The 41141-nt window shown below is 71.0% G+C and carries 44 protein-coding genes and 1 tRNA gene; 25 read left to right on the forward strand and 20 right to left on the reverse strand.

Annotation, left to right across the window (positions count from 1 at the left end; genetic code table 11):
- Nucleotides 1-140: 140 nt before the first annotated feature.
- From AKI01S_RS30610 to AKI01S_RS30640, 7 genes are all read right to left on the reverse strand, one after another.
- Nucleotides 141-839: a ferritin-like domain-containing protein gene (locus tag AKI01S_RS30610; RefSeq protein ID WP_067825536.1), complete on the reverse strand. Its 699-nt coding sequence runs from the start codon at nt 837-839 to the stop codon at nt 141-143.
- Nucleotides 840-921: 82 nt separating this feature from the next.
- Complete coding sequence (locus tag AKI01S_RS30615) at nt 922-1728, reverse strand: sensor histidine kinase (protein WP_067825540.1); 807 nt, start codon at nt 1726-1728, stop codon at nt 922-924.
- Nucleotides 1644-2006, reverse strand: a complete 363-nt coding sequence (locus tag AKI01S_RS30620; RefSeq protein ID WP_067825542.1) for a hypothetical protein — start codon at nt 2004-2006, stop codon at nt 1644-1646. Before AKI01S_RS30620 ends, AKI01S_RS30615 begins: the two co-directional genes overlap by 85 nt.
- A gap of 463 nt (nt 2007-2469) precedes the next feature.
- Nucleotides 2470-3258 (reverse strand): SAM-dependent methyltransferase, encoded by a 789-nt coding sequence (locus AKI01S_RS30625; RefSeq protein ID WP_084000401.1) that lies wholly within the window; start codon nt 3256-3258, stop codon nt 2470-2472.
- Between the two features lie 113 nt (nt 3259-3371).
- Entirely contained in the window at nt 3372-3848 is a 477-nt protein-coding gene (locus tag AKI01S_RS30630; protein ID WP_067825545.1) for an adenylyltransferase/cytidyltransferase family protein, read from the reverse strand.
- A 110-nt stretch (nt 3849-3958) separates the two neighbouring features.
- Nucleotides 3959-5512: a glycerol kinase GlpK gene (gene glpK, locus AKI01S_RS30635; RefSeq protein ID WP_067825547.1), complete on the reverse strand. Its 1554-nt coding sequence runs from the start codon at nt 5510-5512 to the stop codon at nt 3959-3961.
- Between the two features lie 15 nt (nt 5513-5527).
- Nucleotides 5528-6295, reverse strand: coding sequence for an IclR family transcriptional regulator (locus tag AKI01S_RS30640; RefSeq protein WP_067825548.1), 768 nt, complete (start codon nt 6293-6295; stop codon nt 5528-5530).
- Nucleotides 6296-6517: 222 nt separating this feature from the next.
- Here AKI01S_RS30640 and AKI01S_RS30645 point away from each other — a divergent pair, with 222 nt between their 5' ends.
- The 7 genes from AKI01S_RS30645 (at nt 6518) to AKI01S_RS53755 (ending at nt 15012) form a co-directional block, all read left to right on the forward strand.
- On the forward strand, nt 6518-7336 hold the full coding sequence (locus AKI01S_RS30645; protein WP_067825551.1) for an MIP/aquaporin family protein: 819 nt from the start codon (nt 6518-6520) through the stop codon (nt 7334-7336).
- A 30-nt stretch (nt 7337-7366) separates the two neighbouring features.
- The gene (gene glpK / locus AKI01S_RS30650; protein WP_067825553.1) at nt 7367-8884 is read left to right on the forward strand and encodes a glycerol kinase GlpK; all 1518 of its coding nucleotides are present in this window, start codon (nt 7367-7369) and stop codon (nt 8882-8884) included.
- Between the two features lie 91 nt (nt 8885-8975).
- Complete coding sequence (locus AKI01S_RS30655; RefSeq protein ID WP_067825555.1) at nt 8976-10613, forward strand: glycerol-3-phosphate dehydrogenase/oxidase; 1638 nt, start codon at nt 8976-8978, stop codon at nt 10611-10613.
- Nucleotides 10614-10707: 94 nt separating this feature from the next.
- On the forward strand, nt 10708-12843 hold the full coding sequence (locus AKI01S_RS30660; RefSeq protein WP_157420258.1) for a WD40 repeat domain-containing protein: 2136 nt from the start codon (nt 10708-10710) through the stop codon (nt 12841-12843).
- A 112-nt stretch (nt 12844-12955) separates the two neighbouring features.
- Nucleotides 12956-13384 (forward strand): hypothetical protein, encoded by a 429-nt coding sequence (locus AKI01S_RS30665; RefSeq protein ID WP_067825559.1) that lies wholly within the window; start codon nt 12956-12958, stop codon nt 13382-13384.
- A 276-nt stretch (nt 13385-13660) separates the two neighbouring features.
- A complete protein-coding gene (locus AKI01S_RS30670; protein WP_245681844.1) occupies nt 13661-14896 on the forward strand; it encodes a tyrosine-type recombinase/integrase in 1236 nt (411 codons plus the stop codon).
- Nucleotides 14830-15012 (forward strand): tyrosine-type recombinase/integrase, encoded by a 183-nt coding sequence (locus AKI01S_RS53755; RefSeq protein WP_245681845.1) that lies wholly within the window; start codon nt 14830-14832, stop codon nt 15010-15012. Before AKI01S_RS30670 ends, AKI01S_RS53755 begins: the two co-directional genes overlap by 67 nt.
- A 3-nt stretch (nt 15013-15015) precedes the next feature.
- On the opposite strand, the gene AKI01S_RS49570 is transcribed toward AKI01S_RS53755, so the two are convergent.
- The gene (locus AKI01S_RS49570) at nt 15016-15969 is read right to left on the reverse strand and encodes an HNH endonuclease (protein ID WP_084000402.1); all 954 of its coding nucleotides are present in this window, start codon (nt 15967-15969) and stop codon (nt 15016-15018) included.
- 106 nt (nt 15970-16075) lie between these two features.
- On the reverse strand, nt 16076-16561 hold the full coding sequence (locus tag AKI01S_RS30675; protein WP_169814037.1) for an ATP-binding protein: 486 nt from the start codon (nt 16559-16561) through the stop codon (nt 16076-16078).
- A gap of 228 nt (nt 16562-16789) precedes the next feature.
- On the opposite strand from AKI01S_RS30675, the gene AKI01S_RS30680 reads away from it, so the two are divergent.
- From AKI01S_RS30680 to AKI01S_RS30700, 5 genes are all read left to right on the forward strand, one after another.
- Nucleotides 16790-17155, forward strand: a complete 366-nt coding sequence (locus tag AKI01S_RS30680) for a helix-turn-helix transcriptional regulator (RefSeq protein ID WP_067825561.1) — start codon at nt 16790-16792, stop codon at nt 17153-17155.
- A gap of 314 nt (nt 17156-17469) precedes the next feature.
- The gene (locus AKI01S_RS50985; protein WP_157420259.1) at nt 17470-17967 is read left to right on the forward strand and encodes a hypothetical protein; all 498 of its coding nucleotides are present in this window, start codon (nt 17470-17472) and stop codon (nt 17965-17967) included.
- 746 nt (nt 17968-18713) lie between these two features.
- Nucleotides 18714-18914 carry a MerR family transcriptional regulator gene (locus tag AKI01S_RS30690; RefSeq protein WP_067825565.1) on the forward strand — a complete coding sequence of 67 codons (201 nt, stop codon included), beginning with the start codon at nt 18714-18716 and terminating at the stop codon, nt 18912-18914.
- Between the two features lie 276 nt (nt 18915-19190).
- Nucleotides 19191-19904, forward strand: coding sequence for a DUF433 domain-containing protein (locus AKI01S_RS30695; RefSeq protein ID WP_067825567.1), 714 nt, complete (start codon nt 19191-19193; stop codon nt 19902-19904).
- Nucleotides 19879-20316 (forward strand): PIN-like domain-containing protein, encoded by a 438-nt coding sequence (locus AKI01S_RS30700; protein WP_067825569.1) that lies wholly within the window; start codon nt 19879-19881, stop codon nt 20314-20316. The genes AKI01S_RS30695 and AKI01S_RS30700 overlap by 26 nt, the downstream gene beginning before the upstream one ends.
- A 294-nt stretch (nt 20317-20610) precedes the next feature.
- On the opposite strand, the gene AKI01S_RS30705 is transcribed toward AKI01S_RS30700, so the two are convergent.
- Nucleotides 20611-21111, reverse strand: coding sequence for a hypothetical protein (locus AKI01S_RS30705; protein WP_157420260.1), 501 nt, complete (start codon nt 21109-21111; stop codon nt 20611-20613).
- 244 nt (nt 21112-21355) lie between these two features.
- Nucleotides 21356-21429: transfer RNA gene (locus AKI01S_RS30710), tRNA-Pro, on the reverse strand.
- A gap of 146 nt (nt 21430-21575) precedes the next feature.
- Here AKI01S_RS30710 and AKI01S_RS30715 point away from each other — a divergent pair.
- Nucleotides 21576-22067, forward strand: a complete 492-nt coding sequence (locus tag AKI01S_RS30715; RefSeq protein ID WP_067825573.1) for a SigE family RNA polymerase sigma factor — start codon at nt 21576-21578, stop codon at nt 22065-22067.
- Between the two features lie 5 nt (nt 22068-22072).
- Nucleotides 22073-23089, forward strand: a complete 1017-nt coding sequence (locus tag AKI01S_RS30720) for a hypothetical protein (protein WP_157420261.1) — start codon at nt 22073-22075, stop codon at nt 23087-23089.
- Here AKI01S_RS30720 and AKI01S_RS30725 read toward each other — a convergent pair.
- Nucleotides 23086-23994: a metallophosphoesterase gene (locus AKI01S_RS30725; protein WP_067825577.1), complete on the reverse strand. Its 909-nt coding sequence runs from the start codon at nt 23992-23994 to the stop codon at nt 23086-23088. The genes AKI01S_RS30720 and AKI01S_RS30725 overlap by 4 nt on opposite strands.
- A 127-nt stretch (nt 23995-24121) precedes the next feature.
- Between AKI01S_RS30725 and AKI01S_RS30730 the strand changes: the two genes are divergently transcribed.
- Nucleotides 24122-24577 carry a GatB/YqeY domain-containing protein gene (locus AKI01S_RS30730; RefSeq protein ID WP_067825579.1) on the forward strand — a complete coding sequence of 152 codons (456 nt, stop codon included), beginning with the start codon at nt 24122-24124 and terminating at the stop codon, nt 24575-24577.
- A gap of 55 nt (nt 24578-24632) precedes the next feature.
- On the opposite strand, the gene AKI01S_RS30735 is transcribed toward AKI01S_RS30730, so the two are convergent.
- On the reverse strand, nt 24633-26918 hold the full coding sequence (locus AKI01S_RS30735; RefSeq protein ID WP_067825581.1) for a penicillin-binding protein: 2286 nt from the start codon (nt 26916-26918) through the stop codon (nt 24633-24635).
- Between the two features lie 320 nt (nt 26919-27238).
- Between AKI01S_RS30735 and AKI01S_RS30740 the strand changes: the two genes are divergently transcribed.
- Nucleotides 27239-27550, forward strand: coding sequence for a WhiB family transcriptional regulator (locus tag AKI01S_RS30740; RefSeq protein ID WP_067825583.1), 312 nt, complete (start codon nt 27239-27241; stop codon nt 27548-27550).
- A 217-nt stretch (nt 27551-27767) separates the two neighbouring features.
- On the opposite strand, the gene AKI01S_RS30745 is transcribed toward AKI01S_RS30740, so the two are convergent.
- From AKI01S_RS30745 to bagA, 3 genes are all read right to left on the reverse strand, one after another.
- Nucleotides 27768-28106 (reverse strand): hypothetical protein, encoded by a 339-nt coding sequence (locus tag AKI01S_RS30745; RefSeq protein ID WP_067825585.1) that lies wholly within the window; start codon nt 28104-28106, stop codon nt 27768-27770.
- Between the two features lie 156 nt (nt 28107-28262).
- Nucleotides 28263-29408, reverse strand: coding sequence for an ATPase BagB (gene bagB, locus AKI01S_RS30750; protein WP_067825587.1), 1146 nt, complete (start codon nt 29406-29408; stop codon nt 28263-28265).
- Nucleotides 29408-30403 carry an ATPase BagA gene (bagA, locus tag AKI01S_RS30755; RefSeq protein ID WP_245681846.1) on the reverse strand — a complete coding sequence of 332 codons (996 nt, stop codon included), beginning with the start codon at nt 30401-30403 and terminating at the stop codon, nt 29408-29410. Before bagA ends, bagB begins: the two co-directional genes overlap by 1 nt.
- Nucleotides 30404-30617: 214 nt before the next feature.
- On the opposite strand from bagA, the gene AKI01S_RS30760 reads away from it, so the two are divergent.
- On the forward strand, nt 30618-31604 hold the full coding sequence (locus tag AKI01S_RS30760; RefSeq protein WP_067825591.1) for a slipin family protein: 987 nt from the start codon (nt 30618-30620) through the stop codon (nt 31602-31604).
- Here the strand turns inward: AKI01S_RS30760 and AKI01S_RS30765 are convergent.
- A complete protein-coding gene (locus AKI01S_RS30765) occupies nt 31570-32769 on the reverse strand; it encodes an MFS transporter (protein WP_067825593.1) in 1200 nt (399 codons plus the stop codon). The genes AKI01S_RS30760 and AKI01S_RS30765 overlap by 35 nt on opposite strands.
- A gap of 68 nt (nt 32770-32837) precedes the next feature.
- Between AKI01S_RS30765 and AKI01S_RS30770 the strand changes: the two genes are divergently transcribed.
- Nucleotides 32838-33329 carry a MarR family winged helix-turn-helix transcriptional regulator gene (locus AKI01S_RS30770; RefSeq protein ID WP_067825595.1) on the forward strand — a complete coding sequence of 164 codons (492 nt, stop codon included), beginning with the start codon at nt 32838-32840 and terminating at the stop codon, nt 33327-33329.
- 39 nt (nt 33330-33368) lie between these two features.
- Here the strand turns inward: AKI01S_RS30770 and AKI01S_RS30775 are convergent, their stop codons facing one another.
- Together AKI01S_RS30775 and AKI01S_RS30780 are read right to left on the reverse strand one after the other, a co-directional pair.
- Nucleotides 33369-34574 (reverse strand): FAD-dependent monooxygenase, encoded by a 1206-nt coding sequence (locus AKI01S_RS30775; protein ID WP_067825597.1) that lies wholly within the window; start codon nt 34572-34574, stop codon nt 33369-33371.
- A 78-nt stretch (nt 34575-34652) separates the two neighbouring features.
- Nucleotides 34653-35597: an NADP-dependent oxidoreductase gene (locus AKI01S_RS30780; RefSeq protein ID WP_067825599.1), complete on the reverse strand. Its 945-nt coding sequence runs from the start codon at nt 35595-35597 to the stop codon at nt 34653-34655.
- 135 nt (nt 35598-35732) lie between these two features.
- On the opposite strand from AKI01S_RS30780, the gene AKI01S_RS30785 reads away from it, so the two are divergent.
- The 5 genes from AKI01S_RS30785 (at nt 35733) to AKI01S_RS30800 (ending at nt 38716) form a co-directional block, all read left to right on the forward strand.
- Nucleotides 35733-36137, forward strand: coding sequence for a winged helix-turn-helix transcriptional regulator (locus AKI01S_RS30785; protein WP_245681848.1), 405 nt, complete (start codon nt 35733-35735; stop codon nt 36135-36137).
- Between the two features lie 10 nt (nt 36138-36147).
- Complete coding sequence (sp36, locus tag AKI01S_RS50990; RefSeq protein WP_157420262.1) at nt 36148-36306, forward strand: Sp36 family protein; 159 nt, start codon at nt 36148-36150, stop codon at nt 36304-36306.
- A 2-nt stretch (nt 36307-36308) separates the two neighbouring features.
- Nucleotides 36309-36770, forward strand: coding sequence for a RidA family protein (locus tag AKI01S_RS30790; RefSeq protein WP_067825609.1), 462 nt, complete (start codon nt 36309-36311; stop codon nt 36768-36770).
- 183 nt (nt 36771-36953) lie between these two features.
- Nucleotides 36954-37796 (forward strand): NUDIX hydrolase, encoded by an 843-nt coding sequence (locus AKI01S_RS30795; RefSeq protein WP_245681849.1) that lies wholly within the window; start codon nt 36954-36956, stop codon nt 37794-37796.
- A gap of 134 nt (nt 37797-37930) precedes the next feature.
- Nucleotides 37931-38716, forward strand: a complete 786-nt coding sequence (locus AKI01S_RS30800) for an MBL fold metallo-hydrolase (RefSeq protein WP_245681847.1) — start codon at nt 37931-37933, stop codon at nt 38714-38716.
- A 64-nt stretch (nt 38717-38780) separates the two neighbouring features.
- Here the strand turns inward: AKI01S_RS30800 and AKI01S_RS30805 are convergent, their stop codons facing one another.
- The gene (locus tag AKI01S_RS30805; RefSeq protein WP_067825603.1) at nt 38781-39467 is read right to left on the reverse strand and encodes a Crp/Fnr family transcriptional regulator; all 687 of its coding nucleotides are present in this window, start codon (nt 39465-39467) and stop codon (nt 38781-38783) included.
- 278 nt (nt 39468-39745) lie between these two features.
- On the opposite strand from AKI01S_RS30805, the gene AKI01S_RS30810 reads away from it, so the two are divergent.
- Both AKI01S_RS30810 and AKI01S_RS30815 read left to right on the forward strand, forming a co-directional pair.
- A complete protein-coding gene (locus AKI01S_RS30810; RefSeq protein ID WP_067825605.1) occupies nt 39746-40096 on the forward strand; it encodes a BlaI/MecI/CopY family transcriptional regulator in 351 nt (116 codons plus the stop codon).
- Nucleotides 40093-40968 (forward strand): M56 family metallopeptidase, encoded by an 876-nt coding sequence (locus tag AKI01S_RS30815; RefSeq protein WP_067825607.1) that lies wholly within the window; start codon nt 40093-40095, stop codon nt 40966-40968. The genes AKI01S_RS30810 and AKI01S_RS30815 overlap by 4 nt, the downstream gene beginning before the upstream one ends.
- Nucleotides 40969-41141 lie beyond the last annotated feature (173 nt).

Here is a 41141-nt window from a genome sequence, read left to right on the forward strand (position 1 = left end):
CCTGGCGGGCCACGGCGTCCCGGCGGGCCCGTGCGGGGCGGCGGCGCTGGCGGGCGTGCGCGCCGCGCTCACCCCGACCCGCCGCCCGTCGCTGTCCCCGGCGCACACCGGGACGGTCGTCCTGCTCAGCACCGAGGGCGTCACCGGACCGCCGGCTCGCGAGGAGCGGGGGCCTCGTCCGTCATCAGCCGGGTGATCGCGCGGGCCTCGGCGAACACGTCCCGGACGAAGGTCCGGCGCGTCATCCCGAGCTCCCGCAGCGCCCACCCGTGGTCGGCGACCACCACGGCCGACACCGCCGCCACCGCGCACAGCCACAGCAGCGCCAGCGGGCGCGGCAGCGGGTTCAGGCGGGCGCAGTGGAACGGCACGTGCCGCCGCTCGTCGGCCAGCACGCGCGCCGCGACGTCCCGGGCCAGCGGGTCGGCGGCCCCGTCGCGCAGCGCCCGGTAGTACCGCAGCGCCACCACCTCGGCGATCATCAGCACGGCCAGCTCGGTGCGCAGCCCCAGCGCCCGCCGCAGCCGCACGAACAGCGCGTCGCTCCAGTGCGCGCCGATCGTGGGCTCGCCCGCCGCGCCGAGCAGCAGCGCCAGCATCCGCGCGTGGTTCTGCTCCTCGGCCACGAACAGCCGGGCCGCGACGCCGTAGTCGCCGTCCCCGGCCTTGCGGATCAGGTTCGCGCCGTCGCCGTTCTCGCCGACCTGGAACCGCTGGAGGCTGCGCACCAGCTCGGGGGTCAGGCGCGCGCCGGCGTCCCAGTCGGGATCGGGGGTGGCGCGGCGGCGTTCCGCCTCGTCCTCGAAGTGCCGCCGCCATGCGGTCGCGTCGAATCCCATGGCCCGCTCCTTTCACCACCGTCTACCCAAGCGCCCCGGTATGGGGATCTCCGCCGGGAAATGTGGGGGAAGTGTGCGGGTTTCAGGGGAGCGGGACGAACGCCTCCAGCAGGTAGGTCCGGTCGGGGCCCGGACCGTGGACGAGACGGCCGTCCGCCGCGCGCAGGTGCGCGGCGAGGACGTCCAGCCCGCCCGCGGGGCCGCCGCCGTCGGGGACGCCGTCGTTGACCAGCCGCAGGCGGACGGTCCGGCCGTCGGCCAGGATCCGCACCGAGCACACCGACGCCGCGCGGTGCCGAAGCACGTGGGCCGCGCCCTCGCGCACCACCCAGCCGAGCGTCCGGTGGACGGGCTCGGGCAGGCCGTTGGGGACGTCGTCCACGGCCGTCCTCACCCCGGCCGCCGCCAGCGCCACCCGCGCCTCCTCGATCTCCGCGACCAGGTCCGGGTCCGGTTCGCCGCCGGTCAGGGAACGCTCCGCCAGCGACGTGATCTCGTCCAGCCGCGCGGCGGCCTCACCGGCGCGGCCCTCCGCCAGCAGCCGCGCCGCCAGCCTGCCCCGCAGCCCGATCGCCGAGAGCGCGCGGGCCAGCGCCTCACCGCGGTCCCGCGCGGCCCGGAGCCGTTCGGCGGCCGCGTCCGCCTCGGCCAGCCGCCCGCGCGCGAGCCACAGCTCCCGGTGCAGGAGGTTCAGCCACCCCAGCGCGAAGACGGCGAGCGCGGCGAACACGTTGCGGGCGGCCTGCTCCACGACGTCCCCGGCCACGGCGTCGCGCACGAGGTCGTTCACCACGACGGCCCCGATCACCAGCACGGCCAGCGGAACGGCCGCGCGCGGCGCGACGGCCAGCGCCAGCATCCCGGCGAACAGCCCCGGCAGCGTCCCCACGGCCCGTCCACGAACACCGCCAGCGCGACCGCGCAGACGCCCGCCGCCAGGAGCGGCCACGGCCGCCGCACCGACGGGCCGTGCTCGACGACGTCCCAGGCCACCCGCGCGTACGCGCCGAGGAACACCGCCACGCCGACCAGCCCGGCGGCCAGGTCCCCGGCGGGCGGCCGTTCCCGCACCCAGAACACGAGCCCCGACACGGTGACGTACAGCCCGAGCGCCAGGATCAGCGGACCCGTCAGACGCGACGCCGGCGCGGCGGACTGCTCGGCCAACTGGAGCCTCCTCGTGCCCGTCCGGCCGGGAAAGTCATCGTAAATGAGGATGTACGGCAGTGACAGAGCGTGCCGATGCGATTCCGGAGAAATTTCTCGGCGAGGCTGTCGAGAACGGCCGCCCCGGCTTCGGCCCCTGGGCGGCAGCGTCCCCAGACCGCGAGGAGCCGGACATGAGGTCCATGCTGCTGATGCGGTCCGCCGATGTCGGGCTGGAAACCCCGAGGAGATCCAGGCGCACATCGCGTCCGGCGAGCTCGTGGAGGCGCAGGGGCCGGACGACCCGTCCCAGGCCCGGATCGCCCAGGCCGGCTCTGACGGCGCGCCCTGGAGAGCGCGGTACCGCGCGACGATTCGGCGCAGGGGCGAAGCCACCGCCGCCGACTACCGTCCGCACCCCCGAACGCGACCATCTCACGACCCGGGCCGCCCACCTGGCTCCGGGAGCCAGGGCTCCCGCGGGTCAGGGCTTGCGGCCGACCCCGCCGAACTCGTCGATCGGCTCGGCGCCCTCGTCCACCGGCCGCCACAGCGGGCACGACACGATGCCCGGCTCGACCAGCTCCAGCCCCGTGAAGAACTCGGCGATCTGGTCGGGCGTGCGCAGCACGTACGGCGGCTCGGCGGAGCGGTTCCAGATCTCGATCGCCTCGGCGGTCTCCGGGCGCAGGACGTTGGTGGCGTCGTAGACGGCCAGGTAGCTGCCCGACGGCAGCGCGTCGATCAGCCGCCGGACGATCGACAACGCCTCCCCGTCGGCGACGATGTGCCCGAGGATGCCCATGAGCATCAGCGCGATCGGCCGGTCGAAGTCCAGCGTCTTGCGCGCCTCCTCGATGATCTTCTCGGGCTGCCGCAGGTCGGCGTCGATGTAGGTGGTCGTCCCCTCGGGGGAACTGGTCAGCAGGGCCCACGCGTGCGCCAGGACCAGCGGGTCGTTGTCCACATAAACGATCTTCGCGTCCGGGGCGACGGACTGCGCGACCTCGTGGGTGTTGTCCGCGGTCGGCAGCCCGGTGCCGATGTCGAGGAACTGCCGGACCCCGGCCTCCCCGGCCAGGTGGCGCACGGCCCGCACCAGGAACGCCCGCGTGGACCGCGCCATCTGCGCCATGTCGGGGATCACCTGGAGGATCTCGTCCCCGACCCGCCGGTCCACCTCGACGTGGTCCTTACCGCCGAGCCAGTAGTTCCAGATCCGGGCGGTCTGCGGAACGGTGAAGTCGACTCCGGGAAACTGGGCGTCGCTCACGGCGCGAACCCCTTTATCGATAGGCTTTTGGAAAGGTCATCAAGCAACGACATATTTCCACACGAAGTTATCGTCCACCGGTGTTTCCGCGCAGCTCCCCGACGGGGCGCGGTTCACGAACGGGAGGCGATGACCTCCAGCATCGCGCTCGTCGAGCGCGCCTCGGTGAGTCCGAACTCCCACGCCTCCGCGCCCAGCGCCTCGGCCCCCAGCCGCTTGGCCTCGGTGTGCGGGTCCCCGGCCGTGAACGCCAGCGCGGCCGGCTCCATCGGCGCGAGCAGGCCGACGTAGTCCCGCCAGCCCGCGGCGTCCGGCGGACCCGAGATCACGAAGACGCCGGCCACCGACCGCAGCGCCGCCATGACCTCGGCGCGTTCGGCGGCGGTGTTGACCGGGCGGGTCGGCCCCTTCCAGGCCCGCACCCGCTCGTCGTCCTCGATCCCCACCGCCACGGGGAGCCCGCGCGCGGCGACCTCCGCCAGGTAGCGGACGTGCCCGACGTGCAGCAGGTCGAACACCCCCGTGACGACCACGGGCCGCCCGCTCGGTCGCGCCCCCGCCCAGGCGGCCGACAGCCGATGCTCCTCCAACGTGGCCCGCCCTTCGAACGTCCTTCCCCTGCTCCCCAGTCAACACGACCGGCCCGGTGTTCCCGACCACCACCCTGCGCCTTGGCGAACGGACCCGGCGTCCCGCCAGGTCAGCGGAGCCTGCCGGGCGGCGCCGCCACCCCGTGGTCGGGGGGCGCGACGTCGGAGCGGATCCAGTTGAGGGAACGCTCGACGGCGCTGCGCCAGTTGCGGTACTCGGCCCCGCGCCGGTGCGGGTCCATCGAGGGGACCCAGCGGGCCGCGCGGTGCCAGTTCCGGCGCAGGCCCTCCAGATCGGCCCAGTACCCGACGGCCAGCCCGGCGGCGTAGGCCGCGCCCAGCGAGACCGTCTCGGCGACCATCGGGCGGGCGACGGGGACGTTGAGCACGTCGGCCACGAACTGCATCAGCAGGTTGTCGGCGGTCATGCCGCCGTCGACCTTGAGCTCGCCGATGCCGAGGCCCGAGTCGCGGTACATGGCGTCGACGACCTCGCGGGTCTGCCAGCCGGTCGCCTCCAGCACCGCCCGCGCCAGGTGTCCCTTGGTGATGTAGGAGGTCAGCCCGACCACGACGCCGCGCGCCTCGCCGCGCCAGTGCGGCGCGAACAGCCCGGAGAACGCCGGGACGACGTAGCAGCCGCCGTTGTCCTCCACCGAACGCGCCAGCGTCTCGATCTCCGGGGCGCTGCCGATCAGCCCGAGCCCGTCGCGGACCCACTGCACCAGCGCGCCCGTGACGGCGATCGACCCCTCCAGCGCGTACACGGCCGGATCGTCGCCGATCTTGTACCCGACGGTGGTGAGCAGGCCGTGGCCGGAGCCGACCGGTGTGGTGCCGGTGTTCATCAGCAGGAACGCGCCGGTGCCGTAGGTGCACTTGGTCTCCCCGGCCGAGAAGCACGTCTGCCCGAACAGCGCCGCCTGCTGGTCGCCGAGCGCGGCGGCGATCCGCGTGCCCGGGAAGACCCGGCGGGCCGTGCCGTACACCTCGGCCGACGACCGGATCTCCGGCAGGATCGCGCGCGGCACGTCGAAGAACGCCAGCAGCTCGTCGTCCCAGGTGAGGGACCGCACGTCCATCAGCAGGGTGCGCCCGGCGTTGGTGGCGTCGGTGACGTGCACGCCGCCGTCGGGGCCGCCGGTGAGGTTCCATATCAGCCAGCTCTCCATCGTGCCGACCAGGACCTCGCCGCGTTCGGCCCGGCCGCGCAGGCCCGGCGTGGCGTCGAGCATCCAGCGGATGCGCGGCGCGGAGAAGTAGGCGGCCAGGGGCAGGCCGGTGCGGTCGGGGACCAGGGAGGCGTCCGGGGCGCGCGACAGCTCCTCGACCAGGCCCTCGGTGCGGGTGTCCTGCCAGACCAGGGCCCGCCCGATCGGCGCGCCGGTGATCCGGTCCCACAGGACGGTGGTCTCGCGCTGGTTGGCGATGCCGACGGCCGCGATCTGCTCCGGGGACGCCCCGGCCTGGGCGAGGGCCTGCGGGGCGACGCGTTCGAGGTTGCGCCAGATCTCCATCGGGTCGTGCTCGACCCAGCCCGGCCGGGGGAAGTACTGGCGGTGCTCACGCTGCGCGACCGACACCAGCCGGCCGCTGTGGTCGAACAGGATGCACCGGGTCGAGGTGGTGCCCTGGTCGATGGACATCACGTAGCGCTCGGTCACGGTCGCGGCCTCCGCTCACCAGCGGGAGCCGCCGAACTCCCGCGACACCGCGCGGGCCGCGTCGCGCACGTATCCCACCAGCCGCGCGTCGGGGACGCGGCGCGCGTCGCACAGGCGCTCCACCGCACCGGAGATGCCGATCGCGCCGACCACGAGGCCGCCGTGTCCCCGGATGGGCGCGGCGATCGCGGCCTCGCCGATCGACAGCTCCTCGACCTCCGCCGCCCAGCCGTTCTCCCGGACGCGGGCGAGCGCGCGGGACAGCTCGCGGTGGTCGGTGACGGTGCGGCGGCAGAACGTCTCCAGCTCGGTCCCGCGCACCGCCGCGACGGCGTTCGCGTCGTGCGCCAGCAGCGCCTTGCCGAGGGCCGTGGCGTGCAGCGGCAGCAGCGCCCCGACGTCCAGGGTCTGGAGCGTGTCGTCGGGGCGGAAGACATGGTGGACGACCAGGACGCGGCCCTCCAGCAGCGTGCCGATCCGCACCGCCTCGCCGCTGCGCGCCGCCAGCGCGTCCGCCCAGTTGAGGGCCCGCGAACGCAGCTCGTTGACGTCCAGGTAGCTGGAGCCCAGGTGCAGGAGGGCCGCGCCGAGCTGGTACTTGCCGGAGTCGCGGTCCTGCTCGACGAAGCCGACCCGCTCCAGGGTGCGCAGGATGCCGTGCGCGGTGCCCCGCGCCAGGCCGAGCGACGCGGCGATCTCGCCCACGCCGAGCCGGCCCGTCCCCGCCGCGAGCAGCCGCAGGATCGCGGCGGCCCGCTCGATCGACTGCACCGGTCCCGGCATGCTCGCGATGCTAGTTCCGCCGGAAGGTGTTCGACAATGTCGGCACCCTCCGGCATCGCCGTGGTAAGCCGGAGACGCTGCCCCAACGCTGTGATCCACTGCACACGGGCGAGGGTAACGGGCCGTCCCGCTCGGCAAAAGTGTTCGACAATGTCGGCACGCGTCCGTTGTTGCCGCTATGTGGCCGACTTATCGTCCTCGGCACCGACCGAGGAGGAAGCAATGGAGCGTAGAAGGGTCCCGGGCCTCACCGGCGAACTCGCGGCCGAGTTCGCCGGCACGATGATCATCATTCTGTTCGGCGTCGGCGTCGTCGCCCAGGTCGTGGCGGGCGGCATCGGCGACCACGACAGCATCGCCTGGGCCTGGGGCCTCGGCGTGACCCTCGCGGTCTACACCTCCGCCAAGATCAGCGGCGCGCATCTCAACCCGGCGGTCACCGTCGCGCTGGCCACGTTCCGCGAGTTCCCCTGGCGCAAGGTCGCCCCGTACGCGCTGGCGCAGACGCTCGGCGCGTTCGCCGGCGCGCTGCTGGTCCGCTGGAACTACAGCGAGGTGCTGGCCAAGGTCGACCCCGACCACACCATCAAGACGCAGGGCGTCTTCTCCACCCTGCCCGGCAACGGCACCCTGCCCGTCCACACCGGCGGCGCGCTGCGCGACCAGATCATCGGCACCGCGATCCTGCTCTTCCTCATCCTGGCCGTCACCGACCTGCGCAACTCCGCCCCCGCCGCCAACCTCGGTCCCGTGGTGGTCGGCCTGATCGTCGTGGCGATCGGCTTCGCGTGGGGCACCGACGCCGGTTACGCCATCAACCCCGCCCGCGACTTCGGGCCGCGGCTGGCCTCGTTCCTCACCGGCTACGACGGGGCGTGGCGCGACCAGTACGGCGACCTGTACTTCTGGGTGCCGATCGTCGGCCCGCTGGTCGGCGGCGTGCTCGGCGCCGGGCTCTACCGGCTCCTGATCGGCCGCTACCTGCCCGGCCCCGAGGACGTCACCCCGCCCGCCACCCAGCCCCAGACCGCGGCGGTCTGACCCACCCCGATCCTCCAGGAGACACAGCAGATGGCAGAGTTCGTCGGCGCGATCGACCAGGGCACCACCAGCACCCGGTTCATGATCTTCGACCACGGTGGCAACGAGATCGCCCGCCACCAGCTCGAACACGAGCAGATCCTCCCGCGGGCCGGCTGGGTGGAGCACGACCCGATCGAGATCTGGGAGCGCACCCGCGCCGTGCTCCAGTCCACCCTCAACAAGGCGAACCTCCAGGCGTCCGACCTGGCCGCGCTCGGCATCACCAACCAGCGCGAGACGACCGTCGTGTGGAACCGCCGCACCGGCCGCCCCTACTACAACGCCATCGTGTGGCAGGACACCCGCACCGACCGGATCGCCTCGGCGCTGGACCGCGACGGACGCGGCGACGTCATCCGGCGGCGGACCGGACTGCCCCCGGCGACCTACTTCGCCGGCGGCAAGATCCAGTGGATCCTGGAGAACGTCGACGGCGTCCGCGAGGCCGCCGAACGCGGCGAAGCGATCTTCGGGACGACCGACTCGTGGCTGCTGTGGAACCTCACCGGCGGACCCGACGGCGGCGTCCACGTCACCGACGTCACCAACGCCAGCCGCACGATGCTGATGGACCTGGAGACCCTCGACTGGGACGACGAGCTCCTGTCGTTCTTCGGCATCCCCCGCGCGATGCTCCCGGAGATCAAACCGTCCGCCTCGCCCGACCCCTACGGCGTGACCCGTCCCAACGGCCCGCTCGGCGGCGAGGTGCCGCTGACCGCCGCGCTCGGAGACCAGCAGGCCGCCACCGTCGGCCAGGTCTGCTTCGAGCCCGGCCAGGCCAAGAACACCTACGGCACCGGCAACTTCCTGCTGCTCAACACCGGGACGACGCCCGTCCGCTCGTCGCACGGCCTGCTCACCACCGTCTGCTACAAGTTCGGCGACCACGACCCCGTCTACGCCCTCGAAGGCTCCATCGCGGTGACGGGCTCGGCCGTGCAGTGGCTGCGCGACCAGCTCGGCATCATCTCCGGCGCGTCGCAGAGCGAGTCCCTCGCCCGCCAGGTCGAGGACAACGGCGGGGTGTACTTCGTGCCCGCGTTCTCCGGCCTGTTCGCCCCCCACTGGCGCTCGGACGCCCGCGGCGCGATCGTCGGGCTGTCCCGGTACAACACCAACGCCCACCTGGCCCGCGCCACCCTCGAATCGATCTGCTACCAGACCCGCGACGTCGTGGACGCCATGCAGAAGGACTCCGGCGTCTCCCTCGACGTCCTCAAGGTGGACGGCGGCGTCACCGCCAACGAGCTGTGCATGCAGATCCAGGCCGACATCCTCGGCGTCCCGGTCTCCCGCCCCGTGGTGGCCGAGACGACCGCCCTCGGCGCGGCCTACGGGGCGGGCCTGGCCGTCGGGTTCTGGAAGTCCACCGACGAGCTGACCGCCAACTGGAACGAGGACCGCCGCTGGGAACCCCGGTGGACCGCCGAGCAGCGCGAGAGCGGCCACGCCGGATGGCGCAAGGCCGTCACCCGGACCCTCGACTGGGTCGACGTCGACTGACGCCGGCCCCGCGGGCGGGGCGGTCCCACCCGCCCCGCCCGCACCGCAGAACCACCACACAGACAGGAGACCCGACGTGATTTCCGTGGCCATGGGGCCGCACCACCGGGCGGCCACGCTGCGCGACCTCGCCGAGAACGAGTTCGACGTCCTGGTCGTCGGCGGCGGCATCGTCGGCGCGGGCACCGCGCTCGACGCGGTCTCCCGGGGGCTCAGCGTCGCCCTCGTCGAGGCCCGCGACTGGGCGGCCGGAACCTCCAGCCGCTCCTCCAAGCTGATCCACGGCGGCCTGCGCTACCTGGAGCAGCGCGACTTCGGCCTCGTCCGCGAGGCCCTGCGGGAACGCAGCCTCCTGCTGACCACCCTCGCCCCGCACCTGGTGCGCCCGGTGCAGTTCCTCTACCCGCTGCGCAACCGCATCTGGGAACGCGCCTACGTCGGCGCGGGCGTGACCCTCTACGACACGATGGGCGGCTCACGCGCCCTGCCCTGGCACCGCCAGCTCAGCCGCCGCGCCGCCCTGCGCATCGCCCCGGCCCTCCGCCACGACGCGTTCGTCGGAGCCGTGCAGTACTACGACGCCCAGGTGGACGACGCCCGCTACACGATGACGGTCGCCCGGACGGCGGCCCAGTACGGCGCCCGCGTCGCCACCGGCGCCGAGGTCACCGGCTTCCTGCGCGAGGGGGATCGGGTGACCGGCGCGACGGTCCGCGACCACGGGACCGGCCGGGAGATCACCGTCCGGGCCCGCCGCGTCGTCAACACCACCGGCGTGTGGACCGACGACGCCCAGCGGATGGCGGAGACGCGCCCGGCGTTCACCGTCCAGGCGTCCAAGGGCGTGCACATCGTGGTGCCCCGCGACCGCATCCCCATGCGGACCGGCCTGATCACGCGCACGCCCAGGAGCGTCCTGTTCATCATCCCGTGGGGCCGCCACTGGATCATCGGCACCACCGACACCCCGTGGAACGACGCCCCGGACGCCCCCACCGCCGACCACGCCGACATCGACTACATCCTCGACCAGGCCAACGCCTGGCTGCGCGTCCCGCTGACCCACGACGACATCGAGGGCGTCTACGCGGGCCTGCGCCCCCTCCTGCGCGGCGACACCGACGACACCACCCGCCTGTCCCGCGAGCACACGGTCGCCGAACCCGTTCCGGGCCTGGTCGTCGTCGCGGGCGGGAAGTTCACGACGTACCGGGTGATGGCCGAGGACGCCGTGGACGCCGCGGTCCGGGAACTGGAGAAGGAGGTCCCCTCCTCGGCCACGGCCCGCCTGCCCCTGATCGGGGCGGTCGGCTACGAGGTCCTGTGGAACGACCGCCGCCGCATCGCCGCCGACGCGGACCTGCACGTGGCCCGCGTCGAGCACCTCCTGCGCCGCTACGGCTCCTGCGTCCACGAGGTCCTGGAGCTGGTCAGGGCCGACCCGTCGCTGGGCGACCCGATCCCCGGCGCCGAGGACTACCTGAGGGCCGAGGTGGTCTACGCGGTCTCCCACGAGGGCGCGCGGACCCTGGAGGACGTCCTGACCCGCCGCACGAGGATCTCGATCGAGACCAGGGACGGCGGCCTGGCGGCGGCCGACCACGTGGCGGCGCTGATCGCCCCGTTCCTGGACTGGACCGACGCCCGGCGGACCGACGAGCTGACCCACTACAAGACCCACATCACCAAGGAGCGCCACGAGACCCCGACCCTCCTCCCCGCCGCGTGACCCGGCCCGTGGTGTGTGCCCGGCGCAGCGGGCGCACATCACGAAAAGGCCGGACCCGCCGACTTCGACGGTGGCCGCCGCTAGCTTGCTGATCATGACGGAGGACACCACCGCCCTGGTCAACGACGACCCCCGGAAGGTCCGCGACCGGACGCCGATCCACCAGACCTCGTACCACCTGCACCGGGACATGCCCCCGTGGGCGCGTCGGCAGATCCTCGCGCTGGACGCGGCGCGCTTCGGCGACCGGACGCTGTCCACCCGGATCCTCGCGACGCCCGTCCCCGGCGAACCGGACGCCGAGTGGACGGTGGACTGGTCCACGGGCGCCCAGGTCGACCCCCGGTTGCGCGCGACGATCCCCGTCGGCCGGCACTCGGTGGAGGCGGCCACCCCGATCACGATCGACGGACGGCCGCACATCGTCAGCGGCGACCAGGGCGGAACGGCGTTCCTGTGGGACGCGACCACCGGCGAACGGGTCGGCGGGCCCATGAGGTGCGGCGACGAGGAGACCTGGGTGGAGGCCGTGGCGACGCTGGAGATCGACGGCCGCCCGCACGCCGTCACCGCCGGAACCGACGAGTTCGTGCGGGTCTGGGACCTCACCACCCGCAAGAAGGTGGCCACGTACGAGTCCCCGTTCCGATGGGTCAAGTCCCTGGCCGCCATCGCCGCCGGGGGACGCGCGTACGCCGTGGCCAGCTACACCAACGACGGCGCCACGAACGAGGGCCTGATCCGCTGCTGGGGCCTGCCCACCGGCGCGACGCCGGACTGCCCCGACGACGAGGAACTCGCCGCCGTGGCCGCCGTGGTGATCGACGGCCGTCCGCACGCGGTCGCCGGTTTCCGGGACGGCGCCCTGCTGGTCTGGGACATGGCCACCGGCGCTCCGACCTGCCAGCGTCCGCGCGGCCACGACACGGCGGTGAACACGGTGACGCCCGTCGTCATCGACGGCCGCCCCCACGCCATCACCACCGCCCGCGACGGAACGGCGTTCCTGTGGGACCTGACCACCGGCGAGCAGGTCGGCGCGCCGCTGCTCGACCCGTCCGAACGCGCGTCCCGCATCGCCGCCGTGGACCTCGACGGCCGCCCGCACGCCCTCGTCCTGAGGCGCGACAACACCCTCGCCCTCCTCGATCTCGACACCCGCCGCGAGGTGATCGAGAGGCTGTCGCTCAACCCCGCCGAGTCCGTGGCCGCCGCCGTGATCGACGGCCGCCCCCACGCGGTCGCCGGCCACTCCGACGGCACCGTCAGGATCTGGGAGCTGCGCCCGCTCCCCCCGGACGACCGCCGGATCCCCGGCCACCAGCGGATGATCAAGTCGATGGCCACGGTCGACCTCGACGGCCGCCCCCACATCGTTTCCGGCGACTTCGCCGGAAACGTCCGAACCTGGGACCCGGTCACCGGCGCCCCCGGCGCCACCCTGAAGACCGACGGGCTCTCCGCCGACGTCGCCCGCGCCACGTTCCGGCTCGACGGCCGCCCCCACGCCGTCATCACCCAGGGTTCCTCTGGCACGGCGGCGGTGTGGGACCTGGTCAACGGCACCCGGGTCGGCGACCCGTTCACCATCAGGAGCGGCCACCGCATCATCGTCAACGCGTTGGCCACGGTGACGATCGACAGCCGTCCCCACGCGGCCCTTTGCACCTTCAACGGAGAGCTGCACCTCTGGGACCTCGCCGCCCGCCAGTGGGTCGGCGAACCGTGGAGCAGCGACGAATACTGGCGGGAAGCGGCCCCGGTGGAGATCGACGGACGGCCGCACCTGATCATCGCCGTACGGGGCGGCGCGCTGCGGCTCTGGGACCTGACCACCTGCGGCCCGGTGGGCGACCCGCTGACCGGCCACGACGAGTCCGTCAGCGCCATCACCACCACAACGGTCGACGGCCGCCCCCACGCCATCACGGGGAGCTCGGACCGAACCGTCCGCCTCTGGGACCTGGCCGCCGGCGTCCAGGTCGGCGACCCCATCACCGCCCACGAGTGGGAGGTGAACGCCGTGGCCGTGGGCACCCTCGGCGGCCGCCGGGTCATCGCGACCGGAGGCGACGACCACGCGGTCCGCCTCTGGGACCTCGCCACCAGGGAACAGGTGGGCCGGGACCTGAACTTCACCTGGAAGGTCTTCGGTGTGGAGATCCTCCCGGACGACCGGATCGCCGTGGCCTTCGGCCAGGAGGTCGCCGTCCTGACCAGGACGGCATAGCCCCTGGGGGCCAGTCGGACCGGACAAGATGGGATCTCGGCTCCTTGTCCGGTCCGCGCACGGTCGGCATGGTCGGTGGTCCCGGAAAGATCACCGACATCGAGGAGCAGCGGTGCGAAAGATCGTTCGCAGGACCCTGGCCGTCGGCACGGCCACCGCCGCGGGGGTGACCGTGCTGGGCGCGACGGGAACGGCCCAGGCCGCCATCAAGCCCAGCGCCACGGTCAGCTGCACCAGTAAGCAGGGCGACAAGGGAACGCTGTACTTCTACAAGACCGATCTCTACGGCTACAAGGCCACCTACAAGATCAAGCTCAAGGGCCACGGCACCCGCACCGCCAACGACGTCGAGTTCTCGGACGACGGCCTCCTCACCGGCACCGAGAAGCACGTCACGAGGAAGGCGAAGTCCGACAACAAGGTCCACACCCTGTTCGACCAGACCTACACCCGGACCCGCGGCTACATCAAGGTCAAGTTCATCTTCGACATCCCCAAGGTCAAAGACCACTGGTGCACCACGAAGAAGAAGTGGATCTGACACCACCCCACCACCGGACGGTCCCACGAACGCGGAAGAGGCCCGTCTCTCTCACGAGAGACGGGCCTCTGACCTGCTGCTCAACCTGTCGGGGTGGCGGGATTTGAACCCACGACCTCTTCGTCCCGAACGCCCATCCCCGTCAAAACAAACCCTCGCCCCCACGCACCATCCCTGTGAAATCGCAGGTAGAAGCCCTATAAAGGATGCCAACGAGTACCAGCCAAGATCTCCCGTCACACAACGTCCAGGGTCAAACAAGGGTCAGACGATCGAGTGAAAGATCAGCTCCCCATGGGCCACTCCCGCAAGCGCCTCGGCAAGGACGGCAAGCCCCGCTACACCGCCTACGACGACATCCGAGGCAACCGCCGCTCAGCAGGCACGTACTCCTCCAAGAAGGATGCCGATAAGGCCTGGCAACGAGCCGAGGCCGAGGTTTCCAAGGGCCGAGTAGGCGATCCATCCCGCGGCAAGCAACGCTTCCAGGACTACGTAGAGAAGACGTGGCTCCCGAACCACCAGATCGAGGCGAGCACCCGCGAGGCTTACACGTACTCCCTCTACAAGCACCTTTTACCGGAGTTCGGCGGCATGAGGATGATCGACATCCTCCCCGAACACGTCCACATCTGGGTGGCCAAGCTCAAGGACCAGGGCGTCACCCCCGCCACGATCCGCTACAACAAGATCCTCCTGAGCGCGATCTTCACCACCGCCCTGAACAACCAGGTCACCTACATCCACCCCTGCCACGGAGTGAAGACGCCTCCGGTCCCGAAGAAGCCCCTCCAGATCATCACGCCTGAGCAGTTCGACGACGTCTACCACGCCCTCCCCAACGGGGACTTCCGTCTCCTCACCGAAACCGAGATCGAAAGCGGCCTCCGCTGGGGCGAACTCACCGAACTCCGCGTGAAGGACCTGAACACCCGAACCCGCATCCTCACCGTCAGCCGAACTGTCATCGAGGTAGACCCGAAGTTCCACCCCACCAACGGCCGATTCCTGGTGAAGGACTACCCGAAGGACAAGGAGTACCGGCGCTTCAAACTCAGCGCCCAGATCACCGACAAGCTAGAGAAGCACATCAAAACAAACAATCTGACCAGCGAAGACCTACTCTTCGCCCTCCGTCAGGACGACACCCAGACCACCCGCACTCGGGACCTGGAACCACCCACCGCCCTTGGCATGACCAAGCCCAACGAGGAGGGCCGCAGCTACCGCCACGCCACCCTGAGCGCCTACACCGCTGGCAAGTGCCGCTGCGACCATTGCAAAGCGCCTTCGCCCGCTACCGAGCCGCCCGCCGCAACAAGGGCAAGGACAACCCCCGCAAGCCACGCACCCGCGAAACCGATGGCCACATCCCCAGCAACTGGTTCCGCCGCAAGATCTGGAACCCCGCCGTCGAAGCCGCCTGCCTGGACTTCAGACCCACGATGCGCGACCTACGCCACGCGCACGCCTCCTGGCTCCTACACGGCGGCGCAGGCCTCCAGGTCGTGAAGGAACGTCTAGGCCACCCCTCAATCGCAACCACAGAACGCTACCTGCACACCCTCCCCAACACCGACGAAACCGCCCTGGATGCTCTGGCTAAGACGCGTAGAAGAGCGAAGTAGAGCCTATGGCTTATCCATCTCGTACCAGCGGCGATAGCGGAGACTCGGCTGGAGCAAGCTGTCGGACTTTGTTTGATTGCATTCCTCACAAAGCATTTGGATGTTTGTAACATCGTTTAGTCCACCGCGAGCCAAGGGGATTATATGGTCGAATTCTTGCTTGGGAATCGAATCACTAAGTCCCGATATATCTCTTCCGCAGTGGGCGCATCGTCCATGTTCCCGAAAATAAACAGCCCGCTTTACCCATTGAGGAATTCGGACCCTCTTAAGGCTTCCCTCCTTGTCAAACAGGGTGGCAAGTTTATGGCTGCTTCCGAGAGTCTCGGGTCCAAGGTCGCGTATATGCATTGCTATGAAGCTGTTCAAGCCTGCGAGCAGGACGCGATTCTGGAATGTGAGATGGAACACTTCATCGGATATCTTGGTCAAGAGGGTTTCATAATCCTGGGTCAGTCGGAGATCTAGGAAGTATTCGTAGCAAGCATCCGCGACTAGGGTTGAGTCTTTCCATCTTGTGGCGTTTGGGCCAATTTCTGGTGCGGGAACTATATCTCCGTGTGGCGGGGGGACTTCAAAGGCTTCGCCAGATATGCCATATCCCTGCATTGCGATATCGACAGGAAGTCGACGTTGTACTTCAATCTTTCCCGACTCGGAAACTTGCTCTAGTGTCACGTATGGCCCACTCGTGTCCCTGGTGAACATTTCATCGGCCACCCATCTGGCAAATTTGTGGACCAGGCTTTCTTTCTGCCAGTTTGGCAAGAAATCGATTATTCCATCGTCAACCGTAATTTCTTCGAGTTCGCACAGGAAGGCAAACGGCTCCTCGGCAATGGCTGCAAGGTGGCTTGCTATTTCATAGGTGCGGAAGTAGTGGTGGTCTATCCATGAATTATTTACACGCCCTCTTCTTCTCATTGAAAACTCCAGGGGGTTGGTGGCGACTCTCATGATAGTGCCGAATTATTCCCTTTGCAAGGGATTTGCATTTTGCTGCACCCAAGGTGGAAAACGTATACTGGGTGGATTGATTTGTGTCCTTCGATAGAAGCTTAATTCAGAGGAGCTCTTTTGTTTTCGACTCCCCAGCAATCCATGCTTGGGTGTCGAGGAGTTCACACCAGACGACCTTGCCGCCGGTGGTGGGGAAGAAGTAGTTCCAGCGGTGTGACAGGGCTTTCACCAGGTGCAGGCCGCGGCCGGTTTCGGCGTCGAGGGCAGTGGGCTTGGCGATCGGGGGTTGGAGGCTGGAGTCCCAGACCTCGATCAGGAGGCGGTGGTGGTTGCTGGACAGGCGCATTTGGATCGGCGGGACGCCGATCAGGGAGGTGTAGCCGTGCTGCTCGACGTCTACGCCGGCCGCTCGGTACGCGTTGGTGATCAGCTCGCTAACCAGGAGTTCGGCGGTGTCGGTGAGATCGGGCATTCGCCAGCGGGTGAGGATGTCGCGTAGGTGCTTGCGGGCCCAACGGGCGGCGCTGGGGAGGCAGGCGAACTCGGTCTCGTCGCGGAGTGGCCAGGAGGCGCGGCGGGGGTCGGGCATGGCTGGTCTCCGATTCTTGGGCGGTGGGCGGGCTGGCGTGATATACCGGGCTTGATCACATTGTGTGCTCGCTTGTTGACGTGGTGCGTCTACGGAACTCCCGTTCGCTCCAGGGCGGCCAGAGCGGGGATGGGGCATCGTCGAGGCATCGCTGGCGCATCGTGCGGGTTGACCTGCGGGAGCGGGCGTCTCACCGTCAAGGTGGAGTCGGGAGCCGGGAGGTGAACGATGGGGATCAAGCGGTCCCGCCTGGCGCAGCAGCGTCGCGTCGCCGGGCACAGCCAGGAGCAGCTCGCCGAGAGGCTGGGGGTAGAGCGCTCGACGGTGGGCCGTTGGGATCGTGCTGAGACCGACTCACTGCCCTACATCCGTCCCCGGCTGGCCGCTGAGCTGATGGTCTCGCTGGAGGAAGCCGTTCTGCTGGATGACGTGCAGGCGGTCGAGGCCCATCCTGATGAGCGCCTTGGGCATGTCCTGAGTAATCCGGCCGGTGTTGACCTGGTCACTACCGCTCATCTGCGGCAGCGGGTGCAGCAGCTCACCGCCGACTACGACCGGATGCCGTCGGCGCTGCTGTTGGCAGCGGCCGGGTAGTGCCACGGGCAGGTCGCCTATCTGAGGCAGAACGCGCCGACCGGGCGAGTGCTACGGGAGCTCTTCGAGCTCGAAGCGGAGTCGGCCACGCTGATGGGCCAACTGGTGTGGGACGCCTCGCAGCGCCGGGATCACGCGACGACCCTCACGTACTTCGAGGCGGCGGTGACGGCCGCCCAGCAGATCGGGGACCGGTTCACCGAAGCCCATGCGCAACTGCGGAAGAGCTACGTCGCGCTGTATGGGCTGCGCGGCCCAGGAGCGACCCGAACCTGCGGACTGATCTCGCGTCAGCCGCTTCCGGGGTCCTTCATGTGGCAGCGGCGATCACCTGCGACCAGCGGATTGCCGAGGCCGCCGACTTCTGCGCGCGAGCGGTCCGGGAACCCTACGGACGCCAGCCGATCCCGACCCGGCACGGGAACGCGCTACGCCTGGCGGGACGCGCGCTGCTGTTCGCCTGCTTCGGGCACCGCCAGGGCGCCACGGTTGGGCTGATCGATCTGCTGGAGGCCCTCATCGACATCATGGAAGCCTTCGCCGAGTATCGCGAGATGCAACAACGCCACTTCCAGGCACAGGCGGCCCGGAAGGTCTCCGCGTGTCTGCGCGGAGTGTCTCGACCGGAAGCCGGTGATGTTGTGGCCGGTGCACTGCTGGTTCGGGAGAGGAAGCCGAATCCGGGGCAGTTGGCAGCGACCAGCTTTCCTGCGCCGCTCGGGCAGCTTCTCCAGCGGAGCTCACAATCAGCTCCGACACCGCGTAGACCGGCAGCTCCTCCGCCCGGCCACCGCCCCCAGCGACATCGGTGACCGGACCGTGACGACTAAAGAAGGTGTAATCGTTTTCTGTGATGGATAGACAACAGAGTGTGAATTGACCCGGCTCTTCGCAGGCCCGCTGCCCAGCCATGGCGGTGTCGAGCCACGCATGGAAAGGACGTTCGGCATGAACACGAACCACGGCGACCCGATGGTTGCTCACCCCCGCTTCGAGGAGCGCCCCCATGAACAACGGACAGCACGAACAGGCTCACCCAGTCCATGACGACGCCAGGACCGAGCAGCTCGCTTGTGACCTGTACGAGAACGTCCGGCAGCTCAACCACGCCACCAGCGGCGCCCCTGGGTCGACCCAGCCCGGTACTGCCAACACCGTCCTGGGCAACCTCAGCGCCGCCGCCCACGGCCTTGGACCAGACGATCGAGCAGCTCAACGCCTTTCTCCTCCATGAGGAAGCGGACCGCCTGGGGCGCGACCGGGACGAGCCGACCGCCCCCGTGCTCCGCGAATACGGCCAGGCACTCACCACGGCCCGCGACCATGCCCGTGGTCTGCACGCCGCTCGCGGCGAAGCACAACGCTCGATCAACTCTATCCACGGCACGTCCTCGACGGAGGCCGCTACCAGCGCGAAGACGCCTCCTGAACGCGCTGCTGAGGGGTTCCCTCTCCCGATTGCGGAGGCTCTCCAGCAAGCTCACCACGCCGATCAAGCCCCACCACGCTCATCTCCTGCGCCTGGCCCGGCCAGGAAGGAGCTCTGAACGTGGAACCAATGACCCGAGAAGAACTGCTGGCCCTGCCCACCACGACCACCATCGAGATCGCCGCTCGCGCGCTGGGCCTTGGCCGCACCCGCGCCTACGAGCTCGCCAAGCTCGGCCAGTTCCCCTGCAAGGTGATCCGCGTCGGCGTCAGCTACCGCGTCGTCACCGCGGACCTTCAGCGCCTCCTGGATCAAAAGCGTGACGCCTGAATGATGACAGGACCCCGGCGAGCCGGGGCGTGATCAACGACCGTCTGCGAGGGGTGGGGCGTAATCGGGCCCTGCCCCTCGCTGGGTGTGACACGCACGGCAAGATAGCCAAACAGTCGTGGGCGGTCGCGGCGCGGCGAGGGCGAGGCGGGGGCTGGGCAGGGTATGAACCCTCATGCCTGGCTGGCTGGCTTAGCCGGGCCAGATCCGGCGAAGAGCTTTCCTCGCCTGTCTGGATGGCCCATCCTGGGCAGTCGAGATCGGAGGTGGCGAGGCATGGCAGTGGATCGGTTCTCCACGCCTCTCTACGGAATCGCGGAGGCGGCCAGTTACTTGGCGGTACCTGCTTCGACTCTCACCACCTGGGCTTATGGCTACGAACGAAAGCGTCCTGGTGGAGGGCGTGTGCAGGGCGAAGCTGTGATCACAGCTTTTCCTCGATCGAAGCACAACGAGCCTGCGGTTCCGTTCGTCGGTCTGGCCGAGGCATATGCGCTGGCTGCGTTTCGCCACTCTGGTGTACCCCTGCAGAGGATCAGGCCCGCCGTGGAAGCGATCAAGCGCGAGCTCGGCCTGGAGTACGCCCTGGCCAGCAGACGGTTGTTCACCGATGGGGCTGAGGTGCTCTACGACTACGCGGAGCACGCCGCCGACACGCCTGAAGGAACTTCGGCCAGGGAACTCGTGGTGGTGCGCAACAACCAGGTGGTCTTCGCGGAAGTGATCAAGGACTACCTGCGTCGGGTGGAGTTCGCTGAGGACGGTTACGCCCAGATGATTCGCCTGCCTCAGTACCAGGTGGCAGAGGTCCTCATCGAGGCTGAGCACTCCTTCGGTCGACCAAGATTCGCGCGGGGTGGCGCCAAGCTGGAAGACGTGATCGACCTGTTCCAGGCAGGAGAACCGATCAAGACGGTCGCCGAGGAGTTCGGATTGTCTCGGGAAGAAGTCGAGGACGCCCTTCGTGTCGCAACCAGACCAGCCGCCTAGATTCTTCGTCGACCGCAGCCTAGGGCGCATCCTCGTCCCTCGGCTGCTCCGCGAAGCAGGCTGGAACCTCATCACTCTGGCCGAGCATTACGGCATGCCGGAGGACGAGGACGTCCTGGACGTCGAGTGGATCGAGGAAGCCGCGCGGCAGGGATGGCCGGTACTGATGAAGGACAAGAAGATCCGGCACCGTCAGGCGGAGATAGGGGCGGTCGTCGAACATCAAGCCAGATGCTTCGTGATCACTCGGGCCGGGCTGAAAGCGGATGAGTACGCCCAACGTTTCATCGCCAACCAGCAGGCGATCCTTCGAGCGGCTGCCCTGCCAGGCCCCTTCATCTACGCAGTTCAGGCAGATCGTTTGGATCTTCTGTACCCGAAGACTCAACCCGACACTTCATCTGGCGAGTGATACAGATCGATCTGGGCTGTGCTTGAGACAGAGGGTATGGCTGGCTGGCCCTAAGGAGTGCGACATCGAGCGGCTCCGCCGCTCGCGCGCTGGGCCTTGGCCGCACCCGCGCCTACGAGCTCGCCAAGCTCGGCCAGTTCCCCTGCAAGGTGATCCGCGTCGGCGTCAGCTACCGCGTCGTCACCGCTGACCTCCGACGACTTCTGGACCCTGCTTGACCGTCGAGCTGTAGTCCTGAGGTGAGAAGGCTGGTCGTCGTGCGTCGGCGGCCAGCCCTTGAGTTCTTGAGGGCGGTCAGCTTGCGAGCTCGCGGCGGCAGTAGTCGGCGAAACCCTCAACGGCCTTCGTGAGCTCCTCGTACTCCACGTTGGCGGCCTCCTCGGAGTAGGGCTCTTCCAGGAAGTGGGCTTTTGCGCAGCGGCCACCCAGAGCACGGGCGCAGGATGCGACGTTCCTTGCTGCTTCTACCGCAGAGTCCGTGCCCACGATCTCTACGCGTGCCAGGGCGGCATGGAACTCGACGATCAGTACGCGTAGATCTGCGATGGTGTCCGAGGACGGCTCTCCTTGCTCGATCCTGCGCATGAAGACCGCGAGAGCTCGGACATCGGCGTGGCTGAGCTTGAGGAAGTCGGCGTAGGCGTCGGCGCGCAGCACGTTCCTGTTAGCCGAGTGCTCATGGGCGAACCGCCGCTGGTCGGCCCGTGCGGTCAGCAGGGCGCTCAGGGAGACGCCACCCACCGCCCCCGCCAACGTGAAGCCTGCGGTGATCAACGTTGTCCACGGGAAGCTCACGCTGTCATGGTCGCGCGGGAGCGCGGGCTTGGCCTCGGCCGAAGAGCGTAGGCGGCTGGCGGGGGAGCGCCTCATCTGAACGTTGGCCGGACCGCGGCGTGCCCTCCGGGGGAGACAAACCTGTCTGTCGAAGCACGGACGGTGCCACGTGGTGGCGTTCAGTCCCACGGACGAATCGCGGACAAACGATCAGAGGCCGGTTCCTGATCTTCAGGAACCGGCCTCTGACCTGCTGTTCAACCTGTCGGGGTGGCGGGATTTGAACCCACGACCTCTTCGTCCCGAACGAAGCGCGCTGCCAAGCTGCGCTACACCCCGGTTGGTGGCTGCCCGGGAGTCGATCGGTTCTCCCGGCGCCGAAGACAACTCTAGCGGATGTCGGGGAGTGCTGCGGACGCAATATTCGGGGCAGCGTGCAACCATTCGCCCGGTTCGACGCATCGAGGGGGCATGGAGCTGACCGGATGAGCCGCCGTGAGCGGGAGTTCACAGCCTATGCGGAGGAGCGGCTGCCGTGGTTGCGGAGGCTGGCCTACCTGCTGTGCGGGGACTGGCACCGCGCCGACGATCTCGCGCAGGCGACCTTGATGCAGTTGTTCGTGAAGTGGCGGCAGGCCCGGGGCGCCGACAGCGTCGACGCCTACGTGCGGACCATGCTCGTGCGGGTCTACCTCGGAGAACGGCGGGGCGGCTGGGCCTCGCGGGTCTGGGTCGGCGGCCGGACGCCGGAGGAGGCCGGGCGGGAGGTCGACGTCGCCTCGGCGATGGACGTGCGGGACGCGCTGGCGCTGGTGCCGCCGAGGCAGCGGGCCGCGCTGGTGCTGCGCTTCTACTGTGACCTGACTCACGAGCAGGCCGCTGAGGTGCTCGGATGCTCGGTCGGAACGGTGAAGAGCCAGACGGCGCGCGGGCTGGACGCGTTGCGCCGGGTGATGTCGGCGGTCGAAGGGGCGTGAGGGACGTGGACGTGCGACGGATCGTGGACGAGATGGCCCGGGAGCCGCAGCCTCCCGGTGGGATCGACCTCGGAGCGGCGGTGCGGGCGGGGAAGCGGCGGCTGCTGTGGCGGCGGGCCGTGGCCGGGAGCGGTGCGATGGCCGCGCTGGTCGCCGGGGTGCTGGCGTGGCCCGCGGCGGAGGCGGAACGGATGACGCCCGCCGGGCCGAGCGCGCCCACGGGGTTCGACCCGATGGCGCGGCATCTGGAGTTCGGCTGGGTGCCGGACGGCCTGTCGGCCAGGGGCGTCGACAACGGCACCCGCCACGCGGCGATCACCGCCGGACCCCGGCCGCGGGACGCGCGCGTGTTCGAGGCGCCGACGCTGGCGGTGGTGTTCGGGGCGCGGGGCGCCGCGATCGACGACGCCGGGCCGAAGATCGGGGTGCCGGGGGGCGACGGGCGCGGGAACTGCCCGATGAACGACAAGATCACCGAACCCGCCCCCCAGATCGGCGGACGCCAGGCGCTCTGGCGCTCGCTCCAGGCCCCCATGACCGGCTGCCGGCCGGTGGTCAGGGAGCTGCGCTGGGAGTACGCGCCGGGAGCGTGGGCGGCGGTCCGGCTGGAGAGGACGCCCGAGGGAACCGACCGCAAGGACGCGATGATGCGGGTCGCCCGGTCGGTCCGGAGCGGCCTGAACGCGCCCCTGCGCCTTCCGTTCCGGCTGGCGGAGCCCCTCACGCCCGCCAGGTTCACGACCGGCCAGGCGAAGCCGAACTGGAATGTCCAGGTCGAGTACACCGGACAGCGGACCTGCTCGGTGGGGGCGCGGCCGAGCGCCCACCGCGACCGGCACAGCGAGGTCGGCCCCGCCGACACGACGTTCGACGGCCGGCCCGCCCGCCGGACCGGCCCCGAGCTGACCGTGTTCGGCATGAAGGGGCTGGACGTCAGCGTGGCCTGCGCGAAGGACACCGACCGGACCATGCGTTCGATCAGCGTCCCGGAGCAGCGCTGGAAGGACTGGTCCGCCGGTTAGACGACCGGCTCGCGCGGGACCAGGGTCAGCAGGGAGGCCTCCGGGGGACAGCAGAAGCGCATGGGCGCCGTGGGGGACGTCCCCAGGCCGGCGGAGACGTGCAGCCAGGCGCCCTTGTGCTTGTGCAGGCCCTTGACCCGCTTGCGGTCGATGCCGCTGTTGGTCGCCAGGGCCCCGTAGAACGGCACGCACACCTGCCCGCCGTGCGTGTGCCCCGCCAGCAGCAGGTCGTAGCCGTCGGCCACGAAGCGGTCCATGTTGCGCGGTTCCGGCGAGTGCATCACGCCCAGGTGCACGTCGGCCTGCGGGTCCACCGGGCCTGCGATCTTGTCGTAGCGGTCGCGGCCGATGTGGGAGTCGTCGATGCCGCCGAACTCCACGTCCAGGCCGCCGACCTTCAGCCGCCCGATCCGGTTGTTCAGGTCCAGCCATCCGGCGGCCTGGAGCGAGGAGCCCAGGGCGCGATAGGGCAGGTCCGGTTCGCGGCGGCGCTTCCTGTAGTCGGCCTGGCTGGTCCGCCAGATGTACCGCAGCGGGTTCTTGAAGACCGGCGAGTACAGGTCGTTGGAGCCGTAGACGAACACGCCGGGCCGGTCCAGCAGGGGGCCGAGGGCGTCCAGGAACGGCCCGATCGCGTCGGGGTGGCCGAGGGAGTCGCCGGTGTTGACGACCAGGTCCGGTTCCAGCGCGTCCAGCGAGCGCACCCAGTGGATCAGCCGGGAGCGGCCGGGCGTCAGGTGCGCGTCGGAGAGGTGCAGGATCCGCACCGAGGGCCGGCCCTCGGGCAGCACCGGCACCTCGAACCGGCGCAGCCGGAACCAGTTGCGTTCGAGCACCGAGGCGTATCCGAACGCGACGGCGCCGGTCCCCGCCAACGCCAGCGGCGCGGCGTACAGCTTTCGCACGGTTCATCCCTCCGGAGCGTTCCGTCCTCCCCCCAATGCTCCCAGACGGGGCGTGCGCGTGCCCAATCGCGGCGGGCCGGCGTTAATCCTGGTGAGCACGGCGGGGCGGGACGGGCATGATGGACCCATGAGCACCCTGAAGGAGAAGCTGGAGAACGACCTCTCGACCGCCATGAAGGCCCGCGACCAGGTGCGCACCCGCACCCTGCGGATGGCCCTGACCGCGGTGAAGAACGAGGAGGTCGCCGGCAGGCAGGCCCGCGAGCTGAGCGACGACGACGTCGTCAAGGTGCTCACCCGGGAGGCCAAGAAGCGCCGCGAGGCCGCCACCGAGTTCGCCAAGGCGGGCCGGGAGGAGCAGGCGCAGGCCGAGCGGGACGAGGGCGCGGTGCTGGACGAGTACCTGCCGGCCCAGCTCACCGACGAGGAGCTGACCGCGCTGGTCGCCGACGCCATCGCCGAGACCGGGGCGGCGGGCCCGCGCGCGATGGGCCAGGTCATGAAGGTCGTGAACCCGAAGGTCGCGGGCCGCGCCGAGGGCGGCCGGGTCGCCGCCGAGGTGAAGCGCCAGCTCGGCTCCTGAGCCGGACGCGTGAGGGCCCGGCACCGCCAGGTGCCGGGCCCTCACGCGTCCGGGGCTACCAGGAGAAGCCGGTGGGCGGTTCGCCCCGGTCCTCGCCCTCGCCCTTGTCGCCGTTGCTCAGGAACAGCGTCACGATGGCCCCGGACGAGGTCTCGTCCCCGGCGTCCGGCGAGGTCGAGGCCACCGTGCCCTTGGGCTGGTCGGACGGCACCGGCCGCGGCGAGATCTTGACCGCCAGTCCGGCGCCCTTGAGTTTGGCGGTCGCCGCGCCCGCCGACATGCCCCGCACGTCCGGGACGGCGACGGTGTCGCCGAAGTCCTCGGCGGAGGTGCTGAAGTTCAGGACGGGCTTGCCCGACAGCGCGCCGCGCATCCCCGACGCCCACATCGACAGCGGCTCGTCCGCGCCGAACGAACCGTAGACCTTGTACCGCCACGGGCCGCGGAAGTCCCAGTAGGCGGCGGCGCCGGCCAGGTTCGGGGTGTGCCCGGCGAACACCGCGCAGGTGTGCGCCTCGCACGTTCCGGTCTTGCCGGCCTGCGGGCGGCCGAGGCTGCCGCCTCCCTTGGCGGTGCCCTTGGTGAACACGCCGCGCAGGATCTCGTTGGTCTTGTCGGCGACGGCCTGGTCGACGACCTGCTGGCAGTCGGGCTTGGGCAGCTTCAGCTTGCGGCCCGCCGCGTCGGTGACGTCGGTGACGGAGACCGGCGCGCAGTACTTGCCGCGCGCGGCGATCCCGGCGTAGGCGGCGGCCAGGTGCACCATGTCGATGTCGTTCACGCCGAGGACCTGGGCGGGGTACTCCTGGAGCGGCGCGCCGTTGGCCTGCTTCATGCCGAACTTCCGCGCCATCTTGACCGCGTTGCACAGGCCGACGCGCTTCTCGAGCTGGGCGTAGAAGGTGTTGACCGACATCCAGGTGCCGGTCTTGAGGTTGTACGGCCCGGTCTCGGCGGGGTCGGAGTTGCGCGGGCTCCAGACGCCCTGGACCCTGCCCTTGCAGTCGGTCATGCCGGACACCGTGGTCTGGCTGCCCGTGGTGATCGACGAGCTGACGGGGATGCCCTGGTCGAGCGCCGCCAGCAGCGTGAACACCTTGAACGTCGATCCGGCCGACACGCCGCTGCCGCCGCCGTGCTGGGAGTCGGCGGCCAGGTTGATGGTCGTGCGGGTCTTGCTGGAGGCGCCGAACTTCTTGCTCTGCCCGACCGCCCGCACGTACCCGGTGCCGGGCTCGACCATCGCCATCGCGCCGACCTTGTTGTCGGCGGGGGAGACGACGTTGCGCACCGCGCTGTCCAGGGACCGCTGCGCCTGCATGTCGAGGGTGGTGCGGATGACGTAGCCGCCGCGGTTCAGCTTGTTGACGACCCCCTGCTGCTCCTTCGGCTTCATCTGCCAGTACTTGCCGTCCGACAGGATGTTGAGCATGTCGTACTTGACGTACTCGCAGAAGAACGGGGCCTTGCTCTGCTCGCAGCCGCCGACCGGGTCGGTGCGGTTCAGCCGGATCGGCTTGGCGGCGGCGGCGTCGGCCTGCTGCTTGGTGATGTGCCCGAGCTGCGCCATCCGGTAGAGAACGGTGTCGCGGCGCTTGCGCGCGTCGTTCGGGTTGCGGATGGGGTCGAAGGCGGTCGGGTTCTGGGTGATGCCCGCCAGCAGCGCCGCCTCCTCCAGCTTGAGCCTGGCGGCGGGCTTGCTGAAGTAGCGCTTGGCGGCGGCCTGGACGCCGTAGGCGCCGGCGCCGAAGTAGGCGATGTTCAGGTAGCCCTCAAGGATCTTGTCCTTGCTCATCCGCTGCTCCACGTCGAGGGCGTAGCGCAGCTCGCGCAGCTTGCGGCCGACGGTGGGGGCGGTGGCCTGCTGGTACTCCTCCTGCGTGCGGGCGCTGTCCACCAGCAGGTTCTTGACGTACTGCTGGGTGAGCGTCGAGCCGCCCTGGGTCTGCTCGGAGTTGGCGTTGGTCGCCATCGCCCGGATCGTGCCCTTCAGGTCCAGCGCGCCGTGCTGGTAGAACCGCGAGTCCTCGATGTCGACGATCGCCTGCCGCATGATGGGCGCGACCTGGTCGAGCCGGACCGACTCGCGGAACTTGTCGAAGAACCGGGCGATCTCCCGGCCCGAGGCGTCGTAGACGACGGTCTTCTCCGATGGCCGGTCGGTCTTGAGCCGGCTGTCCATCTGCTGGAAGTTGTTGGAGGCGTCCCGCGCGGTGAGTCCGGCGCTGCCCACCGCCGGCAGCGCGACGAACGCCAGCAGGACGCCCGCGACCGTCGCCGCGCACAGGAGTCTCAGCAGAGTGGAGAAGGGGTTGCCCCGACCTTCGTTCGCATCGTGCACGCGACAAGAGTACGCGGGACGACCAGTGCATACGGGACGGGTCGCCCGTCCCGGCGCGGCGTTTGCCCCCGACGGAGCGATCTTTCACCTGGTCACGGATGACAACCCGGCGCCGTGTCCGGGCGTCAAGAAGAGGTAACTAGTCCGTTCCGGCGGTATGGCCCTGGTGGGCCATATCGAGAATGGGCCCATCGGGGACTGTTGATTCTCCCCTCGCTTCCGTAAGTTCTTCCCCACGGCTTTCGTTTGGCGGCCTGACGTCCGCGCCCGTCTGGCCATGGAGCGCAAATCGACACAGACCCTAGGGGAGTGGGGCCAAGATGTGGATCACGGATTGGACCGCCCGCGCCGCCTGCCGTAACGCGGATCCAGACGCCCTGTTCGTGCAGGGAGCGGCGCAGAACCGAGCCAAGCTCATCTGCCGCGGCTGCCCGGTGCGCACCGAGTGTCTCGCCGACGCCCTGGACAACCGCATCGAGTTCGGGGTGTGGGGCGGGATGACCGAGCGGGAGCGTCGCGCCCTGCTGCGGCGGCGTCCGGACGTGCGGTCGTGGCGCGATCTGCTGGAGACCGCGAAGGAAGAGTACGAGCGGTCGGCGGATGACAACGAGGAAGAGCTCGTCGCGAGCTGACGAGGGGGGAGTCCGGCGGAACACGTTCCCGTGATTCCCGGGCCCGCCGGACACGAGGACCACGACAACGGCCATGGACGTGCGCTCACCGCGCCGCGTCCGTGGCCGTTGCGCATTGTGTCCCCGCTTTTCGGACCGCGTCTATTTCTGATTCATTCAAGACCGTTTGTGGCGCCGTCCGCATCCGGCCACGACAGTTCCGTTTAACGCCAGGTGATCACGCCGACGCCACCACGGAGGCGAACACCATGGCCTGGAGTGTCGCCTGAGCCGTGACGAGCACCGGCCGCACCACGGCGGCGGTCCGCACGCGGCGCGGCAGCGCCACCGCGACGATTCCGGCCGCGGCGCTGCCCCAGAACGCCCACCACGCGACCGGCAGCCAGGTGTCGGCCGCGGGGTCGCAGGTCTCGCCGTAGGTGAGGCAACGGCCGAACGTCTCGGTGCTCAGCACATGGATCCAGGCCAGCGCCGTCACGGGCAGCAGCGTGACGAGCCCGACGACGGCGCCCACGCGCCAGGGGTCCCGCCGTGTCCGGGTGGAGTTCGTGCTCATACCTCCACCCAACCGCCGGGACGGGGTGGGGCGCATCCGTGGAAGTACTCAGATGGAGATCCCGGATACTCAGACCCGCGCCCTGCGGGCCGTCCCACCCGACCTGCCGGGACGGCGACGGCGCGCCCCGCGCGGGGCGCGCCGTCGCGGAGGAGGTCAGGCGGCCGGGGCGGACTTCCCGTTCGACAGGTCCTCGCCGACCTGCCGCAGGCCGTCGAGGTCGTGGACGTCCTCGGCCTGGGCGGGGACGGCGGTGACCGGAACGGCCGGGTGCGTGGAGCTGAAGTGCTCGCGCAGCCGTCCCTCCCGCGCCGCCAGCTGCATCCGGTCGGTGTGCAGCCGCAGCAGCTTGGCGGTGAGTTCGTGCTCCCCGCGCTCCTCCAGCGTCTCGGCGGCGGCCTGGGCGCGCGCGGCCGACAGGCAGTCGTCGCACTCGTGGACGCGGTTGACGATCAGTCCGGCGAGCGGCATGCGCTCCTCGGCGAGGCGTTCCACGAAGTAGGACGCCTCGCGCAGCGCGTCCGGCTCGGGCGCGGCGACCACCAGGAACGCGGTGCCCGGCGTCTGGAGCAGCCGGAACGTCTTCTCCGCCCGCTCCCGGAACCCGCCGAACATCGTGTCGAACGCCGCCACGAACGTCTGCACGTCCCGCAGCAGCTGCACGCCCAGCACCTTGTTGATCACGCCGGTGAACATCCCGAACCCGGCGCTGATCACCTTCACGCCGAGCCGCCCGCCGCTCTTGGCCGGGGCCGCCAGGATCCGCATGAAGCGGCCGTCCAGGAAGCGCCCCATCCGCTCGGGCGCGTCGAGGAAGTCCAGCGCGTTCCGCGACGGCGGCGTGTCCACGATGATCAGGTCCCACGCGCCGGACCGGTGCAGCTGCCCCAGCTTCTCCATCGCCATGTACTCCTGCGTGCCCGACAGGGACGACGACAGCGACTGGTAGAAGGGGTTGGCGAGGATCTGCCGGGCCCGGTCGGGGTCGGCGTGCGCCTCGACGATCTCGTCGAAGGTGCGCTTCATGTCGAGCATCATGGCGTGCAGCTCGCCGTCGCCGTCGACCTCGATCCGGCGCGGGTTGTTGTCGAGCTCCGACAGGCCCATCGACTGCGCGAGCCGCCGCGCCGGGTCCACGGTGAGCACCACCACGTCGCGGCCGCGTTCGGCGGCCCGCACGCCCAGCGCGGCGGCCGTGGTGGTCTTGCCGACGCCGCCGGACCCGCAGCACACGATGATCTTGGTGCGGGGGTCGTCGATCAGCGCGTCCACGTCCAGGGCGGGCGCGTTCCTCCCGGTCATCAAGCGGCTCCCTGTTCCCGAAGTGCCTGCGCCAGGTCGTACAGCCCGGCCAGATCCACGCCGTCCGACAGCAGCGGCAGCGTGTAGCGCGGCTGCTCGATCCGTTCCAGGCGTTCCTTCTCCCGCCGTTGCAGCGCCGTGCGGCGGGCGTGCGCGACGGCCTCGGCGGCGAGGACGGCGGCGACGCGCTCGGCGTCGTCCTCCAGCCCGGCGGACTTCACGCCCCGGACGATCTCGTCCAGGTCCAGGCGCTCCTCGGCCGCGGCGGCCAGCTCGTCCTCGGCCAGCAGCGGCGGGTGCTCCATGTTGACGAACACGCCGCCGACCGGCAGGCCGACCTCGTGGAGCTCGGTGATGCCGTCCATGGTCTCCTGGACCGGCATCTCCTCCAGCAGCGTCACGAAGTGGACGGCCGTCTCGGGGCTGCGCACGACGCGCATCACGGTGTCGGCGTGGTTGCGGACCGGGCCGACCTTGGCCAGGCCGGAGACCTCGTCGTTGACGTTGAGGAACTTGGTGATCCGGCCGGTCGGCGGGGCGTCCATGACGACCGCGTCGTAGACGAACGCGCCGTTCTTCTCCTTGCGGCGGACGGCCTCGCTGGTCTTGCCGGTGAGGATCACGTCGCGCAGGCCGGGCGCGATGGTGGTGACGAAGTCGACCACGCCGAGCTTCGTCATCGCCTTCCCGGCGCGCTTGAGGTTGTAGAACATCTCGAGGTACTCGATGAGCGCCTCTTCGGTGTCGATGGCGAGCGCGTACACCTCGCCGCCGTCCGGCGCGACGGCGACCCTGCGCTCTTCGTAGGGCAGCGGCGGGACGTCGAAGAGCTGGGCGATGCCCTGCCTTCCCTCGACCTCGACCAGCAGCACCCTGCGCCCGCCGGCGGCCAGCGCCAGGGCGAGTGCGGCCGCGACGGTCGTCTTCCCGGTACCGCCTTTACCGGTGACCACATGGAGGCGTACGCCGTCCCAGTCGGTGTCTTTCGCGCTCACCTGATCGACCATATCGTTCGCTCGGCAAGGACTTCAGAGGGTGCCCGGCCCCATGCAAGTGATTCCTGACACGATGCCCTCCGCGCCGCGGATCCCCTGCCCGGACCATTGCTGACGCCGTGCCCACAGGGTTGGCTGGGAAACGTGGAACGGGGGCCCGGTTGGGGACGTCCCATCACCAGGGTCCACCGCTGGAACGGGGAAGGGTCCGGCCATGGAAATAGTTCTCTTCATCCTTCTGATCGGCCTGGTGTTCTTCGCGCTCGCGGGGGCGGCGTCGTCGATCAAGGTCGTGCAGCAGTACGAGCGCGGCATCGTGTTCCGCTTCGGCCAGGTGCGGCGCGGTGACCAGCTGCGGCCGGGCGCGGTGCGCGAACCCGGGCTGACGGCGATCATTCCGTTCGTCGAACGGATGCAGAAGGTCAACCAGCAGGTCATCACGATGAACGTGCCCGCGCAGGAGGGCATCACCCAGGACAACGTGTCGGTGCGCGTCGACGCCGTCGTCTACTTCCGGGTGATCGACCCGGTGAAGGCGATCGTCAACGTGCAGAACTACGGGGTGGCGGTCTCCCAGATCGGGCAGACCTCGCTGCGTTCGGTCATCGGCCAGACCGACATGCAGGAGCTCCTCGGCGAGCGCAAGAAGATCAACGACCGGCTGCGGACGATCATGGACGAGATCACCGACGCGCCGTGGGGCATCCGGATCGAGCGCGTCGAGATCAAGGACGTGTCGCTGCCGGAGGGCATGAAGCGCTCGATGGCGCGGCAGGCCGAGGCCGAGCGGGAGCGCCGCGCCCGCATCATCACCGCCGACGGCGAGTTCCAGGCGTCCAAGCGGCTGGCCGCCGCCGCCGAGATCATGTCGCAGGACCCGGCGGCGCTCCAGCTCCGCCTGCTCCAGACGGTCGTCGAGGTCTCGGCGGAGAAGAACAGCACGCTCGTCATGCCGCTGCCGGTCGAGCTGCTGCGCTTCTTCGACAAGATGGGCGGCGGCCCGGTCTCCACCGGCGAGCGGAAGGAGGAGAAGCCGGGCCTGGCCGAACGCCTCGCCAAGGCCGAGGAGGAGCTGGCCAGGGCCGCCGAGAAGCCCACCGCGCTCGACCCGGCCTCCGACGTCCCGCCGGTGATCGGCCTGGAGGAGCCCGCCCGGGCGCCCGAGATCAGCGCACCTCAGCGGGAGGGCGACGAACGCTGAGCGCGCGCACCCCCGGCACCGCGGCGGTCGCCAGGCAGGCCGCCGCGACCAGGACCGCCGCGACCGTCAACGGCACGCCCGGCCCCCACCGCGACGCCGCCCACGGGGCCAGCGAGTACCCGAGCGGCGCGGCGGCCAGCGACAGCAGCCAGTCGTAGGAGGTGACCCGGGCCAGCACCGGCCCGGGGATCGCCTCCTGGACGGCGGTCTCCCACAGCGGGTTCAGCACGCCGAGCCCGGTCATCGCGACCGCGTAGGAGGCGATCACCAGCGGCGCGGGCAGGGCGAGCGCGAGCAGCAGCATCGGCAGTGCCAGCGTCGCCAGCCCCAGGTTCGACACCAGCACCGGCCGCCGCGGGCGGACCCTCGCCGCGACCAGCGACCCGAGCACCAGCCCGACGGCGCCCGCCTGGACGGTGAGGATCCAGACCTTCTCGCCGCCGAGCCGGTCCACGGCGATCTTCGGGCCGAGCGTCAGCAGGACGGCGGCGGCCCCGTTCCACACCGAGTGCGCGACCAGGCTGGACCAGTACCAGTCCCGGGACCGCACCTCCCGCCAGCCCGTCACCAGGTCGGCGCGCAGCGACCGGCGCGGCGCGGGCACGCGCCGCACCCGCAGCAGGGCCAGCAGGGCGGCGCTCCCGGCGAACGCCGCGGCGTCCAGCGCGAACGTCCAGCCCGGTCCCACGGTGAGCACGAGCGTTCCGGCGAGGGCGGGCCCGGCGAGCTGGGCGGTCCCCCGGGCCGCGCCGAGCAGCGAGTTGGCGCGCTGCCGCCGTTCGGCGGGGACGGTCCCGGCGACCAGCGGCGACACGGTCGGCATGGCGAACGCCGAGGCGGCCCCGCCGATGGCCTGCGCGATGGCCAGATGCCACAGCCGGGGCTGCCCGCCGAGCAGCTCCACGGCCGCGAACGCCTGCGCCCCCGCGGCGACCAGGTCGGCCGCGACGGCGACGCGCCGGGCCGCGAACCGGTCGGCCAGCACGCCGCCGACGGGCAGCAGCATCAGCCGGGGCACCATCGCGCAGGCCAGTACCAGCGCCAGCGCGCCGGAGGACCCGGTGGCGCGCAGCACGGCCAGCGCGAGCGCGGTGGGCACCGCGGCCTCACCGACCATGACCAGCACCCGGGCGGTGAACAGCAGACGGAAGTCGAGGGGTCGCATCCCCGCAAGGTAGTTCTTCAACGAACTATTCGTCAACGAAATATTCTCTGGCGAAGTAGGATGCGGTCATGGAACCGCGCGACCGGGTGGACGACCATGTGGACCGCTGGCTGCCCGTCCTGCCCGACCTGGATCCCGACGTCGAGGGCGCGGTCACGCGCATGCAGTACCTGACGGCCCATCTGCGCCGCACGAAGGAGAGGACGCTCCAGGGGCTCGCGGTGCCGCCGCACGAGTTCGAGACGCTGCACGCGCTGGCGGGGCGGGGGGGCCGGGCGACCCCGTCCCAGCTGGCGTCCGACCTGGGGATGCCCGCGAACTCGGTGACCGGCCGCCTGGACGCCCTGTCCCGCCGCGACCACATCCGCCGCACCCCCTCCCCGGCGGACCGCCGTCGCGTGGACGTGGAGCTCACCGACGCGGGCCGCGAGACCTGGCGGAAGGCGATGAACGCCCTGGGCCACGAGGAGGAACGCCTGCTGGGGGCGTTGACGCCCGAGGAACGCCGCCAGCTCTCCGGCCTTCTCCGGCGGGTCCTCCTCCGCGCCGACGCCACCTGAGACCGCCGCGGGGCCTTGTGGCGTTCTGAGCCGGGAGGGTCAGGTGCCGAGGGTGGTGCGGCGGGCGGCCAGCTCCGCCGGGTAGTCGCGCAGGTCGATGGAGGTGGCGGCGCGCGTGCTCAGCTTGTCCAGCAGCTTCAGCAGCGGACCCTTCGTCAGGGTCCGGTAGACGCGGGTGCGGCGGCGCAGGGCGCGTTCGCTCCTCGGGGCGAAGAAGCCCCCCACCCCGCCCGCCACCTGCTGGCACGCCTTCGTGAACTTCCGGATGCGCTCCTCGTAGGCCGGGAACGCGACCCGGTGGTCCCCGTTCGCGGCGGCCAGCTCGCCCGCCAGCACGTAGGCGCACACGATCGCCACGCCGCTGCCCATCCCGCCGCAGGTCGCGCCGTACCCGGCGTCGCCTAGCAGCGCCACGCGGCCCTTCGTCCAGCCGTCCATCCGGACCATGCTGATCGAGTCCAGGTAGAAGTACGGCGCGTCCCCCATGTCGCGCAGCAGGTCGGCGGTCCGCCAGCCCATGCCCTCCATCGTCGCGGCCAGCACCCGCTTCTGACCTTCGACGTCCCGGCGGCCGACGTCCGGGCGCTCGCCCGCCCACACGCACATCACGTTGGCCCTGGCGGCGTCCTCCAGCGGGGCGGCCGAGACGGCGCGGCCCGGCTCGCTGTAGAGCAGCGCCGGGCCGGTCAGCCCGAGCCGGTTGGGCGCATCGAAGATCGCCACGTGGTAGCCGGTGTCACGCACGTACTGCTCCTCGGGGCCGAACGCCAGCCGCCGCACGTTGGAGTGCAGCCCGTCCGCGCCCACCACCAGGTCGAACGTGCGGGGGGCCGAGCGTTCGAAGGTCACCGCCACCCCGTCGGCGGTCTCGGTCAGCGAGGTGATCGAGTCGTCGAAGACGTACTCGGCGCGGTCCGCCGTGCGCCGGTACAGGATCTCCGCCAGGTCGCCGCGCCGGATCTCCACCGCGCCGCCCGCGAACGAGGCGGGCATGCTCACCAGCGTCCGCCCGGCCCCGTCGATCAGGTCGATCGCCCCGCCGTGCGTCTGGTGCTCCCGGATCTCCGCCAGGACGCCCATCCGCTCCAGCACCGACAGGTGGACCTCGCCCCGGAAGTCCACCGCCTGCCCGCCGGCCCGGATGCCGGGGGCCCGCTCGACGACCGTGACCTCGAACCCGTACCGCGTCAGCCAGTACGCCAGCGCCGGACCCGCGATGCTCGCCCCGGAGATCAGAACCTTCATGTGCGCTCCTCGAATGCCGTTCTCGACGACCCGACACTCGACGACCCCGCTGACCGCCGGCGCACCGACCGCTGACCGTCACGGCACCAGGACGATCCGCCCCCGCAGCCCGCCCTTCGCCAGCAGGGCGTGCGCCTCGGCGGCGCCCTCCAGCGGCAGCGTCCGCGCCACCCGCGGCGTCAGCCGCCCCGCGTCCACCAGCGCCGACAGCTCCCCGAGCTGGGCGGCGTCACCGGCGGCCCACACGTTCTGGACACGGGTGCCGCGCAGCGGCGACGGGACGACGGGCCCGCCGTTGACCGCGACGAACGCGCCCCGGTTCCGGACCGCGTCGAGCGCCCCCGCGCCGAGCAGCGCCGCGTCCAGCGCGCCGTCCACCCCGCCCGGCACCAGCGCGCGGACGGCGTCGCCGACGTGCTCCCCGCGCGGCACGAAGAGTTCCGCGCCCATCCCGCGCACCAGCTCCTCGTCGGCGGCGCCCGCCTGCGCCACCACCCGCAGCCCCCGATGCGCGGCCAGCTCGACCGCGTACCCGCCGACCGCCCCGGCGGCCCCGGTGACCAGCAGCGTCGCCCCGGCGGGCAGGTCGAGCAGGTCCAGCGCCTGCCACGCGGTCAGCCCGTTCAGCGGCAGCGTCGCCGCGTGCGCCGCGTCCACGCCGCGCGGGGCGGCCGCCACCGCGTCGGCGTCGAGCACCACGGCCTCGGCGTAGGCGCCCAGCGCCGTGTCGAGCCGGTCCCGCGCCCCGATGACCTGGTCGCCGACCGCGAACCGGGTGACGCCCTCGCCGACCGCGTCCACGGTCCCCGCCGCGTCCCAGCCGATCCCGTACGCCGGACGCGAGCCCGCCGCCAGCTCCCCGAACTCGGTCATGAGCCCGGAGCGGGTGAGCGCGTCCACCGGGTTGACCGCCGCGGCGGCCACCCTGATCCGCACCTGGCCCGGCCCCGGAACGGGCTCGGGGACCTCCACGACCTCCAGCGCCTCCGGGCCACCGAACGACCGCACGACAACAGCACGCATGACAGAACTCCTGGTGAGAGGGGTTGTGCGGGGAGATCGCCCCGCATGTCCCACCTTCGCCGGAAGATCGCGCGGGCGGAAGGGGTTACCTTCGAGTGCGTTCGGTACCCCGAGGGGAGTCCGCAGTTGACGACGATGACGGCAGCGCAGCGCCGCGCCCGCGCCAAGACCGAGTTCGAGGCGTACATGGCGGCCTGCCCCACGCAACAGCTCATGACCACGCTCGGCAACAAGTGGTCCACGATGCTCCTGCTCGCCCTCGCGCGGGGGCCGCGCCGCTACGCCGACCTCGCCCGCGAGATGCCCGGCGTCAGCGCCAAGATGCTCACCCAGACCCTCCGCCTCCTCGAACGCGACGGGTTCGTGGCGCGCACCGTCACCCCGGCGGTCCCCGTCCAGGTCGACTACTCCCTCACCGAGCTGGGCGAACGCGCGATCCCGCTCGTGGAGCACGTCCGCGACTGGGCCGAGGCGAACATCTCCGACGTCCACGCCGCCCGCGCCCGCCACGACGCCGAAGCCCAGGTCGCCGGTCGATAGGCTGACCGCCATGAAGAAGTGGGAGTACGCGACCGTTCCGCTGCTGGTCCACGCGACCAAGCAGATCCTCGACAACTGGGGCCAGGACGGGTGGGAGCTCGTCACCGTCCTCCCGGGTCCCAACCCGGAGAACCTGGTGGCCTACTTCAAGCGCGAAGTGGAGCAGTGACCGTGGCCACTCCGGAAGAGCGCCTGGCCGACCTCGGGCTGGAGCTGCCCGAGGTCGTCAAGCCGCTGGCCGCCTACGTGCCGACCTCCCGCACCGGGAACCTGGTCTACACGGCCGGGCAGCTGCCCATGGTCAAGGGCGAGCTGGCGGTCACCGGCAAGATCGGCGCCGAGGTGACCCCCGAGGTCGGCTACGAGCAGGCCAGGATCTGCGCGCTGAACGCCATCGCCGCCGTCCGGGCCGAGATCGGCGACCTGAGCCGGGTGCGGCGGATCGTCAAGGTGGTCGGGTTCGTGGCCTCCGCCCCGGACTTCTACGGCCAGCCCAAGGTCGTCAACGGGGCCAGCGACCTGCTCGGCGAGGTCTTCGGCGAGGCCGGCGTCCACGCCCGCAGCGCCGTCGGCGTGTCGGCCCTGCCGCTGAACGCGCCCGTCGAGGTGGAACTGGTCGTCGAGGTCGCCTGACGCGAGGATCTCCGCCAGGCGCTCCCGCCGGGCCGGAGGGGTGTTCCCCGGGCCCGCCACGGCGGTGGAACGGCTGGTCGGGGCCCGTCGCGTGACCGCGGCGGGCCCCGCCGCCCTTGACGGGACGGCATGCGTTGTGTCCGAATTGACCGCCATGAGGATCACATCTGGGGCCGCCCGGTGGTGAACGGGCTGCGGCTGCCCGACGAGTTCCGGCAGCGTATCGAGGACATCGACGCCGGACGGGTCCAGCCTCCGGCGGCGCGCCACGCCGCCACCGTGGTCGTGCTGCGCGACCATTCCGAGCACGGGCTGCAGGCGTTCCTGCTGCGCCGGGTGTCGTCGATGGCGTTCGCGCCGGGCGCGTACGTGTTCCCCGGCGGATCGGTGGACCCGCGCGACGCCGACCCCGTGGCCTGGGCCGGTCCGTCGCCGGCCGAGTGGGGGCGGGCGTTCGCCGCCGACGAGGCCCTGGCCCGCGAGCTGGTCTGCGCGGCGGTGCGCGAGACGTTCGAGGAGAGCCTGGTCCTGCTGGCCGGGCCGACCGGTGAGTCCGTCGTGGGCGACACGCGCGGCGAGGACTGGGAGGCCGACCGGCAGGCCCTGTTGGATCGTTCCCTGTCGTTCCGCGAGTTCCTGGACCGGCGCGGCCTGGTGCTCCGCTCGGACCTGATGCGCCCCTGGGCGCACTGGATCACCCCGGCGATCGAGACCAAGCGCTATGACACGCGGTTCTTCGTCGCGGCCATTCCCGCCGGTCAGCGCGCCCGGGACGTGAGCACCGAGGCCGACCGCGTGGCCTGGGTGAAGCCCGCCGAGGCCGCCGCGAAGGCCCGGGCGGGGGAGTGGGCCATGCTCCCGCCCACCCTGGCGACGCTGACGGAGCTGTCCCGCTTCGAGAAGGTCGCCGACGTCCTGGCCGCGCCCCGCCGGATCGTCGTCCAGGAGCCCCGGGGCGAGATCATCGACGGGGAGCCCTACCTGGTCCTCCCCGAGGAGGCCACGCACGACTACGCGCCGGGGTGATGAGGCTGTGGTCCGGGCGCCATACCCGCGCGTTGCTGCTGCGGCTCGCGGGGACCTCGGCGCTGCGCCACCTGGACCGGATCCCCGGGCACCCGCTCCGGCATCCTGATCGCCGGTCGGGGAGGATGGGCGACATGAGCGAGATCGACGGGATGCGAACGGACCGGGCGTTCTGCGTGCTTGCGCCGAACCCGTCCATGATGACGCTGGACGGCACCAACACCTGGATCGTCGCCGAGCCCGACGCCGACGAGGCCGTCGTCATCGACCCCGGACCCGACGACCGGAAGCACCTGCGGCGGGTCCTGGACCTCGTCGCCGAGCGGGGCCGCCGCGTCGCGCTCGTGCTGATCACCCACCGGCACCCCGACCACACCGAGGGCGCGGGGACGTTCGCCGAGCTCGCGGGCGGCGTCCCGGTGCGCGCCGCCGACCCGGCGCACCGGCTGGGCGACGAGGGCCTGGCCGAGGGCGACGTGATCACCACGGGCGGGCTGGAGCTGCGCACCCTCGCCGTCCCCGGCCACACCGACGACTCGGTGGCGTTCTGGCTGCCCGCCGACCGCGCGATCTTCACCGGCGACACCGTCCTCGGCCACGGCACGACCGTCCTGGACGGGAGGCTCGGCGACTACCTGGACAGCCTCGACCGGCTGCGCGCGTTCGCCGAGGACAACGCCGTCACCACGCTCCTGCCCGGCCACGGCCCGAGGATCGACGACCCGCTGGGCGTTCTCGACCAGTACATCGCCCACCGCCAAGAGCGGCTGGCCCAGGTCGAGGCGGCCCTGGCCACCGGGGCCCGCACCGCCCGCGAGGTCGTCGAGATCGTCTACGCGGACGTCGATCCCAAGCTGTGGCCCGTCGCCGAGTGGTCGGTCCAGTCCCAGCTCGACTATCTGGCCGAACGCGGCCACTGAACGGATCGGGGGCGGCGCCCGCCGGGCGCCGCCCCCGATCCGCACATCCGTACGGGACCCGCGGCTACTTCGAGCGCTTGCGCAGCCGCTCGATGTCCAGGATGACCACGGCACGGGCCTCGATCCGCAGCCAGTTGCGCTGCGCGAAGTCGGCCAGCGCCTTGTTGACGGTCTCCCGGGACGCGCCGACCAGCTGGGCCAGCTCCTCCTGGGTGAGGTCGTGGTGGACGTGCAGCCCGGTCTCCGACGGCTGGCCGAAACGCTCGGCCAGGTCCAGCAGCGCCTTGGCGACGCGGCCGGGGACGTCGGTGAACACCAGGTCGGCCATCACGTCGTTGGTCTTGCGCAGCCGCTGGGCGAGGGCGCGCAGCAGCTGCACCGCCACCTCGGGGTGCCCGGTCAGCCACGGCCGCAGATCGTCGTGGCCGAGGCCGGCCAGCCGGCACTCGGTCACCGCCACGGCGGAGGCGGTGCGCGGGCGCGGGTCGAACAGCGACAGCTCGCCGAACATCTCCGACGGGCCGAGCACGCTCAGCAGGTTCTCCCGGCCGTCGGGCGCGGTCCGGGTCAGCTTGATCTTTCCTTCGAGGACGACGTACAGGCGGTCCCCGGTCTCCCCCTCGTTGAACAGCGTCTGACCGCGGGCGAGCCGCACCTCGGTCACGTTGGCGCGCAGCGCCTTGGCGCCCTGCTCGTCCAGGGCCTCGAACAGCGGGGCTCTGCCCAGTACGTCCACGTCGCGGTCGGTCACGCTTCTCCTCCTCAAACACCTACATGCATAGTGTGACGTACGTCCCACCGCGTACGTGAAGGCAGGGCCGCAGTGCGTCGGTGCACCGCGCGGCGCGTCACGTCGTGGGTACCCGCACGACGCCGATCCACCCGGTGCGCGACACGATCCTGTACCCCCAGTGTACGGATCATTGGTTGAATGTAGTCACAAGCAGGTCAGAACGGGTATGAGAGACCCCGCTAGGCTGGGTTCGGACGTCCGTCCGCCGGGGTGATCACGAGGTCGGAAAGCGAAACGTGCCGCGACGACAGCTGGGCCAGCTGGAGGCCGAGGTCCTGGCCGCGCTGGCCGCCGCCGACGGCTTCGTCACCACGGCGCAGCTGCGCGACCGCCTGTCGGGCGACCCCGCCTACACCACGGTCAACACGATCCTGTTCCGCCTGCACGACAAGGGCCTGGTCGTGCGGGAACGCTCGGGCCGCCAGTTCCGGTACCGCCTGGTCGTGGACGAGTCGAAGCTGGTCGCGGGGCGGATGCGCGACCATCTCCGGGTCGCCAGCGACCCGGCGGGGGTGCTGGCGCAGTTCGTGCGGACGCTCAACGCCGACGAGACCGCCGCCCTGCGCGAGCTGCTGGACGGGTCATGACGTCCTCGGTCCTGCCCGGCGTGCTCGCCCTCGCGGTCGCCCTGGCGCTGGGCCGGGGCGCGGTGCCGCTGCATCCGTCCTGGTCGGCCCGGCTGCTGGCGACGACCGCCGCCACGACCCTGCTCGCCGTGCCGGGGACGCTGCTGTTCCTCGCGGTGAACTACGGCGCGACGCTCGCCCCGCACCTGGCCGCGCACGTTCCCGAGTGGGCGCTGTTCGGCGACGACCGGCCCGTTCCCGACTGGGTCGGTATTCCCGCGGCGGTCCTGACGGCCGCCGGTGGAGCGGCGGCCGTCCGGGCCTTCGTGCGCTGGTCGCGCGAGCTGCGGGCGGCGCGCGCCGTGTTCCCCGGAGTGCTGGAGACCGACGAGCCCATCGCCGTCGCCGTGCCCGGCCGGGGCGGCGGCGTCCTGGTCTCGCGCGGCCTGCTGACCGGCCTGGCGCCCCGCGAGCTGGAGGCCGTCTTCCAGCACGAACGCTCCCACCTCCGCCACGCCCACCACCGCTACCTGGCGGTCGGCGAGCTGGCCGCCGCCGTCCTGCCGCCGCTGCGGCCGCTCGCCGTGCGCCTGCGGTTCGCCGTCGAGCGCTGGGCCGACGAGGAGGCCGCCGAGGCGGTGGGCGACCGGCGGCTGGTCGCCCGCACGATCGCGAAGGTGGCGCTGGGCCGCGCCGGGGAGGCGGACGCCGGGCCGCTCCCGGCGTTCACCGACTCCGAGGTGGTGCGGCGGGTCCGGGCGCTGCTCGGCGCGCCACCGGCCAAGAACACCGTGACCGGCCCGGTGGCCCTCGCCCTGTCCGGCTCGGCCACCGGGGCGCTCGCCGCGCTGGCCTGCCAGCTCGACCACGCGCTGGCCTCCACGTTCCTGTGAGCCGGGGCCGGGCGGGCGCGGCACCGCGGTGAGGGCCGCCTCCAGCCCCGCCCGGCCCGCTCTCCGCGACGGGACCTAGTCCTCCTCGTCGTCGAAGAACTCGTCCATCACCTCGTCGACGACCATGCCGCCGACCACGCCCGCCGCGACGCCCGCCGCCGCGCCGGCGGCCA

The sequence above is a fragment of the Actinomadura kijaniata NBRC 14229 genome (assembly GCF_001552175.1).
GTDB lineage: Bacteria > Actinomycetota > Actinomycetes > Streptosporangiales > Streptosporangiaceae > Spirillospora > Spirillospora kijaniata.

What these genes read in the sequence shown, in the direction of transcription:
- AKI01S_RS30765 (WP_067825593.1), bottom strand. Translation starts at nt 32,769, where the DNA reads ATGCGACCCCTCGACTTCCGTCTGCTGTTCACCGCCCGGGTGCTGGTC.
- glpK (WP_067825553.1), top strand. Translation starts at nt 7,367, where the DNA reads ATGGCAGAGTTCGTCGGCGCGATCGACCAGGGCACCACCAGCACCCGG.
- AKI01S_RS30640 (WP_067825548.1), bottom strand. Translation starts at nt 6,295, where the DNA reads ATGCCGGGACCGGTGCAGTCGATCGAGCGGGCCGCCGCGATCCTGCGG.
- AKI01S_RS49570 (WP_084000402.1), bottom strand. Translation starts at nt 15,969, where the DNA reads ATGAGAGTCGCCACCAACCCCCTGGAGTTTTCAATGAGAAGAAGAGGG.
- AKI01S_RS53755 (WP_245681845.1), top strand. Translation starts at nt 14,830, where the DNA reads ATGCGCGACCTACGCCACGCGCACGCCTCCTGGCTCCTACACGGCGGC.
- AKI01S_RS30675 (WP_169814037.1), bottom strand. Translation starts at nt 16,561, where the DNA reads ATGCCCGACCCCCGCCGCGCCTCCTGGCCACTCCGCGACGAGACCGAG.
- AKI01S_RS30610 (WP_067825536.1), bottom strand. Translation starts at nt 839, where the DNA reads ATGGGATTCGACGCGACCGCATGGCGGCGGCACTTCGAGGACGAGGCG.
- AKI01S_RS30785 (WP_245681848.1), top strand. Translation starts at nt 35,733, where the DNA reads ATGACGGCAGCGCAGCGCCGCGCCCGCGCCAAGACCGAGTTCGAGGCG.
- AKI01S_RS30655 (WP_067825555.1), top strand. Translation starts at nt 8,976, where the DNA reads ATGGGGCCGCACCACCGGGCGGCCACGCTGCGCGACCTCGCCGAGAAC.
- AKI01S_RS30730 (WP_067825579.1), top strand. Translation starts at nt 24,122, where the DNA reads ATGAGCACCCTGAAGGAGAAGCTGGAGAACGACCTCTCGACCGCCATG.
- AKI01S_RS30775 (WP_067825597.1), bottom strand. Translation starts at nt 34,574, where the DNA reads ATGAAGGTTCTGATCTCCGGGGCGAGCATCGCGGGTCCGGCGCTGGCG.
- AKI01S_RS30645 (WP_067825551.1), top strand. Translation starts at nt 6,518, where the DNA reads ATGGAGCGTAGAAGGGTCCCGGGCCTCACCGGCGAACTCGCGGCCGAG.
- sp36 (WP_157420262.1), top strand. Translation starts at nt 36,148, where the DNA reads ATGAAGAAGTGGGAGTACGCGACCGTTCCGCTGCTGGTCCACGCGACC.
- AKI01S_RS30695 (WP_067825567.1), top strand. Translation starts at nt 19,191, where the DNA reads ATGGCAGTGGATCGGTTCTCCACGCCTCTCTACGGAATCGCGGAGGCG.
- AKI01S_RS30770 (WP_067825595.1), top strand. Translation starts at nt 32,838, where the DNA reads ATGGAACCGCGCGACCGGGTGGACGACCATGTGGACCGCTGGCTGCCC.
- AKI01S_RS30715 (WP_067825573.1), top strand. Translation starts at nt 21,576, where the DNA reads ATGAGCCGCCGTGAGCGGGAGTTCACAGCCTATGCGGAGGAGCGGCTG.
- AKI01S_RS30800 (WP_245681847.1), top strand. Translation starts at nt 37,931, where the DNA reads ATGAGCGAGATCGACGGGATGCGAACGGACCGGGCGTTCTGCGTGCTT.
- AKI01S_RS30740 (WP_067825583.1), top strand. Translation starts at nt 27,239, where the DNA reads ATGTGGATCACGGATTGGACCGCCCGCGCCGCCTGCCGTAACGCGGAT.
- AKI01S_RS30690 (WP_067825565.1), top strand. Translation starts at nt 18,714, where the DNA reads ATGACCCGAGAAGAACTGCTGGCCCTGCCCACCACGACCACCATCGAG.
- AKI01S_RS30760 (WP_067825591.1), top strand. Translation starts at nt 30,618, where the DNA reads ATGGAAATAGTTCTCTTCATCCTTCTGATCGGCCTGGTGTTCTTCGCG.
- AKI01S_RS30680 (WP_067825561.1), top strand. Translation starts at nt 16,790, where the DNA reads ATGGGGATCAAGCGGTCCCGCCTGGCGCAGCAGCGTCGCGTCGCCGGG.
- bagB (WP_067825587.1), bottom strand. Translation starts at nt 29,408, where the DNA reads ATGACCGGGAGGAACGCGCCCGCCCTGGACGTGGACGCGCTGATCGAC.
- AKI01S_RS30745 (WP_067825585.1), bottom strand. Translation starts at nt 28,106, where the DNA reads ATGAGCACGAACTCCACCCGGACACGGCGGGACCCCTGGCGCGTGGGC.
- AKI01S_RS30815 (WP_067825607.1), top strand. Translation starts at nt 40,093, where the DNA reads ATGACGTCCTCGGTCCTGCCCGGCGTGCTCGCCCTCGCGGTCGCCCTG.
- AKI01S_RS30660 (WP_157420258.1), top strand. Translation starts at nt 10,708, where the DNA reads ATGACGGAGGACACCACCGCCCTGGTCAACGACGACCCCCGGAAGGTC.
- AKI01S_RS30780 (WP_067825599.1), bottom strand. Translation starts at nt 35,597, where the DNA reads ATGCGTGCTGTTGTCGTGCGGTCGTTCGGTGGCCCGGAGGCGCTGGAG.